This is a genomic window from Ramlibacter sp., from assembly GCF_035548915.1.
Taxonomy (GTDB): Bacteria; Pseudomonadota; Gammaproteobacteria; order Burkholderiales; family Burkholderiaceae_C; genus Ramlibacter.
This window is the reverse complement of record NZ_DASZSE010000042.1, coordinates 1-54620: the sequence shown is the minus strand read 5'-3', so window position 1 is coordinate 54620 and position 54620 is coordinate 1. Positions and strand designations below refer to the sequence as shown.

General features: G+C 68.1%; 55 protein-coding genes and 1 tRNA gene (1 of these 56 running past the window's edge). 26 read left to right on the top strand and 30 right to left on the bottom strand.

Translation table 11 applies throughout. From position 1 onward, the window contains the following. A protein-coding gene (locus VHA82_RS17360; RefSeq protein ID WP_325546033.1) for a metallopeptidase TldD-related protein crosses the window boundary here: on the bottom strand, positions 1-188 show its beginning. The gene continues 1108 nt to the left of window position 1, outside the view; the window shows 188 of its 1296 coding nt (coding positions 1-188); the start codon lies at positions 186-188; its stop codon lies off the left edge, out of view. Then, entirely contained in the window at positions 188-1528 is a 1341-nt protein-coding gene (locus VHA82_RS17355; protein ID WP_325546031.1) for a TldD/PmbA family protein, read from the bottom strand. Before VHA82_RS17355 ends, VHA82_RS17360 begins: the two co-directional genes overlap by 1 nt. A 236-nt stretch (positions 1529-1764) precedes the next feature. Here VHA82_RS17355 and VHA82_RS17350 point away from each other — a divergent pair, with 236 nt between their 5' ends. Together VHA82_RS17350 and VHA82_RS17345 are read left to right on the top strand one after the other, a co-directional pair. Continuing rightward, the gene (locus VHA82_RS17350) at positions 1765-3408 is read left to right on the top strand and encodes a choline dehydrogenase (RefSeq protein ID WP_325546029.1); all 1644 of its coding nucleotides are present in this window, start codon (positions 1765-1767) and stop codon (positions 3406-3408) included. A 7-nt stretch (positions 3409-3415) separates the two neighbouring features. Beyond that, entirely contained in the window at positions 3416-4027 is a 612-nt protein-coding gene (locus VHA82_RS17345; RefSeq protein WP_325546027.1) for a TMEM175 family protein, read from the top strand. A 118-nt stretch (positions 4028-4145) separates the two neighbouring features. On the opposite strand, the gene VHA82_RS17340 is transcribed toward VHA82_RS17345, so the two are convergent. Next, positions 4146-4604 carry a hypothetical protein gene (locus tag VHA82_RS17340; protein ID WP_325546025.1) on the bottom strand — a complete coding sequence of 153 codons (459 nt, stop codon included), beginning with the start codon at positions 4602-4604 and terminating at the stop codon, positions 4146-4148. Here VHA82_RS17340 and VHA82_RS17335 point away from each other — a divergent pair. Continuing rightward, positions 4603-4899 carry a hypothetical protein gene (locus tag VHA82_RS17335; RefSeq protein WP_325546023.1) on the top strand — a complete coding sequence of 99 codons (297 nt, stop codon included), beginning with the start codon at positions 4603-4605 and terminating at the stop codon, positions 4897-4899. The genes VHA82_RS17340 and VHA82_RS17335 overlap by 2 nt on opposite strands. A gap of 36 nt (positions 4900-4935) precedes the next feature. Here VHA82_RS17335 and VHA82_RS17330 read toward each other — a convergent pair whose 3' ends face one another. Next, positions 4936-6342, bottom strand: coding sequence for a GAF domain-containing protein (locus VHA82_RS17330; protein WP_325546021.1), 1407 nt, complete (start codon positions 6340-6342; stop codon positions 4936-4938). Between the two features lie 123 nt (positions 6343-6465). On the opposite strand from VHA82_RS17330, the gene VHA82_RS17325 reads away from it, so the two are divergent. Then, the gene (locus tag VHA82_RS17325) at positions 6466-6612 is read left to right on the top strand and encodes a hypothetical protein (RefSeq protein WP_325546019.1); all 147 of its coding nucleotides are present in this window, start codon (positions 6466-6468) and stop codon (positions 6610-6612) included. On the opposite strand, the gene VHA82_RS17320 is transcribed toward VHA82_RS17325, so the two are convergent. Beyond that, positions 6587-7408 (bottom strand): ABC transporter permease, encoded by an 822-nt coding sequence (locus VHA82_RS17320; RefSeq protein WP_325546017.1) that lies wholly within the window; start codon positions 7406-7408, stop codon positions 6587-6589. The genes VHA82_RS17325 and VHA82_RS17320 overlap by 26 nt on opposite strands. Before the next feature lie 19 nt (positions 7409-7427). Then, positions 7428-8354: an ATP-binding cassette domain-containing protein gene (locus VHA82_RS17315; protein ID WP_325546015.1), complete on the bottom strand. Its 927-nt coding sequence runs from the start codon at positions 8352-8354 to the stop codon at positions 7428-7430. A gap of 19 nt (positions 8355-8373) precedes the next feature. Here VHA82_RS17315 and asd point away from each other — a divergent pair, with 19 nt between their 5' ends. Beyond that, positions 8374-9237: an archaetidylserine decarboxylase gene (gene asd, locus VHA82_RS17310; protein ID WP_325546014.1), complete on the top strand. Its 864-nt coding sequence runs from the start codon at positions 8374-8376 to the stop codon at positions 9235-9237. Positions 9238-9312: 75 nt separating this feature from the next. Then, the gene (locus VHA82_RS17305) at positions 9313-9657 is read left to right on the top strand and encodes a hypothetical protein (protein WP_325546013.1); all 345 of its coding nucleotides are present in this window, start codon (positions 9313-9315) and stop codon (positions 9655-9657) included. Positions 9658-9682: 25 nt separating this feature from the next. On the opposite strand, the gene VHA82_RS17300 is transcribed toward VHA82_RS17305, so the two are convergent. Both VHA82_RS17300 and VHA82_RS17295 read right to left on the bottom strand, forming a co-directional pair. Then, entirely contained in the window at positions 9683-10864 is a 1182-nt protein-coding gene (locus tag VHA82_RS17300) for a CaiB/BaiF CoA-transferase family protein (protein WP_325546012.1), read from the bottom strand. A gap of 170 nt (positions 10865-11034) precedes the next feature. Next, the gene (locus VHA82_RS17295; protein ID WP_325546009.1) at positions 11035-12528 is read right to left on the bottom strand and encodes an AMP nucleosidase; all 1494 of its coding nucleotides are present in this window, start codon (positions 12526-12528) and stop codon (positions 11035-11037) included. Positions 12529-12696: 168 nt separating this feature from the next. Here VHA82_RS17295 and VHA82_RS17290 point away from each other — a divergent pair, with 168 nt between their 5' ends. After that, entirely contained in the window at positions 12697-12954 is a 258-nt protein-coding gene (locus tag VHA82_RS17290) for a hypothetical protein (RefSeq protein WP_325546007.1), read from the top strand. 28 nt (positions 12955-12982) lie between these two features. Here VHA82_RS17290 and VHA82_RS17285 read toward each other — a convergent pair whose 3' ends face one another. Next, positions 12983-14668, bottom strand: coding sequence for a FecR domain-containing protein (locus VHA82_RS17285; protein ID WP_325546005.1), 1686 nt, complete (start codon positions 14666-14668; stop codon positions 12983-12985). A gap of 187 nt (positions 14669-14855) precedes the next feature. Between VHA82_RS17285 and VHA82_RS17280 the strand changes: the two genes are divergently transcribed. The 6 genes from VHA82_RS17280 (at position 14856) to VHA82_RS17255 (ending at position 20259) form a co-directional block, all read left to right on the top strand. Then, positions 14856-15665 carry an ABC transporter permease gene (locus tag VHA82_RS17280; RefSeq protein WP_325546002.1) on the top strand — a complete coding sequence of 270 codons (810 nt, stop codon included), beginning with the start codon at positions 14856-14858 and terminating at the stop codon, positions 15663-15665. An 18-nt stretch (positions 15666-15683) separates the two neighbouring features. After that, entirely contained in the window at positions 15684-16706 is a 1023-nt protein-coding gene (locus tag VHA82_RS17275; RefSeq protein WP_325546000.1) for an MlaD family protein, read from the top strand. Next, the gene (locus VHA82_RS17270; RefSeq protein ID WP_325545998.1) at positions 16703-17359 is read left to right on the top strand and encodes a hypothetical protein; all 657 of its coding nucleotides are present in this window, start codon (positions 16703-16705) and stop codon (positions 17357-17359) included. The genes VHA82_RS17275 and VHA82_RS17270 overlap by 4 nt, the downstream gene beginning before the upstream one ends. 172 nt (positions 17360-17531) lie before the next feature. Then, entirely contained in the window at positions 17532-17846 is a 315-nt protein-coding gene (locus VHA82_RS17265; RefSeq protein ID WP_325545996.1) for a hypothetical protein, read from the top strand. Between the two features lie 66 nt (positions 17847-17912). Continuing rightward, positions 17913-18920 carry a MerR family transcriptional regulator gene (locus VHA82_RS17260; protein ID WP_325545994.1) on the top strand — a complete coding sequence of 336 codons (1008 nt, stop codon included), beginning with the start codon at positions 17913-17915 and terminating at the stop codon, positions 18918-18920. A 34-nt stretch (positions 18921-18954) separates the two neighbouring features. Then, a complete protein-coding gene (locus VHA82_RS17255) occupies positions 18955-20259 on the top strand; it encodes an MFS transporter (RefSeq protein WP_325545992.1) in 1305 nt (434 codons plus the stop codon). Positions 20260-20458: 199 nt separating this feature from the next. Here VHA82_RS17255 and VHA82_RS17250 read toward each other — a convergent pair whose 3' ends face one another. From VHA82_RS17250 to VHA82_RS17215, 8 genes are all read right to left on the bottom strand, one after another. Then, positions 20459-20878, bottom strand: coding sequence for a histone H1-like repetitive region-containing protein (locus tag VHA82_RS17250; RefSeq protein ID WP_325545990.1), 420 nt, complete (start codon positions 20876-20878; stop codon positions 20459-20461). 201 nt (positions 20879-21079) lie between these two features. Then, positions 21080-22327 (bottom strand): ribonucleotide-diphosphate reductase subunit beta, encoded by a 1248-nt coding sequence (locus VHA82_RS17245; protein ID WP_325545988.1) that lies wholly within the window; start codon positions 22325-22327, stop codon positions 21080-21082. Between the two features lie 134 nt (positions 22328-22461). After that, the gene (locus VHA82_RS17240) at positions 22462-25350 is read right to left on the bottom strand and encodes a ribonucleoside-diphosphate reductase subunit alpha (protein WP_325546156.1); all 2889 of its coding nucleotides are present in this window, start codon (positions 25348-25350) and stop codon (positions 22462-22464) included. Positions 25351-25891: 541 nt separating this feature from the next. After that, positions 25892-26455 (bottom strand): 1,6-anhydro-N-acetylmuramyl-L-alanine amidase AmpD, encoded by a 564-nt coding sequence (ampD, locus tag VHA82_RS17235; RefSeq protein WP_325545986.1) that lies wholly within the window; start codon positions 26453-26455, stop codon positions 25892-25894. A 1-nt stretch (position 26456) separates the two neighbouring features. Next, positions 26457-27941 carry a sigma-54 dependent transcriptional regulator gene (locus VHA82_RS17230; RefSeq protein WP_325545984.1) on the bottom strand — a complete coding sequence of 495 codons (1485 nt, stop codon included), beginning with the start codon at positions 27939-27941 and terminating at the stop codon, positions 26457-26459. A 15-nt stretch (positions 27942-27956) separates the two neighbouring features. Then, positions 27957-29657 (bottom strand): sensor histidine kinase, encoded by a 1701-nt coding sequence (locus VHA82_RS17225; protein ID WP_325545981.1) that lies wholly within the window; start codon positions 29655-29657, stop codon positions 27957-27959. Then, positions 29658-29888, bottom strand: coding sequence for a PP0621 family protein (locus tag VHA82_RS17220; protein WP_325545979.1), 231 nt, complete (start codon positions 29886-29888; stop codon positions 29658-29660). Next, positions 29885-30679 carry a cytochrome C assembly family protein gene (locus tag VHA82_RS17215; RefSeq protein ID WP_325545977.1) on the bottom strand — a complete coding sequence of 265 codons (795 nt, stop codon included), beginning with the start codon at positions 30677-30679 and terminating at the stop codon, positions 29885-29887. The genes VHA82_RS17220 and VHA82_RS17215 overlap by 4 nt, the downstream gene beginning before the upstream one ends. Positions 30680-30701: 22 nt before the next feature. On the opposite strand from VHA82_RS17215, the gene ffh reads away from it, so the two are divergent. Further along, positions 30702-32066, top strand: coding sequence for a signal recognition particle protein (ffh, locus tag VHA82_RS17210; protein ID WP_325545975.1), 1365 nt, complete (start codon positions 30702-30704; stop codon positions 32064-32066). Between the two features lie 142 nt (positions 32067-32208). On the opposite strand, the gene miaB is transcribed toward ffh, so the two are convergent. The 4 genes from miaB to VHA82_RS17190 all read right to left on the bottom strand — a co-directional run bounded on the left by miaB (position 32209) and on the right by VHA82_RS17190 (position 35150). Further along, complete coding sequence (gene miaB, locus VHA82_RS17205; RefSeq protein ID WP_325546154.1) at positions 32209-33510, bottom strand: tRNA (N6-isopentenyl adenosine(37)-C2)-methylthiotransferase MiaB; 1302 nt, start codon at positions 33508-33510, stop codon at positions 32209-32211. Positions 33511-33551: 41 nt separating this feature from the next. Next, positions 33552-33977 carry a hypothetical protein gene (locus VHA82_RS17200; RefSeq protein ID WP_325545973.1) on the bottom strand — a complete coding sequence of 142 codons (426 nt, stop codon included), beginning with the start codon at positions 33975-33977 and terminating at the stop codon, positions 33552-33554. A 75-nt stretch (positions 33978-34052) separates the two neighbouring features. Continuing rightward, positions 34053-34634: a hypothetical protein gene (locus VHA82_RS17195; protein WP_325545971.1), complete on the bottom strand. Its 582-nt coding sequence runs from the start codon at positions 34632-34634 to the stop codon at positions 34053-34055. Between the two features lie 207 nt (positions 34635-34841). After that, a complete protein-coding gene (locus VHA82_RS17190) occupies positions 34842-35150 on the bottom strand; it encodes a PilZ domain-containing protein (protein WP_325545969.1) in 309 nt (102 codons plus the stop codon). A gap of 137 nt (positions 35151-35287) precedes the next feature. Between VHA82_RS17190 and VHA82_RS17185 the strand changes: the two genes are divergently transcribed. Together VHA82_RS17185 and VHA82_RS17180 are read left to right on the top strand one after the other, a co-directional pair. Beyond that, positions 35288-35467 (top strand): hypothetical protein, encoded by a 180-nt coding sequence (locus VHA82_RS17185; RefSeq protein ID WP_325545967.1) that lies wholly within the window; start codon positions 35288-35290, stop codon positions 35465-35467. A gap of 23 nt (positions 35468-35490) precedes the next feature. Then, positions 35491-36288: a hypothetical protein gene (locus tag VHA82_RS17180; protein WP_325545965.1), complete on the top strand. Its 798-nt coding sequence runs from the start codon at positions 35491-35493 to the stop codon at positions 36286-36288. 21 nt (positions 36289-36309) lie between these two features. Here VHA82_RS17180 and VHA82_RS17175 read toward each other — a convergent pair whose 3' ends face one another. Next, on the bottom strand, positions 36310-36669 hold the full coding sequence (locus VHA82_RS17175; RefSeq protein ID WP_325545963.1) for a hypothetical protein: 360 nt from the start codon (positions 36667-36669) through the stop codon (positions 36310-36312). A 150-nt stretch (positions 36670-36819) separates the two neighbouring features. Here VHA82_RS17175 and VHA82_RS17170 point away from each other — a divergent pair, with 150 nt between their 5' ends. After that, the gene (locus tag VHA82_RS17170; RefSeq protein ID WP_325545961.1) at positions 36820-37098 is read left to right on the top strand and encodes a hypothetical protein; all 279 of its coding nucleotides are present in this window, start codon (positions 36820-36822) and stop codon (positions 37096-37098) included. Then, positions 37095-37502: a type II toxin-antitoxin system PemK/MazF family toxin gene (locus VHA82_RS17165; RefSeq protein ID WP_325545959.1), complete on the top strand. Its 408-nt coding sequence runs from the start codon at positions 37095-37097 to the stop codon at positions 37500-37502. The genes VHA82_RS17170 and VHA82_RS17165 overlap by 4 nt, the downstream gene beginning before the upstream one ends. Before the next feature lie 119 nt (positions 37503-37621). On the opposite strand, the gene VHA82_RS17160 is transcribed toward VHA82_RS17165, so the two are convergent. After that, positions 37622-37698, bottom strand: a tRNA-Met gene (locus tag VHA82_RS17160). A gap of 27 nt (positions 37699-37725) precedes the next feature. Beyond that, a complete protein-coding gene (locus VHA82_RS17155; RefSeq protein WP_325545957.1) occupies positions 37726-39321 on the bottom strand; it encodes a vWA domain-containing protein in 1596 nt (531 codons plus the stop codon). Positions 39322-39493: 172 nt separating this feature from the next. On the opposite strand from VHA82_RS17155, the gene VHA82_RS17150 reads away from it, so the two are divergent. Together VHA82_RS17150 and VHA82_RS17145 are read left to right on the top strand one after the other, a co-directional pair. After that, on the top strand, positions 39494-40111 hold the full coding sequence (locus VHA82_RS17150; protein WP_325545955.1) for a sigma-70 family RNA polymerase sigma factor: 618 nt from the start codon (positions 39494-39496) through the stop codon (positions 40109-40111). Further along, positions 40108-41274, top strand: coding sequence for a hypothetical protein (locus tag VHA82_RS17145; protein WP_325545953.1), 1167 nt, complete (start codon positions 40108-40110; stop codon positions 41272-41274). Before VHA82_RS17150 ends, VHA82_RS17145 begins: the two co-directional genes overlap by 4 nt. Here the strand turns inward: VHA82_RS17145 and VHA82_RS17140 are convergent. Further along, positions 41261-42040 carry an enoyl-CoA hydratase gene (locus tag VHA82_RS17140; RefSeq protein WP_325545951.1) on the bottom strand — a complete coding sequence of 260 codons (780 nt, stop codon included), beginning with the start codon at positions 42038-42040 and terminating at the stop codon, positions 41261-41263. The two genes, VHA82_RS17145 and VHA82_RS17140, sit on opposite strands and share 14 nt — an antisense overlap. 77 nt (positions 42041-42117) lie before the next feature. Between VHA82_RS17140 and VHA82_RS17135 the strand changes: the two genes are divergently transcribed. The 4 genes from VHA82_RS17135 (at position 42118) to VHA82_RS17120 (ending at position 45420) form a co-directional block, all read left to right on the top strand. Continuing rightward, complete coding sequence (locus VHA82_RS17135) at positions 42118-42921, top strand: enoyl-CoA hydratase-related protein (protein WP_325545950.1); 804 nt, start codon at positions 42118-42120, stop codon at positions 42919-42921. A gap of 295 nt (positions 42922-43216) precedes the next feature. Beyond that, on the top strand, positions 43217-43612 hold the full coding sequence (gene paaI, locus VHA82_RS17130) for a hydroxyphenylacetyl-CoA thioesterase PaaI (RefSeq protein ID WP_325546152.1): 396 nt from the start codon (positions 43217-43219) through the stop codon (positions 43610-43612). 8 nt (positions 43613-43620) lie between these two features. Further along, positions 43621-44913 (top strand): phenylacetate--CoA ligase PaaK, encoded by a 1293-nt coding sequence (gene paaK, locus VHA82_RS17125; RefSeq protein ID WP_325545948.1) that lies wholly within the window; start codon positions 43621-43623, stop codon positions 44911-44913. 78 nt (positions 44914-44991) lie between these two features. Then, positions 44992-45420, top strand: a complete 429-nt coding sequence (locus VHA82_RS17120; protein WP_325545946.1) for a hypothetical protein — start codon at positions 44992-44994, stop codon at positions 45418-45420. 4 nt (positions 45421-45424) lie between these two features. Here the strand turns inward: VHA82_RS17120 and VHA82_RS17115 are convergent, their stop codons facing one another. The 4 genes from VHA82_RS17115 to VHA82_RS17100 form a co-directional block, all read right to left on the bottom strand. Then, positions 45425-46624, bottom strand: a complete 1200-nt coding sequence (locus VHA82_RS17115) for a DUF3108 domain-containing protein (protein ID WP_325545944.1) — start codon at positions 46622-46624, stop codon at positions 45425-45427. After that, positions 46603-48384: a peptidase M61 gene (locus tag VHA82_RS17110; protein WP_325545942.1), complete on the bottom strand. Its 1782-nt coding sequence runs from the start codon at positions 48382-48384 to the stop codon at positions 46603-46605. Before VHA82_RS17110 ends, VHA82_RS17115 begins: the two co-directional genes overlap by 22 nt. Continuing rightward, positions 48381-49037, bottom strand: coding sequence for a DsbC family protein (locus tag VHA82_RS17105; RefSeq protein ID WP_325546150.1), 657 nt, complete (start codon positions 49035-49037; stop codon positions 48381-48383). The genes VHA82_RS17110 and VHA82_RS17105 overlap by 4 nt, the downstream gene beginning before the upstream one ends. Positions 49038-49237: 200 nt before the next feature. Then, on the bottom strand, positions 49238-50341 hold the full coding sequence (locus tag VHA82_RS17100; RefSeq protein WP_325545940.1) for an FAD-dependent monooxygenase: 1104 nt from the start codon (positions 50339-50341) through the stop codon (positions 49238-49240). Between the two features lie 42 nt (positions 50342-50383). Between VHA82_RS17100 and VHA82_RS17095 the strand changes: the two genes are divergently transcribed. Further along, positions 50384-51238, top strand: coding sequence for an MOSC domain-containing protein (locus VHA82_RS17095; RefSeq protein ID WP_325545937.1), 855 nt, complete (start codon positions 50384-50386; stop codon positions 51236-51238). 7 nt (positions 51239-51245) lie between these two features. Here VHA82_RS17095 and VHA82_RS17090 read toward each other — a convergent pair whose 3' ends face one another. Next, positions 51246-53108 (bottom strand): sensor domain-containing diguanylate cyclase, encoded by a 1863-nt coding sequence (locus VHA82_RS17090; protein WP_325545935.1) that lies wholly within the window; start codon positions 53106-53108, stop codon positions 51246-51248. Between the two features lie 31 nt (positions 53109-53139). On the opposite strand from VHA82_RS17090, the gene ychF reads away from it, so the two are divergent. Next, positions 53140-54234, top strand: a complete 1095-nt coding sequence (gene ychF / locus VHA82_RS17085; protein WP_325545932.1) for a redox-regulated ATPase YchF — start codon at positions 53140-53142, stop codon at positions 54232-54234. Positions 54235-54620 lie beyond the last annotated feature (386 nt).

Sequence of the window (54620 nt, the reverse complement as noted above, 5' to 3'; positions counted from 1 at the left end):
ATGCCCATCAGCGAGAGCTTCGCCGACGAGGTGGAGCGCAAGAGGCTCGGCTCGTTGTGGTTCACGTTGAGTTCGTCCAGATCGAGCCGCGTCGCCGTGACCTGGGCGTCGTCGAATCCTGCCGCGCGCATCATCGCAAGCGCCTGCTCGGCGTGTGCCTGCAACTGCATGTCGTCGTGCATGGCCATCATTCGCCTCCCAGGTGCGCCCGCGCGCGCAACGCGGGGCCGCCCATCGACACGATCATCGGCTGCTTCTTGCCGCAGTAGCCCGAGCAGCTGTGGTGCATGCCGTCGGAGACGGCGTCGGTCGCCTGCAGCACCTTGATCGCCGAGCCGGACACGGTCGTGTCCTTGATCGCGCGGCCGAGCTTGCCCTTCCTGATCTCGTAGGCGAGCGTCACGCCGAACATGAATTCGGTGGTGGAATCGGCCTGGCCGTTGCCCGTCTTCATGAGGAAATAGCCGTCGTCGACGCCCGCGAGCATGTCTTCCAGCGACGTCCTGCCCGGCAGGATCACCGTGTTGCGCATGCGCACGAGCGGCTCGTCCGAAGGCGCATAGGCGCGGGCATTGCCGGTGGCTTCGATGCCGAGCTTCGCCGCGGTCTCGCGGCTCGACATGAAGGCCGTGAGGATGCCGTCCTGGATCAGCACCGCGTCGCGCGCGGGCGTGCCTTCGTCGTCGCAGTACACGGGCACCATCAGCTCTTCCCCGTTGTACGTGTGCGCGAAATCGATCATCGTGACGAGTTCGCTCGCCACGCGCTGGCCGACGAGGTCACCCGTGACCGCGCCGCCCAGCACGAGATCGGCCTCGCACGGATGCCCCATCGCCTCGTGCGCGAGCATGCCCGCGAGCGGCGCATCGAGCACCACGGTGTGCAGGCCGCCGCGCGCGGGCACGGCTTCGCACTTGGCGCGCAGGTGCCGATACGTCTGCTCGAGCTGCGGCGCCCACGCTTCCACGCTCAGCTCGAGGTCGGCGAGGCTGCCTTTGGCGCTGCCGTATTCGATGATGTCCACGGGCGCGCCGTCCTTGCCGTCGGCGGTGAAGATCACGTGAACCTGCGCGCGCTGGATCGTGTTGAGCGCATCCGCCCCCGTGCTCGTTGCAAGGCGCTTCGCGTGGTGTTCGTCGGCAAGCACGATGCGCGTCGACTTGAGGTCGGGATAGCGCTGCTTGCACCACGCGGTGAGCGCGGCCATGCGTTCCACGAGTTCCTTGCGGCCGATCGGCGCCTTGCCGCGGAATTCGTGCTGGCCGCGATACGTGCCGCCGGCGAGCGGCAGTACGTCCTTCGGGCCGAAGCGGGCCATCGCGGCCGCGTTGCGCTTCGCCTGGTCGGTGAGGCGCGCGATCTCGTCGCTCGCGGTGTCGCTGCTGGCGGCGAAGCCCCAGTAGCCTTCCTGGTTCACGCGCACGCTGGCGCCCGTGTCGGCGGTTTCGGTGTTCACGGTGAGGTTGCCGTCCACCATCATCAACCGCCTCTTGCGCAGCTCGTGGCGGCGCGTCTCGAGATAGGTCATCGGGGAGTTCTCCTGTCGCGCCCGGCGGGTTGCCGGGGCGAAGGCCGATTAGACAGCGCGAGCGCTGCGCGCGGCAGCGCGAAAACCCGGGTTTGCGATCCCCGCGTTCGCCGTCATTCCCGCGAACGCGGGAATCCAGAGGCTTGTCGCGGAGTTGACGTTGCTCTCTACGCTTCCCATACTCATCCGGATACCCTTCTCGTAGCTTCAGACCCCAAGGGAACGGGATTTCGACTATGGTGGACTACATCATCGTGGGCGGCGGCTCCGCCGGGTGCGTGCTTGCCGCGCGGCTGAGCGAGGACCCGACCGTGCGCGTGGCACTGCTCGAAGCCGGCCCGCCGGATGCGAGCGTGCTCATCCACTGCCCCGCCGGCCTCGCCGTGATCGCGAAGAACGGCCAGTTCAACTGGTCGTTCGAAACCGTGCCTCAACCGGGGCTCGCGGGGCGCCGCGGCTATCAGCCGCGCGGCAAGGTGCTGGGCGGCTCCAGCTCCGTCAACGCGATGATCTACATGCGCGGCCACCCCTCGGATTACGAGCACTGGAAGCACGAGGGCAATCCCGGCTGGGGCTGGGACGACGTGCTGCCTTACTTCAGGATGTCGGAACACAACGAGCGCGGGGCCGACGCCTTTCACGGCACCGGCGGCCCGCTCAACGTGATGGACCTGTCGAGCGCGAACCGCTTCTCGCAGATCTTCGTCGAAGCCGGCGTGCAGGCGGGTTTTCCGCAGAACCGGGACTTCAACGGCCCAACGCAGGAAGGCGTCGGCGTCTACCAGGTGACGCATCGCCGCGGCGAGCGTTTCAGCGCCGCCAAGGCCTACGTCACGCCGAACCTCTCGCGTCCCAACCTGCAAGTGATCACCGGCGCGCAAGCGACGCGCGTGCTGCTGGAAGACCGGCGCGCCGTGGGCGTCGAGTACCGGCAGGACGGCGAGTCGAAGGTGCTGCACGCGGGCCGCGAGGTGATCGTGAGCGCGGGGGCGCTGCAGTCGCCGCAACTGCTGATGCTCTCGGGCATCGGGCCGGGCGCGCACCTGCAGGAATTCGGCATTCCCGTGCATCACGACCTGCCCGGCGTGGGCGCGAACCTGCACGATCACGTCGACGTCGTGCAGGTGATCGACGCGCCGCACCTGAAGGACTTGTTCGGCCTGTCCCTCGTGGGCGCCTGGCGGCTGCTGCAGGGAGTCTTCGAATGGCGCAGGCACCGCACGGGCATGCTCACCACCAACTTCGCCGAGGCGGGCGGCTTCATCCGCAGTGCGCCGGAGGAAGCGATCCCCGATCTGCAACTGCATTTCATCGTCGGCAAGCTCGTGGATCACGGCCGCAAGACGACGCTCGGCCACGGCTATTCGTGCCACGTGTGTCTGCTGCGGCCGGCGAGCCGGGGCGCGCTCACGCTGAAGACGTCGGACCCGATGGCCGCGCCCGCGATCGACCCGAACTTCCTCGGCGAGCGCGACGACGTCGATCGCCTCGTGCGCGGCTTCAGGCTGATGCGCAATATCCTCTCGCAGCCCGCGCTCGCGGGCTATCGCGGGCGCGAGCTCGCGTCGTCCGCTTCGGCGCAAAGCGACGCCGAGATCGAGCAGTTCATCCGCTCGTACGCCGACACGATCTACCACCCGGTGGGAACCTGCCGCATGGGGCGCGACCCGATGGCGGTGGTGGACGAGCGCCTGCGTGTGCACGGCATCGACCGCCTGCGCGTGGTGGATGCCTCGATCATGCCGCGTATCGTGAGCGGCAACACGAACGCGCCGGTGATCATGATCGCGGAGAAGGCGGCGGACATGATTCGCGGCATCAACCTGGACCCCCTGGTCACGGAACTCACCGACGACTCCGACCTGGTGACGCTACAGTAGCTCCTCGATGAGCGAGGAACCCAGGCCCGCCGGCGACATCGGCAAGCAGCGTATCGAAGCGCTAAGCGATGGCATCTACGCGATCGCGCTCACGCTGCTCGTCCTCGAACTGAAACTGCCGCCGCTCGCCGAGCACGCGACCAACGCCGATCTCGGGCGGGCCCTGAGCGACCTCCTGCCCAAGATCCTGAGCTGGGTCCTGAGCTTCTGGGTGATGGCGATTCTCTGGCTCTCGCAGGTGCGGATCTACCACCTCGTGCACTCGCTCTCGCACACGATGGTGCGCCTCGAGCTGCTGCAGCTCGCGTGCGTGAGCCTGATGCCGTTTTCCACGGCGCTCGTCGGCGAACACGGCAACCTGCCGGCCGGTGCGGCGGTGTATGCGGGCAACATGCTCGCCGTTGCCGTGACGGGGGCGCTTCGCACGCGCGAGCTGCTTCACCAGCCGCACGTGCACGCGAAGCCGATCGACGACACCCTGCGTCGCGCGTTGAACCGCCGCGCCTACGGACTGCCGGCCTGCGCGCTCACCGCGTTCGTGCTGGCGTTCTTCGTGCCGGGCTGGAACATGCTCGCGATGGCGGGGATGGTGCTCATGCCGCCGCTGCGGCGCGCGTAGCCTCCTGCAGCCCTCGCTTCGCGCGTCTTCGCGTGACGTACTTCACACGGCGTGGCCGCTTAAGGTTTGCGGAGGAATTCCTCAAGCCATTCTTCAGAACGCACGAGCGTTCGCGTTCCTAGACTGCGGTCCTTCTTGAAAGGAACCCGTGATGAACATCGACCCCCAGGAACTCGCCCGCGTCGGCGAGGCCGCCGCGCCGCGCTTCGATATATATTCCGGCATCCACAAGGCGCTGCGCGCGCTGATGGCCGATACGCTCCTGGCCGTCGGCCGCATGGATTGCGACGACGATCTGGAACTCTCTGAGGTCACCGAGCGCGTGCTCGAGCTGCTGGACTTCTGCGCTTCGCACCTGAAGCACGAGAACGAGCACGTGCATGCGGCGATCGAGGCGCGGGCCGCGGGCGCCAGCGAGCAGATCGCGCACGAGCACGAAGAACACTCGCGCGACATCGCCCATCTCGCCGATACCGTGAAGGATATGCGCGAAGCCGCGCGGCCCATGCGCACGGCGGTGGTGGCCGTGCTGTACCGGGGAGCTCGCTCTTTTCATTGCGCAGAACTTCCAGCACATGCATGTGGAAGAAACCGCGCACAACGCGGTGCTGTGGGCGCGCTATACGGATGCGGAGCTTCTCGCGATCCACGACGTACTCGTGGCGTCGATTCCGCCCTCGCAGATGATGTTCGCGATGCGCTGGATGGTGCCCTTCATGAGCCCGGCCGAGCGGCTCGGGCTGCTGACGGACGTGAAGGCGAAGGTGCCCGCACCGGCGCTTCAGGCGATGCTGGAAACGGTGAGGCCGCATCTCACCCGGCGCGAGTGGGAGAAGCTCGCGAAGGGGTTGGAGGTTCCGGCGGGGTGGTGAGGTCGCGGCGGTGGGGTGCCCTTCGGTCACGCCACCCTAGGGTATTGCTCCCTCTCCCCTTTGGGGGAGAGGGTGGGGGTGAGGGGGTTCGTCCACCAGCTGCACCGGCCGCCCGACCACCAGCCGGAATCTTCCCCGGCCCGTCTTTTCGATCCGCAGATGCGGACTCTGCTCGGCGAGCCTGCGATGCAGCAGGAGCAGTCTCGCCTCCAGGTTGTCGCTCACGTCGGGCAGCTTGAGCGACGGATCGAGCCGCAGCTCGCGGTTGCTGAATTCGATGCGTCCCTGCACGCTGTAGTCGCGCAGCAGCTTCCAGAGGATCGCGCCTGCCACGCCCTTGATCAGGTAGGCGTCGTCGAGGAACACGCTGTCGTTCGCCGCGAAGTGCCTGAGCACGAGCGGCGCGCCTTGCGCCGCGGGCGGCCCGGCGGGCGAGGCATCGGCCGAATCGCTTTCGTCCGAGGCACGCAGCAGCTCGATCGTCGCGCCGAGCTGCCCCGCGACCGCGACCAATGCATCCTCGTCCTCGTAGTTGAAGCGTCTGTCCTGCGGACTTTCCGCGAACAGCACGCCGAGCACACGCGCAGCGCAAAGGATCGGCACCGCCACCTGGCTGTGCGGCTGCGGCAGGCCCGGGTACGGAATCTCCACCGCGTCGGCGAGGCCCATGCCCGAGCGGATCGCCTGGCTGTAGCTGTACGCGCTCGATATGTGGCCGATGCGCACGGGCGTGGCCTCGCGCGCGGCCACCCCGATCACACCTTGACCCAGCGCGACCTCCGAGCCGACGCCGGAGGTCGGGTAGCCCGTGCTTGCGACGGTATAGAGGCGCCCGCTCGCCGCATCGAGCATCAGCACCATCGCGTGGCGAATGTCCATCGAGTCGGCCAGGCTCGCGAGCACGCTCGCGAGCGCGTCGTCGAGCGAGGCGCAGCGCGCGATGCGTTCGCTCGCGCGGCGCACCGCACCCAGGAGGCCCGTGCGCGGCGGCCGGTCGGGCATCGTCTGCCCCGGGACTTCCTCCAGCTCCAGCAGTTCGTAAACGTCGGAGCCCAGCAGGCGGAACACACCTTCCATGCCGGAGTGCGACGCGATGCCCGCCAGCTGCGCCTTCATGCTTTCGAAGAGCGGCCCTTGCGTTTCGGTGCGCAGGTAGCGCAGGTGCAGCCGGTACATCCGCGAGGTGATCGGATGCATGACGAGCGCGTTCGCATACGGATTCGCAAGGATGTTGTGCCGCGTCTTGTTGAAGAACTGGAAGGAGAGCGCGACGTGCCGCTCGTCCACGTAGAACACCTGCGAGAGATACGCGGCGTTGGGCAGGCCCTGTTCGTCGCATGTCGCGAGCACGGCCGGAATCGCGCCTTCCAGCGCGGCGCGGATGTCCCGCTCGCCGTCGCATTGCGCAGTTGCGCGCGCGAGGCCTTCAGCTGCAGCGCCCAATGCGTCGTCGGGCGCGTGATCACGACCGCGAGCTGCCCTTGCGCCGCGACGTCCTGCAGCAGGCGGCGCGCCGCGCCGCGATCGAGAAAGATCGTCACTTCCGAGCCGTCGTCCGTGATGGCAATGGCGACGGCGCGCATGATGCTCGGGCGCCGGTGGCTGTCGCACGAGGCGGCGATCACGGACACGCCGCCGCGCAGCGTCGCCACGACGTCCGGCGGCAGGCACTGCTGGCCGTCCATTCTCAGTTCGCGAAGCGGCGGCGCGTGAGCGCGAGTGCCGTCCAGTAAGCGGCAACGGCGTAGGCGGCAAGCACGAGAAGGTTGCGCACCGGGTGTTCGGGCCAGCGGTCCATGAACATCGGCCGCACGAGCTCGACCGCGTTGGTTAGCGGCAGCCAGTCGGAGACGGCGCGCACCGGGCCCGGCAGCTGCTCGCGCGGGAAGAAGACGCCGGAGAGGAACATCATCGGCGTGAGGAAGAGCGTGAAGTAGTAGGTGAAGAAATCGTAGCCCTGCGCGAGCGCGTTGAAGATGAGGGCGATGCACGAGAACGCGATGCCCGTGGCGAAGAGCACCGGCCACGCCGCGACAAGCTTCGGACTGTGGCTGATGTTCAGCGCGAGCATCACGCCGAGGATCGCCGTCGCGGTGAAGAGCGCCTTGAAGCCGGCCCAGAGCATCTCCGCCATCACGATGTCGTCCAGGCTCACGGGCGCGTTCATGATGCCGTCCCACGTCTTTTGCACGTGCATGCGCGAGAACGCGGAATAAAGCGCCTCGAACGACGCGGCGTTCATCGCGCTCATGCAGATGGAGCCGCTCGCGAGGAAGAGGATGTAGGGCACCTGTTCGCCCTGCACCTGCACGCGCCCGACCAGCATGCCCATGCCGTAGCCGAATGCCACGAGCCAGATGAGCGGCTCGGCGATGTTGCCGATGAGGCTCGGCAGCACGAGCTTCTTCCACACGAGCAGGTTGCGCAGGAAGACCGGCCACCAGCGCAGCGACAGCGCGGGCGCGCGCCAGTCGCTCGGCGGGGTGGGCGGAACGAAATAGGCGGTCATTGCATCGGGGACAGCAATGCTACCCCTCCTCCCGGATCTGCCGCCCGGTCAACTTGAGGAACAGGTCCTCCAGGTTCGCCGGCCGGTGCAGGATGCGCAGCTTCGGGTGCGCATCGAGCGCCTCGATGAGCGGCTTCGGCTGCGCGGTGTAGAAGAAGACGGTCTCCCCGCTCACTTCGACGCGCGCGGCGAGCGCCTTCAGCGATGCGTCGTCCATCAGCGCGAGCGCGCCGTCGCCATAGGCTTCCACGACGTCGGGCTCGAGGTGCTGCGCGATCAGCTCGCGCGGCGTGCCTTCCGCGATCTTTCTGCCATGGTCGAGCACGATGAGACGCGTGCACAGCCTTTCGGCTTCGTCCATGAAGTGGGTAGTGAGCAGGATTGACTTGCCCTGCTGCATGAGAACCTGCAACCGCTCCCACATCAGGTGGCGCGCCTGGGGATCGAGGCCGGTGGTCGGCTCGTCGAGCATCAGCAGACGCGGGTCGTTCACGAGCGCGCGCGCGAGCGAGAGCCGCCTGCGCATGCCCCCGGAGAGCTGCGCCGGCTTGGCGTCGGCCTTGTGCGAGAGCGCCGCGAATTCGAGGAGCTCCGGGATGCGCTCGCGAATGGCGCGGTCCTTCATGCCGAAATAGCGCCCATAGACGAGCAGGTTCTCCGCGCAGGAGAAGTCCGGGTCGAGCGAGTCGAACTGGCTCACCACGCCGAGCTGCGCCTTGATGGCGAGCGCGTCGCGCGGCATGTGCAGGCCGAGCGCGTGAATCTCGCCCGTGTCGGGCGGCGTGAGGCCGAGGCACATGCGGATGGTGGTGGTCTTGCCCGCGCCGTTCGGGCCGATCACGCCCAGGCATTCGCCGGGGGCGATGTGAAACGACAGGTCGTTCACGACGGCCTGGCCGCCATAGCGCTTGCTCAGGTGGCGCGCATCCAGCAACAGCTCGGACATGGCTGGCTAATATAGCGAGATGTTTGCGCCGCTCGCCATCCAGCAGCAATACCTGCTGCCCAAGAAGCTCTTGACCGTGCTGATGGGCCGGCTCGCGTCGGCGCGGCTCGGCTCGGTCACGCAGTGGGCGATCCGCAAGTTCATCGCGGCTTACCGCGTGAAAATGGAAGAGGCCGCCGACCCGCGCCCGGAGGCTTACGCGACCTTCAACGATTTTTTCACGCGGGCTTTGAAGCCCGGAGCCCGGCCGATTTCCGAAGCGCCATTCGTGTGCCCGGTCGACGCGGCGATCAGCCAGTTCGGACCCGTGGAGAACGACCAGATCTTCCAGGCGAAGGGCCACTCCTATTCGACGCGCGCGCTGCTGGGCGGAGACGCGCGACTCGCGAGCGCTTTCGATCATGGCCACTTCGCGACGCTCTACCTCGCGCCGAAGGACTATCACCGCATTCACATGCCGTGCGATGGACGCCTCGCGCGCATGATCCACGTGCCGGGCGATCTCTTTTCGGTCAATCCGCTCACGGCGCGCCACGTGCCGGGGCTTTTCGCGCGCAACGAGCGCGTGGTGTGCGTGTTCGACTGCGCGCACGGGCCGATGGCGATGGTGCTCGTGGGCGCGACCATCGTGGGAAGCATGGCCACCGTCTGGCACGGCGTCGTGAACCCGCCGCGTCCGCGCGAGCCGCGCGAGTGGCACTACGCCGAGCGGGACATCACGCTCGCCAAGGGCGCGGAGATGGGGCGCTTTCAGCTCGGCTCGACCGTGATCCTCCTCTTTCCGAAGAACGTGCTGACTTTCGTTCCCGATTGGGCGCCGACCGTGCCCGTGCGCCTGGGCGAACCCATGGCAACCGTGATCCAGCACACGGCGATCGTGTAAGCGCGCCGCGGGGGACCTTCCCTCCGGGCACGAATCTGGCTATAACTCCGCGGATCACCTGTGGAGGTTCTCCCGATGAATTACCACTGTCCACACTGCGGCCGCATGGTCGGTGTGCACAGGCTTTTCTTCAGCGACATCACTGCCTGCAAGGAATGCGGGCAGAAGCTGGTCCTGGGGGATTTCCTGGCCTTTTTCGTCGCGGCGCTGGCGATGCTCGTGATGGCGCTCAGCGCTCTCTACAAGCTCTCGCACGTGTTCTACAACCCGCTGGTGGCCGGCGGCTACTCGGTCGCGATCGGGATGATCACCGGCATCGTCGTGCTGCTGCTGCTCGGCCGGGCCAAGCCGTACAAGCGTATCCGCCCCGTGGCGAGCCCGCACACCCAGCCGCCGCCGCAAGCCGAAGCGAAGTCCTGACGGGACTCGCGGCCCGGCTGACCGCTCAAGGCTGACGGTCGCCGGCGCTGATCTGCTGTGCGTCCGGCTGGCGAATGCCCAGCTCCGCGAGGATCGCCTGCGTGTGTTCGCCCACCCGAGGGATCGGGTCCATGCGATAGTCGAAACTGCTGTTGCCCGCCGGCGGCAGCAGCGCGGGGATCTCGCCCGCGGGCGAGCCCACGCTGCGCCAGCGGTCGCGTGCCTTCAGCTGCGGATGGGACCAGAGCCCGGCCATGTCGTTCATGCGCGCGTTGGCGATCTGCGCTTCGTCCAGGCGGCGCTCCACTTCCGCGGTGCCGAGATCGGCGAACACCTGCTCGATGATCGGGCGCAACTCGGCGCGATGCTCGTTGCGTTTCGCGTTCGAATCGAAGCGCGGGTCGCTCTGCAGCGCGGTGCGGCCGAGGACCTTCTCGCAAAACGCCGCCCACTCGCGTTCGTTCTGGATGCCGAGGATCACGGTGCCGTCGCGTGTGGCGAACGGCCCGTAGGGGTAGATGCTCGCGTGCGACGAGCCCGTTCGCGGCGGGGGCGCCGCGCCTTCGTGGGCGTAGTACATCGGAAACGACATCCATTCGCCGAGCGACTCCAGCATCGAGACGTCGATGCGGCTGCCCCGGCCCGTGCGCCCGCGCTGCAGCAGCGCCGCGAGGATGCCGCTGTAGGCGTACATGCCCGCGGCGATGTCGGCGATCGAACAGCCGGCCTTGCTGGGCGTCTCGGGCGTGCCCGTGACGGAAAGCAGGCCCGCTTCCGCCTGGATCAGCAGGTCGTAGGCCTTCTTGTCGCGATACGGGCCGTCGCCGCCGTAGCCCGAGATGTCGCACACGATGAGCCTCGGATGCGCGTCGTGCAGTTCGTCGAACGAGAGTCCCATGCGCGCCGCCGCGCCGGGCGCGAGATTTTGCACGAGCACGTCGGCTTTCGCGAGGAGCTGCTTCAGGGCCTCCAGCGCCCAGGGCACCTTCAGGTCGAGCGCGAGGCTCTCCTTGGACCGGTTCGTCCAGACGAAATGGGAGGACTGGCCTTTCACGCGGGAGTCGTAGGCGCGGGCGAAGTCGCCCGTGCCGGGCCGCTCCACCTTGATCACGCGTGCGCCCAGGTCGGCGAGCTGGCGCGTGCAAAAAGGCGCGGCGATGGCATGTTCGAGGGAGACGACGAGGATGCCGTCAAGAGGTCGGGTCATGGTGGGTCAGCTTCGAGCGTGGCCGCGGGTGCGCGCACCGCGCCCCGTACGGGGTCGAGGCCATCATTGTTGGCGCGCGAACGCCTCGCGCGCAATGTCCGATTCCCAAAGGCGGCCATCGAAGAATTCGAACGCCGCACCGCCGGCGCTCGCGCGCACCGGGCCGGTCACTACTGGAACGCGACTTCGTCGAAACTGCGCAGCTTGCGCGAATGAAGGCGCGTCGAGCCCTGCGACCGCAGGAGTTCGATCGCGCGCATGCCGATCCTCAGGTGCTGGTCCACGCGCTCGCGGTAGAACGTGTTCGCCATCCCGGGCAACTTGATTTCGCCGTGCAGGGGCTTGTCGCTCACGCACAGCAGCGTGCCGTAGGGCACGCGGAAGCGAAAGCCATTGGCGGCGATGGTCGCGCTTTCCATGTCGAGCGCCACCGCGCGGCTTTGCGAAAACCGCCGCTGCGGCTCGTTGCCGGGAAGGAGCTCCCAGTTGCGGTTGTCGGTGCTCGCGACCGTGCCCGTGCGCATGATGCGCTTCAGGTCCGCGCCGCGAAAGCCCGTCACGTCGGCCACGGCCTGCTCCAGCGCGAGCTGGATTTCGGCCAGCGCCGGCACGGGCACCCAAAGCGGCAGTTCCTCGTCGAGCACGTGATCCTCTCGCACGTAGCCGTGCGCCAGCACATAGTCTCCGAGCTGCTGGCTGTTGCGCAGGCCCGCGCAGTGGCCGAGCATGAGCCACGCGTGGGGCCTCAGCACCGCGACGTGGTCGGTGATGGTCTTCGCGTTCGCGGGGCCGACGCCGATGTTCACCATCGTGATGCCGCCGTGCCCTTCGCGCACGAGGTGGTAGGCCGGCATCTGCGGCAGCCGCGCGGGCGGCGCGCCGAGCGCGTCGTCGGCTTCGGCGTCGAGCCCGCGGCGGCGCGTGACGACGTTGCCCGGCTCCACGAACGCGGCATATTCGCTGTCGGGCCGCGCCATCTCCTCGTGGCCGAGCCGCACGAATTCGTCGATGTAGAACTGGTAGTTGGTGAAGAGGACGTAGTTCTGCGTCCAGTCGGGCGAGCTGCCGGTGTAGTGGCGCAGGCGGTGCAGCGAATAGTCCACGCGCGACGCGGTGAAGAGCGACAGCGGCTGCGACTCGCCCGGGCGGCGCAGCCAGGTGCCGTTGGCGATGCCGTCGTCCATGCCCTCGAGGTTCGGCAGGTCGAACAGGTCGCGCATCATGAGACGCCGCGCCGGCGGCACGTTGCCTTCGATGTGATCGTTCTCGGCGAACGAGAAGTGGATGGGAATCGGCTCGTTGCTCGTGCCCACCTCCAGCTCCACCCCGTGGTTTTGCCGCAGAAGCCGGAACTGTTCCAGGTAGTAGTTGCCGTACAGGTCCGGCCGGGTGAGGGTCGTCTCGTAGCGGCCGACGCCCGCCACGAAGCCGTACGACAGGCCCGAGTTCTCGAGCACCGCCTGCGGCACGACCGTGTCGGTGTGAATGCGGACGAACGGGTAACAGGCACGCACGCGGCCGGGGAGCGTCTCGCCGGCCACGAAGCGCAGCATCGCCTCGCGCAGGTGCTGAATCTGCTGGGCGTAGATGGTTCTCACCTGGGCGAGCGCGGCCTCGGGATCGCTGAAGCGCATGGGTGCGATGAAAGCAGGCATGAGAGGCATGTGCGTATTGTGCAACCTGCGTTGCACTCGGCCTTTCGGGCCGTTCCGGCCGGGAGAAGCTGTCCTACAGCCTGTAACGACCTCTGCCGACGTTACAAAATCCGTCCGCCTGCCACAGTTCTCGCACCGCGAACCACAGCATTCACGCGAATAACAGGAGCTGCACGCATGTCCACCGCACTGGCCGCCAATCCGTTCGCCCTGATGGTCGACCCCGCCTCCGTGAAGGACCGCATCGACCACTCGGAACAACTGAGCCAGCTGAGCCAGAGGCAATGCCATCCGCTCGACCGCGCCGTGATCCGCTGCGCGAGCGCGGAAATCGCCGCCTACGACGCGAAGATCGACCGCACCACGATCTACCTGCCTCCGGAAGAAGACAAGTCGCAAGCCGCGGTGCGGACTTATCCGCGCAAGGTGAACTGAAGGCGCGAGCGCCCGCGGCGCGGGGCTTTCAGGAAATTCGCCGCGAAGGCACCACCTGCGGCATCGGCCGCGCGGGCTCGATCTGCATCGGGATCGGCTGCTGCGTGCGCAGCAGCACGTCGCGGTCGCGCCTTTCCTGCTCCGCGAGCGCGCGCTGGCGCCGCTGCCACGCTTGCTGGCGTGCTTCCTCGCGCGCTTCTTCCTCGCGCAGCGCCCGCTCCTCTTTCGCACGGGCTTCGCGCCGGGCCTGCTCGGCCGCGCGTGCCTGCTCTTCGCGCTTCGCGCGCTGCTCCTTCGATGCTTCCTCGTCCTGCTGCGCCTGCTGCTGCAGCTTCACCAGGCGCGCGGCACGCGCTTCGCCCAGTGCCTGCGACACGGCGAGCTCCTGCGCTCGGCGCACGGCTGCCGCGGCAAGACGCTCCCTTTGCCTTTCTTCCTGCGCGCGGCGCGCGGCGGCGAGCCTTTTCTCCTGCTCGGCGCGCCTCGCCTGAACGAGGTGCAGTTTCTCCTGCTCGCGCTTTTGCGCGGCGAGCCTTCGCTCTTCCTCGGCGGCGGCCTTCTTCGCGGCCTGCGCGGCAGCGACGGCCCGCTTCGCTTCGGCCGCATGCCGGTTGCGGGCCACTTGCCTGTCCTCCGTGCCGGCTCGCGGAGCGTGCACGATGCGAGGCGAAGGTTCCACCATGCGGCGCTTTGCGACCTTCGCCTCATTCGCGACTTTTGGCGCCTTCGCCGCATCCGCCACCTTCGCCGCATTCGCCGCCTTCGCCGCTTTCGTCGGCCTCGCGGGCTCGGTCGAGGCCTGTGCCACCGGCAGCGGCGGCGCGGGCCTGGCGGCGGCTTGCCGAGGCGTCTTCGACGTCGCGGCGGCTTGCTGCTGCGAGGACGTGACGGGCGGGGCGGCCGCCTGGGCCGGCGGCGCCTTGCGCTGCGCCTGCGCGAGCGCCTTCTGCTGCTCCTCGATTTCGCGCAGCATCTGCTCGTGGCGCTGCGCTTCGCGTTCGCGGAATTGCCGCGCGATCTCGTCGGGGCGCACCGCCGGCGCCGCGCTCGGCGCGGCCGCGGGCGCGCGCCCGCGCGCCGCCATCCACTGATCGAACTCGTCGATGGCCGCGAAGGCGGGCGTGGGCGTTCTCGCGAGCGTGCGCTGGCGGAATGTGAGCCGCTGACCCGGGGCCAGCTCCGCGGATTCGCCGTGCTCGCCGTAGACCACGGCGAGGCCGGAGGTCACACTCACCCGCGTGCTGCCGTCATGCGAGTCGACGTCGATGCGGTAGTCGCCGGGCTGGCGCGCCCGAAAGGCGAGGTTGGGCGTGCCGATTTCGATGTTCTCCCCCGAGCCGAGGCGCGTGACGGTGAGCGCGACGCTGCCGCGCAGCAAGTTCGCCTCGAGCGCCGTGTCGCTCACCGATTCGATCGAGACCTGGGTCTGTCCGTCCAGGCGCAACAGGTGCGCGCCCGCTTGGAGTTCGGCGTGGGAGCCCTTGTCGGTCCATACGCGGTCGCCGCGCGCGAGCGCGTGCTTGGGCTTCACATCCGTCCATTCGTTGTCGCCCTTCGGGGCGACGGCCACGCCTCCTTCGGCGTAGTCGAGCAAGGCGGCGGGCACCGCCACCACCTGGGCCAGGCCGTGGCTCGCGGCCACGGCCCACGCCGCGCACAGCACGGCAGACGCCAGCCGGCGGCCCGGGCGGCTGGAAACGACGGGAGCATCCATAGGTGAGACTAGAACGCATGAGTTGGCGTTTCGAACGCTAACGCTTGGTAAAGCCGTGGGCTTTCGTGCGATTTTTTGTAATCCGGGGTTAGGCCTTTCCCTCTTTCCCCAGACCCCGCTGCATGCCCGCCCTTGTAGGCGCGACCTTACGCGCCGCTGCAAGCTGTGCCATTACCATTCGCAGGTCATGGCCCCTCACCACCTGTCGACGTGGTACCGCTCCATCACGCATACCAGCCGGGCGCCGCTGCGCTGGCTCGCGGCCTGGTCGCGCATCACGTTCTTCGGCGCGATCATGCTCGTGCGCGCGATGTCGCTTCGCAGCTATACGCCGCAGGTCCGCTACAACCTCGCGCGGCACGTCTACCTCGACACGGCGCCGATCCTGCTGTGGTTCACGGTGCTCATCGCTCTTTTCACGCTCATCATCACGCGCATCGTAGTGGTCACGGCCACGAGCTACGGCCTGTCGCAGTACGCGCTCGAAATGGTCGTGCGGGTGCTCGTGATCGAGCTCATCCCGCTCACGGCGGCGCTCTTCATCGCGCTGCGATGCACGATCCCGAGCGGGGCCGCCCTCGTGGAGATGCGCCGTGCGGGGCACTTCCGGCGGCTGCGCGCCGAGCGGCTCGACCCCGTCACGATCGAGGTTCTTCCGCGCCTGATCGCCGGGGTCTTCGCGTGCATCACGCTCGCCGCGCTCAGCTGCGTGGTGGCGATGGCGCTCGGCTACTTCGCGGTCTACGGCTTCACCGTCGCGGGACTGCAGGACTACACGCGCGTGTTCGGCCACGTCTTCGAGCCGGTCTTCACGCTCATCTTCTGCCTGAAGACGTTCTTCTTCGCGCTCGCCGTGAGCATCATCCCCATGGCCTCGGGCCTGAACAACGTGGAAGGCGGGCCTTCCCGTGAAACCGCCGCGCTGCAGGGGCTGGTGCGGATGTTCGGCGTGCTCCTGATGCTCGAAGCCGCCTCGCTCGTGGGCAACTACATCTGAACCGGACTCGCCGAGGACATGGCCGCCGCGACCCCGCCGCCCCCGCACCCGACGCCGCCGCCCGAGCCGGAAACGCCGGCGACGCGCTCCGAGCCGGTCGCCACGCACAAGCCGGTGCCGCATCTGGAGCTGAAGGCGACGCTCTTGCTGCTTTTCACGCTCGCGCTCGTGACGGGCGCGGCGATCTACCTCATGTATGCGCGCGGCTTCTTCGAGCCGAAGCAGACCGTGGTGCTGATCACCGACAACTCCGAGGGCGTGACGCCCGGCATGGACATGCTCTTCTCGGGCTTTCCGATCGGCCGCGTGCGCCGCGTGGATCTCGGTGACAACGGCAACGTGCGCATCACCGTCGACGTGAACCGCAAGGATGCGAAATGGCTGCGCACGTCGAGCGTGTACACGCTGGTGCGGGGCCTCGTGGGGGGCGCAGTGCTGCGCGCGTACTCGGGCGTGCTGTCGGACCCGGAACTGCCCGACGGTGCGGAGCGTCCGGTGTTGCGCGGAGATGCCAACGGCGAGATCCAGCGCGTGATCGGCGCGGCGCGCGATCTGCTCGACAACCTGAGCGAGATGACGTCGGCGAATTCCGAACTGCAAAAGACGATCGCGAACCTGCAGACTTTCAGCAACAAGCTCCAGGGCCAGCGCGGTGCGCTGCATGCCGTCTTCGGCAACGAGCGCGATGCGCAGAAGCTGGTCGATGCGATCAACCATGCCAACACCGCGATGGCGCGCATCGAGGCGGTGGCGGGGCATGCGGATGCGCAGCTCTTCGGCCCGCAGGGCCTCGCGCGCGACACGCACGTGACGCTCGAGCAGCTGCAGACGCTGCTGGCCGATGCGCGCGGCAGCATGAAGCGCGTGGACGACGTGCTTGGGGAAGTGCAGGGGATCGGTGCGAACGTGAAGTCGGGCACCGCCGACCTCGGGTCGCTGCGCGAGGAGGTCGAAGCGAACCTGCGCAGGATCGAGGACATGATCAACGACCTGAACAGGAAGTGGCCCTTCGCGAAGGATCGCAAGGTGGAACTGCCGTGAAGCGCGCCGCTGGCCTCGGACTCGCCTTCGTGCTGGGAGGCGCGATGCTCGCCGCCTGCGGCAGCAAGCCGCGCCAGCCGGACTGGCTCGTCAACGCGGATTCGGCGCAGGAGCGGTTCGCGCGGGCGTATCTGTCGGGCGACGAGCGCGTGGCGAATGCCGAATTCGCCCTGCTGCGCAGCGCCCTCACGAGCACGGGCAATCCCGCGCTCGTCGCGCGAGGCGAGCTCACGCGATGCGCGGTGCGGGTCGCGGCGCTCGACTTCCAGCCGTGTTCGGCGTTCGATGCGCTGCGCGACGACGCCCCGAAAGAAGAACGCGCGTATGCGGATTTCCTGGACGGAAGACCCGCCGCCGCACAGGACTTGCCCGAGGCCTACCGCGCGATCGCGGGCGGCAAGGGAGGCGCCGCTGCGCTCGAGGACATCGAGGACCCTGTGTCGCGCGTCGTCGCGGCGGCGGTGCTGCTGCGCAGCGGCCGGGCCGACCCTCGGGTGCTGCAGGTCGCGGCCGATACGGCCTCGCAACAAGGCTGGCGTCGCGCGGTGCTCGCCTGGCTGGGCGCGCAACTGATGCGGGCCGAGCAGGCCGGCGCGACGGAGGAAGCGGCGCGGCTGCGCAGGCGCATCGCGATTGCGGCGGGTGGGAAGTAGCGTTGCGCTCGAGAGAGAAAGCCTCTGGATTCCCGCTTGCGCGGGAATGACGGGGGGAGGGGGGATTCACATTCCTTTACCGAGCTTTGCCGAAGCGCGTTCATTCGCATGTCCGTGTGGCCGCGTTGTGCAGGCGTGGCCGACGTGGCCACTTCCCTTCCGGAGTATTCGAATGAAAAAAGCCCTCGTCGTCCTCGTGGCCGCGCTCGCGGCCGGCACCGTGTTCGCGCAAGGCACGGCCACGCCGCGCATCGACCAGCGCGAAGCGCGCCAGGAATCGCGCATCGAGCAAGGCGTGAACTCGGGACAGCTCACCGGCAAGGAGGCCGCCCGCATGGAAGCGCGGCAGGGCCGCATCGAGCGGGCCGAGGCGCGAGCGAAGCGCGACGGCATCGTGACGGCAAGGGAACGCGCCCACATCAAGCGCATGCAGAACAAGGCGAGCCACCGCATCCACCGCCAGAAGCACGACGCGCAACGCGGCTGACGCGCAACGCGGCTGACGCATCTTTGCCTCCGCGCCACGTTCGCACGGGCCGCGATAATGCGGCCCATGCAGCTCAAGGTCGGCGAACTCGCTCGCTCCACCGGCCTCACGGTGCGCACGCTGCACCACTACGACGAGATCGGCCTGCTCAAGCCCTCGGGGCGCTCCGACTCCGGCTATCGCCTGTACGGCCCCGACGACATCGCGCGCCTGCACGGCATTCAGGCACTTCGCCAGATGGGCCTCGCGCTCGCCGACATCGCGGCTTTGTTCGAAGGACGCGGGCCCGCGCCGCACGCGATCATCGATCAGCAATTGCGCGCGCTCGATGACCAGATCGCGCGCGCCGCGGAATTGCGCGAGCGCCTCGCCTTGATGCGCGGGCAGCTCGCCGAAGGCGGCGCGCCCGCGCTCGACGAATGGCTGGGCGTGCTGCGGCAGATGGGCACCTACGGCAAATACTTCCGCCCCGATGAAATCAAGTTCATCCTCTCGGCCTTCGAAGACTTCAAGTCGGACTGGAGCGAACTCACGCGCGACGTTCGCGCCGCCATTGAGGCGTCCCTTCCGGCCGATTCGAGCGAAGTGCAGTCGCTCGCGCGCCGCTGGATGTCGCTCATGCTCGGCTGGATGTCGGGCAACTTCGACCTGATGCATCGCTGGGGCGAGATGTTCCAGCGCGAGCCGCACGAAGCCGTGGGCAGGCATGCGCCGCCGCCGGAAGTGATCCGCTTCATTTCTCCCGCGATCGAGCTGCGCATGGAAGCGACGCGCCGCAACTTCACCCAGGACGAGCTCGCGCGGATTCGCTACGTGCCCGAATGCGACTGGCGCGCGCTCGATGCGCGAGTGCTCGCGCTTGTCGAACGCGACGTCGCGCCAGCAAGCCCGCAGGCCGAGGTGGTGGTGCAGCAATGGCTCGCCCTCGCGCTGCGCACCGCCGGAGGCGACGCGCGGCTGCGTGACAGGATGCTCGACGCCGCGCTCACCGATCCGGTCCTGCGGCTGGGCAGCCCGATGTCGGGCGCGTCGCGCGAGTTCCTGCGCGCCGGTCTTGCCGCCAAAAAGGCTTGACCCTCACGCGGCGTGAGGCTCTACAGTCCGGCGAATGAATCCGACTTCTCCTGCTCCGCCCGATCGCGCGGCCTTGCTGCGCGATCCGAACTTCCGCTGGCTCACGTCCGGCGGCGCCATCTCGATGCTGGGCGACCAGTTCACGTTGATCGCGCTGCCGTGGCTCGTGCTCAGGATGACCGGCGACACGCGCGTCCTCGGGCTCGTGCTCGCGCTCGTCGGCGTGCCGCGCGCCGTCTTCATCCTCGTGGGGGGCGCGCTGGTGGACCGGTACGCGCCGCAACGCGTGCTCATGCTCACGAAGCACGTGAACACCGTGCTGCTCGGCGCGCTTGCGGCGCTCGTCTTCACCGGCACCGCACAGTTGCCGGTCGTATGCGTCATCGCGCTTGCGATCGGCGTGTCGAGCGCATTCAGCATTCCTTCGGGCATGTCGATGATGCCGCACGTGGTGCGCCCCGAGCAGTTGCCGGCCGCCAACAGCATCACGATGGGGATGCGCCAGCTCACCTTCTTCGTGGGGCCGCTCGCCGCGGGGGGCATGATCGCGCTGTTCGGCGGCGGCGGCGGCGGCGACGGCACGATGAAGGATGCGAACGGCATCGCGCTCGCGTTCGCGTTCGACGCGGCGAGCTTCGCGGTCTCCGCCTGGACGCTGGCAAAGGTGCGCATGCGTGCCACGCCGCCCGCCGCGGCGAGCGCCGGTGTGTCGTCCGTGCTCGCTTCGATCGCGGAGGGCCTCGCACATTTCTGGCGCGACGTGGAACTGCGCACCTGCTTCGGCTACTGGGCGGCGATGGCGATCTTCATCATGGGGCCGCTTCAGATCGCGTTGCCCGTGCTGGCGAGCCGCACCGAGGGGCTTGGCGCCTCCGCGCTCGGCCTGATGCTCGGTGCGCACGGGGCCGGCACGCTCGCGGGCATGCTCGTGTCGGGCGCGGGACTCAGGGTGCGGTTCGGCACGCTCGGGGCGACCTTGCTCGTCTTCGATGTCGTGGCCGGTGCATTGCTCGCACTCCTCGGACAGATCGGCGCGGCCTGGCAGGGCGCCACGTTGATGCTCCTGATGGGTGTGCTCGCGGGCTTCATGCAGGTGTCGGTATTCACGTGGCTGCAGCGGCGCGTGCCGCCGCGCCTCATCGGCCGCGCGATGAGTCTCTTCATGTTCATCTTCATGGGGCTCGTGCCGCTGGCCGCCGCCGCCACCGGCTGGGTGATGCGGGCGGTGACGCTCGCGCAGCTCTTCGCCGCCTGCGGCGCGACGCTCGTCGTGATCGCGATCGTCGCGGCGCTGTTCACGCCGATGCGGCAGGTGCGCGATCCGCTGCCGGCGTCGTGAAGCGCGGAAGGTGATCATGTGGCGGTAGGGTGCCCTTCGGTACCCCGCTCGACGAAGCAGTTGAAGCTCCCTCTCCCCCTCCGGGGGAGAGGGTTGGGGTGAGGGGGCTCCGAATGCACCCGCCGGGTTTTTTCTTTGGCGAAAGCCAAAGAAAAAACCCGGCCGAAGCCGGGTTGGGGGATCACACTCGAGACAGACCTCAGGGCTTCGAAGCCGTCGGGAACGGCCACGCTGCCTGCGGGTTCAGCGTCGTCTGGGCGGCAGGCGCCGCCGACGCTGGAGGACTTGTTGCTGGCGCGGGCTTCGCAGCGGGCGCTTTCGCAGCCTTTTTCGCAGCCTTCTTCGCAGCCGGCTTCTTCTTCGCGGCCGGGCGCTTCGCGGCGGCCTTCTTCGCCGTCGTCTTCTTGGCGGCCTTCTTGGCCGTCGTCTTCTTCGCCGCCTTCTTCGCGGCCGGGCGCTTCGCCGCAGCCTTCTTCGCTGCCGGACGCTTCGCCGCGGTCTTCTTCGCGGCCGGGCGCTTCGCGGCGGCCTTCTTCGCCGCCGGACGCTTCGCCGTTGCCTTCTTCGCTGCCTTCTTGGCCGGGGCCTTCTTCGCAGCCGATTTCTTCGCAGTTGCCATTTCAATTCTCCTGTTCAAACGGGTTGCTCACCCATGAAAGCACTCCGCAGCCTTTGTTGGTATGGCACGGAGCGATCCGCGGGGTTGGGCCGAAGCCCAGCCCCACGAACACTGCAGGCCCGCTCGGGGGCAGCCTCTAGGCGGGCTGCTCGCGCGTGCGGGCGAATCACTCGACACAACAATCGCAGTTGCCGAACGTCCTTACGACTCCCAGGAAAGCGCGCCACCCGACTGGTACTCGATCACGCGGGTTTCGAAGAAATTGCGCTCCTTCTTGAGGTCGATCATCTCGCTCATCCAGGGGAAGGGGTTTTCCTCGTTCGGGAAAAGCGCTTCCAATCCGATCTGCGTGGCGCGGCGGTTCGCGATGTAGCGCAGGTAGCCCTTGAACATGGAGGCATTGAGCCCGAGCACGCCGCGAGGCATGGTGTCCTCGGCGTAGCGGTACTCCAATTCCACGGCTTTGGCGAAGAGGCTCTTGATGTCCGCCTTGAACTCGGCCGTCCAGAGATGCGGATTCTCGAGCTTGATCTGGTTGATGAGGTCGATGCCGAAGTTGCAGTGCATCGACTCGTCGCGCAGGATGTACTGGTACTGCTCGGCGGCGCCCGTCATCTTGTTCTGGCGGCCGAGCGCGAGGATCTGGGTGAAGCCGACGTAGAAGAAGAGGCCTTCCATCAGGCACGCGAAGACGATCAGCGACTTCAGGAGCTTCTGGTCGGCCGCGGGCGTGCCCGTGCGGAACTCCGGGTCCATGATCGCGTGGATGAACGGGATCAGGAATTCGTCCTTGTCGCGGATGGACTGGACTTCGTTGTAGGCGTTGAAGATCTCCGCCTCGTTCAGGCCGAGCGACTCCACGATGTACTGGTAGGCGTGCGTGTGGATCGCTTCCTCGAACGCCTGGCGCAGGAGGAACTGCCGGCATTCCGGCGCCGTGATGTGGCGGTAGGTGCCCAGCACGATGTTGTTGGCCGCGAGCGAATCGGCCGTCACGAAGAAGCCGAGGTTGCGCTTCACGATCCGGCGCTCGTCCTCGGAAAGGCCGTTCGGGTCCTTCCACAGGGCGATGTCGCGGTTCATGTTGATTTCCTGCGGCATCCAGTGGTTGGCGCAGGTGGCCAGGTACTTCTCCCAGGCCCACTTGTACTTGAACGGGACGAGCTGGTTGACGTCGGTCTGGCCGTTGATGATGCGCTTGTCGGCGGCCACGACGCGACGCGCGGCCGAACCGCGCGATGTGTCCGCCTCGGGTCGCACCGTCATGACGATCGCTTGAGGCGCGGCCGCGTGAGCCGCGATCGCTCGAGGCGCGGTCGACGGATGCGTGGAGACTTCAGAGGAGATGTCAGCAATCTGCAGGAGTGGCGAATGTGCCGCCTCGCGGCCTTGCTTGCCGCTCGGAAGATCTGACGATGCGGTCTTGACTTCGTCGTCCCAGGTCAACATAAGTTTTCCAGTGCTCGAATTATGTGAGCACTGATGCGGAATGCAAAGTGTCCGTTCACATCAGCGCTCGATTTTGTTGCTCGTTTGCATCGGCGTCATGTCGGACAACGCCGATGCATTCTCTGTCTATCACTTCATTGGCACGCTTCGCACGACGGATCGTCGATCGCGCAGAACCGGATGTCGGTCGCCGGTGACGATGCGGCCGCATCCATCTGCGCGCGCGCGGAGGCTGCTGCCGCATCGAGTGCGGACATGCCGATGGGGCCGGCGTTGCCGCCGCTTCCCGATGCCTGCGGCACCGAGTTCAGGCGGCCGGACTGCACCGTCGACTTCTCGGCTTGCGTCGCGCTCGTCGTGCGCAGGTAGTAGGTCGTCTTCAGGCCGCGCAGCCACGCGAGCTTGTACGTCTCGTCGAGCTTCTTGCCCGAGGCGCCGGCCATGTAGATATTGAGCGACTGCGCCTGGTCGATCCACTTCTGGCGGCGCGCGGCGGCTTCGACGAGCCACACCGGCTCGATTTCGAACGCGGTGGCGTAAAGCGCCTTCACGTCCTGCGGCACGCGGTCGATCGGCCGGAGCGAGCCGTCGAAGTGCTTCAGGTCCATCACCATCACGTCGTCCCACAGGCCCAGGCGCTTCAGGTCGCGCACGAGGTAGTGGTTGATGATGGTGAACTCGCCCGACAGGTTGGACTTGACCGAGAGGTTGCCGAAGCACGGCTCGATCGACGCGTCCACGCCGATGATGTTGGAAATGGTGGCCGTCGGCGCGATGGCGATGCAGTTGCTGTTGCGCATGCCGTCGGCGGCGATCTTCGCGCGCAGGGCGTCCCAGTCGAGCGTGGCCGAGCGGTCGAGCTCCACGTATTCGCTGCCTCTTTGCCGCGCGAGCAGGTCGAGCGTATCGAGCGGCAGGATGCCCTTGTCCCACAGCGACCCCTTGTAGCTCGAGTAGCGGCCGCGCTCGCGGGCGAGCTCGGTCGAGGCGAGATAGGCGTAGTAGCAGACGGCTTCCATCGATTCGTCGGCGAAGCGCACCGCTTCGTCGGACGCGTACGGAATGCGCAGTTCGTAGAGCGCATCCTGAAAGCCCATCACGCCCAGGCCGACCGGCCGGTGGCGCATGTTGGAGTCGCGAGCTTTCTTCACGGCGTAGTAGTTGATGTCGATCACGTTGTCGAGCATGCGCATCGCCGTCGCGATGGTCCGCCTGAGCTTGTCGTGGTCGATGCGACCGCCTTGCACGTGCTGCAGCAGGTTCACCGAACCCAGGTTGCACACGGCGGTTTCGGTGTCGGACGTGTTCAGCGTGATCTCGGTGCACAGGTTCGACGAGTGCACCACGCCCACGTGCTGCTGCGGCGAGCGCACGTTGCAGGCGTCCTTGAACGTGATCCAGGGGTGCCCGGTCTCGAAGAGCATCGTGAGCATCTTGCGCCAGAGGTCGATCGCGGGAATGGTCCGCGCGGGCTTGATCTCGCCGCGCTTCGCCTTCTCTTCGTAGGCGACGTAGGCCTGCTCGAAATCGGCGCCGAAGCGGTCGTGCAGGTCGGGCACCGACGACGGGGAGAACAGAGTCCAGTCTCCCTTCTCCATCACACGACGCATGAACAGGTCGGGGATCCAGTTCGCCGTGTTCATGTCGTGCGTGCGACGTCGATCGTCGCCGGTGTTCTTTCTGAGCTCCAGGAACTCTTCGATGTCGAGGTGCCAGGTCTCGAGGTAAGTGCACACTGCACCCTTCCTCTTGCCGCCCTGGTTGACGGCCACCGCCGTGTCGTTCACCACTTTCAGGAACGGCACCACGCCCTGGGACTCGCCGTTGGTGCCCTTGATGTGCGAGCCGAGCGCGCGCACGCGCGTCCAGTCGTTGCCGAGGCCGCCCGCGAACTTGGAAAGCAGCGCGTTTTCCTTGATGGCTTCGTAGATGCCGTCCAGGTCGTCCGGGACCGTCGTGAGATAGCAAGACGAAAGCTGCGAACGCGTCGTGCCGCTGTTGAAGAGAGTCGGCGTCGAGGACATGAAGTCGAAGCTCGACAGCACTTCGTAGAACTCGATGGCACGCGCTTCGCGGTCGATCTCGTTGAGCGCCAGGCCCATCGCCACGCGCATGAAGAAAGCCTGCGGCAGCTCGATGCGGGTCTTGCGCACGTGCAGGAAGTAGCGGTCGTAGAGCGTCTGCAGGCCGAGGTAGTCGAACTGCAGGTCACGCTCCGCCTCGAGTGCCGCTCCCAGGCGCTGCAGGTCGTACTGCAGCAGCCGCTCGTCGAGCAGCTCGGCTTCGACGCCGCGCTTCACGAAGACGGCGAAGTAGTCCGCATACGCTTCGCCCGCCTCGGCGAGAGCGACTTCGCGGCCGAGCACTTCCTTGAAGATCGTGTGCAGCAGAAGGCGCGCGGTGACGTAGGTGTAGTCGGGGTCCTTCTCGATGAGGGTGCGCGCGGCGAGGATCGAGGCCTTGTACACCTCGTCGAGCGGGACGCCGTCGTAGAGATTGCGCATCGTCTCCGCGACGATCGGCTCGGGCTTCACGTCGCCGCCGAGCCCGGCGCACGCGGTCTCGATCAGCGACTTCAGGCTCTGCCGGTCGAGCGGCACGCGCTGGCCCGAATCGACGACGTGGAACACGGGCTCCTTCGGCGCTTCGGTCTGCGCCTGCCGGGCGCGTTCCTGCGCGCGGCGCTCACGGTAGAGCACGTAGGCGCGCGCGACTTCGTGATGGCCGCCGCGCATGAGCCCGAGCTCGACCTGGTCCTGCACGTCCTCGATGTGGAAGGTGCCGCCGCCCGGGCGCGAACGCACGAGCGCGCGAATCACGGCCTGCGTGAGGCCGTCGACGGTTTCGCGCACCGAAGCCGAAGCGGCGCCCTGCGTGCCGTGCACCGCGAGGAACGCCTTCATCATGGCGATCGCGATCTTGTCCGGCTCGAACGGAACCACCGAGCCGTTGCGGCGGATGATCTGGTAGTTGGCCAGTGTGTGCTTCGCTGTCGTGGTGGCGCCCGGCGGCTCGATGGGCATGCCGGCGGGCAGCTCGGAGGCGGAGCGGGCGTGGGTAGAGGACTGCTGCATGTTTCTTCCTGACGTGGTTCTTGTGGTCCAGCGGATCGGGTTTCGACGGAGAAAGCTCACCCCCGGCAGCGAACGCTGCCCGAAGGGCGATGTGGTAATGCGGCGGCCCGCGCGGGGCAGGGCCCATGGCCGCCGGAACGGTTACGAGGTGAGCATGAAGACCAGCGATCGGCGCAGTTGCCTGATCCCCAGACCAACGGGCGGCTCCTGGAACGGGTCTTTCATCGCTTCTCCTCGTTTGACACCCGTGAGAGTGTACAGCGGCACACTATATATGGTGTCCGCGCGTTTGCAAGTCACTAGATGTAGTGTTTACCCGTCGGGTGTTGTTCACACGCCAAGCAACGCGCCCGAACAGGTTTTCCACAAGGAAGTCCCCAGGCTCGGCCGTTGCCGCCCTTGCGCACCCGCGTGCTTGCGCGGGCGGTGCTGAAGAAAGCGGCGGCCACGCGGCTATCCACATGCGGGTGGGCCCGCACGCGCCCGGCCGTCAACACGCGAAGCGGTCGTCCGCCCAGCCCAGGCTCGCCCTGAGCCGCGCCCAATCGAACTTCGCCCCGGGGTCCTGCTTGCGTCCGGGCGCGACGTGCTCGTGCCCGGCGACGTGCGCGATCGGATACTGCTGCCCGATCGCCGCGCAAACCGAGGCGAGCGCTTCGTACTGCTCGCGCTCGAAGGCTTCTCCTTCGAGCCCTTCGAGCTCGATGCCGATCGAGTAGTCGTTGCAGTTCTCTCGCCCACGCCACCGCGACGCGCCCGCATGCCAGGCGCGGTCGTCGCAGCTCACGAACTGCCACAGCTCGCCGCCGCGACGGATGAAGAAGTGCGCCGAGACCTGCATGCCCTCGATCGCCTTGAAATAGGGATGCGCATCCCAGTCGAGCGTGTTCGTGAAAAGACGCATGACTTCGTCACCGCCGTAAACGCCGGGCGGCAGGCTGATCGAATGAATGACGATGAGATCGGCCTGCATGCCCGGCGGACGCGGGCCGAAGTTGGGCGAGTCGAGCCGTCGCGCGAATCGGTACCAGCCCGCCTGCCACAGGGCGGACATGTCAGACGGAGCCATCGCCCGCGTCGTCGCTGCCCGGAACACCGATCGCGAGCCGCGCGATCCGGTAGCGGATCTGCCGCAAGCTCAAGCCGAGCTTCTGTGCCGCGGCCGTCCGGTTGAATCCCGTTTCCTGCAGCGCCTTCACCAGGATTTCGCGTTCCTGCTGATCGAGGTAGGCCTGCAGGTCGCTTGGCATCGGCGGCGCCGGCGCGAGAGACAGCGCCGGCGCGCTCGCGAGCGCTGCGGGCGCTTCGGCCCGGGCCTCGGCAACGTTGGCCGATGCGGCCTGCGTCGGCGCGAAGTCGATCTGCAGCTCGCTGCCGTCGGCAAGCGCCACTGCACGGTGCAGCAAATTTTCCAGTTCCCGCACGTTGCCGGGCAGCGGGTGGGCGTACAGCTGCTGCAGCACCCGGGGCGACAAGGCAGGCGCCGCGATACCCGATTCCGCCGCGATGCGGCACAGGAGCGCATCGCAAAGCGCCGTCAAGTCCTCGCGCCGCTCGCGCAGTGGCGGCACGACGATCTCGATCACGTTCAGGCGATAGAAGAGGTCCTGCCGGAAACGTCCCGCCTGCACGTCGGCCGCGAGATCGCGGTGCGTCGCGCTCACGATGCGCACGTCCACCGCGTCTTCCTGCGTGGAGCCGAGCGAGCGCACCTGGCGCTCCTGAATGGCGCGCAGGAGCTTGGACTGCATCGCGAGCGGCAGGTCGCCGATCTCGTCGAGAAAGAGCGTGCCGCCGCGCGCGGCCTGGAAGTAGCCTTCGCGGTCGGCCGTCGCGCCCGTGTAGGAGCCCTTCTTCGCGCCGAAGAATTCCGCCTCCAGAAGCGTCTCGGGGATCGCGCTGCAGTTGACCGCCACAAAAGGTCCGTCGGAGCGGTGGCTGCAGCCGTGGATCGCCCGGGCGACCAGTTCCTTGCCGGTGCCCGACTCGCCGCGCACGAGGACGGGCGCCATGTTGCGCGCGACCTTCGCGATGCGCTCCTTCACGACTTTCATCGCGGGCGACTCCCCCACCAGGCGCTGCAGCGCGCTCGCACCGCTCGCGGCGCGTTCGGCGCCGCGCAGCGCGGCGGCCACCGCGGCGCGGCCGCGCTGCGGCGCCGCTTCCTGAATGGCCGAGGCGACGACGGTGCGGAACTGCTTCAGGTCCACCGGCTTCGTGAGATAGTCGAACGCGCCGGCCTTGAGCGCCTCCACCGCGTTCTCCGCGGAGCCGTAGGCCGTCATCACGATGCAGCGTTCGCTGCGCTGCTGAGCGCTCATGCGCAGCAGCAGTTCGAGGCCGAGCCCGTCGGGCAGTCTCATGTCGGTGATCACCGCGTCGAACCGGCGGTCTTCGAGCAGTTGCCAGGCTTCCGCGAGCGTCGCGGCCGCGTCGACGCGATAGCCCTCGCGCAGCAGCGTGAGCTCGTAGAGCGTGCGCAGGTCGGGCTCGTCGTCGACGACGAGGACCTGGGCGGAGGAAGCGTGCGTCGTGGCCATTCGGATCGCGCGGGATCAGGCCGTGATCGTATCGAACGGCAGCGCATCGTCCGCGGCCGCCTCGCGGCGCTGGAAGCGGACGAAGAATTCGTTGCCTTCGCGGCCGCCTTCGACCGCGCTCGTGCGCCGGTACCCGATGCTCGCGCCGTGACGTTCGCACAGCTCGCGGCAAATGTATAGCCCCAGCCCGCTCGAGCGGCTCTCCGATGAGAAAAACGGCTCGAACAGATGGCGCTGCACGCCTTGCTCGAGCGGGAGGCCATCGCTCCAGACGCGCAGCCAGGCCGCTTCGGCGCCGTCTTCGGTCGCCACGCGGATCGAGTCCGGCTCGCCGCCCGCGTAGCGCAGCGCGTTGTCGAGCAGGTTCACGAGCACGCGGCGCAGGTGTTCCGGCTGGAAGGCGACGCGGGCCACACGGCTTGCGAGGTCCAGGTGCAGGCGTTCGGCCGCCTGCATCTGCCGCACCCAGTCGTCCACCGTGGCGCCGACCGCGTCGTCCAGCACGAGCGGCGCCGCGAGCTGCTGTTCCACCCGCGTGATGTCGAGGATCTCTTCGACGATGTGCGACAGCCGCCGCGCGTTCTGCCGCACGAGCTGCGAGAGCTGCCGGTGCGATTCGTCGGTGAGCTCCTCTTCGAGCAGCGCATTGGCCTGCGAGATGGCCGCGAGCGGATTGCGAATCTCGTGCGCGACCGCGGCCGACATGCGGCCCATCGCGGCGAGCTTCTCGGTGCGCAGCCGCGCCTCGACCTCGCGCAGGTCCTCCAGGAACATCACGCACAGGTCCTGCGACTGGCCCTGCGGCGGCGTCATGCGCGTGCGCACGTTCACGAGGTGGCGCTCGCCGGGCGCGGCGACCAGAGCGATTTCGCTGCGCTGCGATTCGTGGTCGGCCAGCGTGCGCCGGGCGAGCTCCATGAGCGGCCGCCACGCATCGCGCGAGCCGAGCGCGAACGGCATCTCGAGCGCCTCGCCCTCGCAGCCCAGGAGGCGGCGCGCGGCCGGGTTGGCGATGTGGACCTGGCCTTCGCCGCCCACCACGAGCACGCCGTCGCCCAGGTGTTCCACCACGAGCTCGTTCACCTGCGCCTGCGTGCGCGCGGCCATGCGGCTGCGCCGGGCTTCGTGTTCCTCGCGGGCGAGCCGCACGGACAGCTGGTTGGCGAGCAGCGCCACCGCGAAGTAGCCGATGCCCGTGAGCCCGGCCTGCAGGAAGCGCGAAGCCATTTCCTCGGGCACGTGCAGCGACCACAGCCACGCGTCGCCCAGCAGGAGCAGCGTCACGGCCGCGGCGGCGCCCATCGCGAGCAGCGACGAGCCCAGCACGCCGGCGGTGAGCACGGGCAGCGCGAAGAGCGGCAGATAGGAGATGCCGCCTGCCTGAAGGAACTGCAGCGTGGAAAACGCGAGCAGGTCGATGCCGATCGTCGACACCCACTGCGGATCGAAGGCGTGACCGGGCGGCAGCGGCCGCGTGAACACGCGCACCGCGAGCGATGCGGCCAGGTAGGTCGCGCACAGGCCCATCAGCCAGCCGGCATTGCCGCCGCGCGCGATGCCGAGACCGTAGAGCAGGCCCAGCAAGACAAGAAGCGCCACCGCGATCGTGACGCGCGCGCTCATGAAGGCGCGCCACATCCGCATGAAAGCGGAGTCGTCCGCGACGGCGTCCGGCAGGTCCACCGAGTCGGGCGCGAAGCCGGACCACGTGGTCATTCAGCCTCCACCCAGCCGCCGGTGGTCCGGGCTGCAATAGAAGACGTCCGCCTCGCCTTCGAGCGCGTCGGCGCGCGGCAGGTGCACGGAGCAGACGGCGCACCGAACCATTTCCTGCGGCTGCGCGTCCTTCGGCGTATCGCGCCGTGGGGAAGACGCATCGGCGATGCGGCCGCCGCGCCAGAAGAGGTACGCGATCCACAGCACCGCGAACAGCAGGAGGAATTTCACGTCGCGCGTCCCAGCACGACTTCGAGCACGAAGCGCGAGCCCACATAGGCGAGCAGCAGCAGCAGCGAGCCCGTATAGAGCACGCGAACCGCGCGCCGTCCGCGCCAGCCGAAGCGCGCCCGCCCGAGCAGCAGCAGCGCGAACGCCACCCATGCGAGCACGGAGAACACGCGCTTGTGGTCCCAGCGCCAGGAATCCTCCACGGCTTCGTTGAAGAACAGGCCCGCGAGGAGCGCGGCCGACAGCACGACGAAGCCCGCGCCGGCGAAGCGGAACGTGAGACGCTCGAGCGTGAGCAGCGGCACGCCCGTGTAGTGGCCCGCGCCGCGGCGGATGAAGCGTTCGGCGCGCATGAGCAGCCATGCATGAATCACGGCCGCCGCGATGAGGCCGTAGGCCGCCATGCCCAGCACGACGTGGATCGGCTGCCAGCCCGAGCCGGTGTGCCTGAGCGGCACGCCCGGATCGGCAAGGGGCAGCGCGAGCGCGACGACGCCGAGCGCCGCGAGCGCCCAGCGCGCGTGCAGTTGCGGGAACATTTCGCGCTCGATCACGTACATCGTGAGCACGAGCCAGCCCGTGGCCGAGAGTGCCGGCGCCCAGCCGAAGCGCGGCGTGTCGCCGAACACGCCCCAGGCGAGCGCCATCCCGTGCAGCACCCACGCGATGAGCAAAGCCGCGCGGGCCGAGCGATCGGCCAGGCGCGAGGCGAGCGCGGCGGGCAATGCATAAGCCGCCGCCGCGCCGACGCTGAGCGCCACGCTCACGGGGGACGCACTGGCTAGAATCATGGGCTCAAGTTTAGTCTCCCCCATGGCATCCGCTCTCTCCGATAAGCTGTCGCGCCTCGTGAAGCAGATGCGCGGCCAGGCCCGCATCACCGAAGGCAACGTCCAGGACATGCTGCGCGAAGTGCGCATGGCCCTGCTCGAGGCCGATGTCGCGCTGCCCGTCGTGCGCGACTTCATCGCGCGCGTGAAGGACAAGGCGCTCGGGCAGGAGGTGCTCGGATCGCTGTCGCCCGGCCAGGCGCTCGTGGGCATCGTGCAACGAGAACTGGCCGCCACGATGGGCGAAGGGGTGAGCGACATCGACCTCGCGACGCAGCCGCCCGCCGTCATCCTCATGGCGGGCCTGCAGGGCGCGGGCAAGACGACGACCACCGCGAAGCTTGCCAAGCACCTGATCGAAAAGCGCAGGAAGAAGGTGCTCACGGTTTCGGGCGACGTGTACCGCCCCGCCGCCATCGAGCAGCTGAAGACGGTGACGGCGCAGGCGGGCGCGCAGTGGTTCGCCTCGTCGCCGGATCAGAAACCGGTGGACATCGCGAAGGCGGCCGTCGACTACGCGAAGAAGAACTACTTCGACGTGCTGCTCGTGGACACCGCGGGGCGCCTTGCGATCGACGAGGCGATGATGAAGGAAATTCGCGAGCTGCACGCGGCGCTGAAGCCGGTGGAGACGCTCTTCGTGGTGGATGCGATGCAGGGCCAGGACGCGGTGAATACCGCGAAGGCCTTCAAGGAGGCGCTGCCGCTCACGGGCATCGTGCTCACCAAGCTCGACGGCGATTCGCGCGGCGGCGCGGCACTGTCGGTGCGGCAGGTGACGGGCGCGCCGATCAAGTTCGCCGGCATCAGCGAGAAGATCGACGGGCTGGAAGTGTTCGACGCCGAGCGCCACGCGGGCCGCATCCTCGGAATGGGCGACATCGTGGCGCTCGTGGAACAGGTGCAGGCGGGCGTCGACGTCGAAGCCGCGCAAAAGCTCGCCGCCAAGGTGAAGAGCGGCGAGGGGTTCGACCTGAACGATTTCCTTGCGCAGCTGAAGCAGATGAAGAGCATGGGCGGGCTTTCCACGCTCATGGACAAGATGCCCGCGCAGATTCAGCAGAAGGCGGGCGGCGTGGACATGCAGAAGGCCGAGCGCGACATCCGCAGGAAAGAAGGCATCATCTGCTCGATGACGCCGCAGGAGCGCAGGAAGCCGGAAATCATCAAGGCCACGCGCAAGCGGCGCATCGCCGCGGGCGCGGGCGTGCACGTGCAGGAAGTGAACCGCCTCCTGAACGAATTCGACCAGATGCAGCAGATGATGAAGAAGATGAAAGGCGGCGGGTTGATGAAGCTCATGAAGCGCATGGGCGGCGGCAAGGGGATGCCGAAGCTGCCGTTCTGAATTCCCAGGCCGCACCAGGGCAGGAGCGGCTCATCCGAGCCGGCCGAGCGCCACGAGGGCGGCATCGAAGCGGCTGCGTAGTTGCGCGGGCCAGTCCGGAGCCGGCTGCAGCCCCTCGACTCTCACGAAGGACGCCACACCCTCACGCGAGAAGCTCCTCCTTGACCACGACTTCCCCCCGCAGCGAATGCGGCAGCGCCTCGGTGATCGTCACATCGATCATCCGCCCCGCAAGCCGCTTCGCACCTTTGAAGTTCACGATCCGGTTGCACTCCGTGCGTCCCATGAGCTCGCTGGGGTCCTTCTTCGACGGCCCTTCCACCAGGATTCGCTGCACCGTCCCCACGCGCGACGCGCCGATGCGCCGGACGTTGTCTTCCAGCACGCGCTGCAGATGCTGCAGGCGCTTCAGCTTCACCTCGTGCGGCGTGTCGTCGTGCAAGGCGGCCGCGGGCGTGCCCGGCCGCGGGCTGAAGATGAACGAGAAGCTCGCGTCGTAGCCGACCTCCTGCACGAGCTTCATCAGCTTCGCGAAGTCCTCCTCGGTCTCGCCCGGGAAGCCGACGATGAAATCGCTCGACATCGAAATGTCCGGCCGCACCGCGCGCAGCCTGCGCACGATCGACTTGTATTCCATCGCCGTGTAGCCGCGCTTCATCGCCATCAGGATGCGGTCGCTGCCGTGCTGCACCGGCAGGTGGAGATGGCTCACGAGCTTCGGGACCTTCGCATACGCGTCGATGAGACGCTGAGTGAATTCGTTCGGATGGCTCGTGGTGTAGCGGATGCGCTCGATGCCGGGAATCTCGGCGACGTATTCGACGAGGAGCGCGAAGTCGGCGATCTCACCGCTCTCGCCCATCCGGCCGCGATAGGCGTTCACGTTCTGCCCGAGCAGCGTGATCTCCTTCACGCCCTGGTCCGCAAGCCCCGCGGCTTCGGTGAGCACGTCCTCGAAGGGGCGCGATACTTCCTCGCCGCGCGTGTAGGGCACGACGCAGTAGGAGCAGTACTTCGAGCAGCCTTCCATGATGGAGACGAAGGCGCTCGCGCCTTCCACCCTCGCGGGCGGCAGGTTGTCGAACTTCTCGATCTCGGGAAAGCTCACGTCCACCTGCGGCCGCTGCTGCCGCTCGCGCGCCGCGAGCAGTTGCGGCAGCCGGTGCAGCGTCTGCGGGCCGAACACCACGTCCACGTAGGGCGCGCGTTCGATGATCGCGGCGCCTTCCTGCGACGCGACGCAGCCGCCCACGCCGATCAGCACGCCCCTTTTCTTCAGGTGCTTCACCCGGCCGAGGTCGGAAAACACCTTCTCCTGCGCCTTCTCGCGCACCGAGCAGGTGTTGAAGAGGATGAGGTCGGCTTCCTCCGGGTCCTGCGTGGGCTCGTAGCCTTCGGCCATCGCCATCACGTCGGCCATCTTGTCCGAGTCGTACTCGTTCATCTGGCAGCCGAAGGTCTTGATGTAGACGCGCTTCGACTTCGTCACTGCCGCGCTCCGAAGATGAGCGCAAGGAGCTCGTTGAAGCGCCGCCAGCCGTCCGGGTCGCCGGCGTTGATGCCGCCGAGCTTTGCGTATTCGTCGGCGGACAGCAGCCAGACCTCATGGACGAGCCCGGCCGCGTCGCGCTTGTACACGGCATAGACGTTCTGCCCCGCGAGGCTCGCCGAAAGCACCACCATGTTGCGGCGGTTGCGGATGCGGCTGCCGGGCGAAAGACGGTCGGGCTGGCCGTTGACGGTGATGACCGGTGGCGTGGGGGTGATGCCGATGATCGCGAGCTTCGCGTTGGTCGGGACATCCCGCGCGACGCCGGTCGTGTCCTGCGTAAGAACCTGGGCAAGGAGGGGCGCGGCGTACGCGCAGGCGAGGACCCAGCCGGCGAGGGCCTTGGCGATCCAGCGGTTCATGGTGTTGATCCAGAGGCTGTGAGGCGGGTGATTCTACCCGCAGGCCTCCGGAGAAGGCCGGCCGCGGCCCGCCTTTCAGTGGAAGGCGGCTTGCTGCTGCGGATAGGCGGGCGCGGGCACGTGGGACGAGAGGCCCATGAAGCCGCTGATGGAGGAGTCGGCGCCGTCGAGGGTGGCGGCGACGAGCCGCGCGACCGACTGCAGCGCTTCGTGGCTGCCCGCGCCGGTCGAATAGCTGCGGCAGCAAAGCGTGCCGTATTCGCTGCCATCCTTGCTTGCCACCGGCACGGCCGTGAAGACCGGGTTCAGCTGCTCGCGAGAGACGCTGCGCGGGCGCGGCAGGCGGGGGCGCGATTCGAGCACGCGCTGGCCGTAGGTCTCTTCCAGCGGATCGCAGGGCTGCTCGCCGCCGTCGTCCAGAGGCGTCGTGTAGCGCACGACCGGCTGGTTGCCGATGAACTGCGACACGAACACGGCATCCATGCCGAGCGCCTTGCGGATGCGCTCGAGCAGGGCGGAGATCGTGGCGTAGCGCGGGTGATCGGAGCTTTCGGGCGTCACGAGGACGAATTCACCGACCAGCACGTCCAGGGCGCCGGTGCGGGAATCCCAATCCATGGCTTCGACTTCGAGTTCGAGTTCGCTGCGGTCCGACATGATCGATGCTCCTTGTGGGGTGGAAGCGGTGTGTTGTGCGTTGCTTCCGATGCCTCAAGTAAAGCATCCGTAACGGATTTGGCCTTAGGGAATTGGCTTCACTCCGGCTGGGTCGTTTGCCTATCGGCAGGGGGGCGCTCGACGCCCCGGGGGGCCCGGTGCCAAGCCGAGCCTGCCCGCTTCGATGCGCCCCCGCGGCGGCCAAGCTCAGGAAGAAGTTCCGCTCCGACCCTTGAACTTCGCGCCGACGGCGAAGCCGCCCTCGGCCGACGTCACGCGCACCACTTCCGCGCTGCGCGGCGCCGGGTGGCTGTCGTCGGGCAGGTAGCGCATGCCGATCGTGATCTCGTGGCCCGGCTCGAGGGGCTCGTCGCTCACGAAGCCCACGCCCGTGTCGCTGAAATCGATGAGGCGTGCCCGGTTGCCGCCCACGTAGAGCGGCAGCTTGCTGCCGTAGCGCGTGGCCCTGCGGCGTTCGCTGCGGGCCGTGACCAGGTCGGGTTCGCGGGTGCTCATGTCAAATGTCTCCCATCTCGCGTGAGCGCAAAGGTAGCGCCGCGGCCGGCCCCTCGACTGTAGGCGCGCGTCCACAGTCCTTGCAGTCCGGGCGGGGCATTGGAAGAATGGGGGATTGGCCAGCGCGAGAACCCACCATGTCCAAGTTGCCGTTTCCGGATCCGGATGTGAAGCCGCCCGACTACCGCGTGCCGCGCGGGCGCAGCGGCGTCGGCTCGGAGTCGGCGCTGAAGACGCTCCTGAACGACCTCGAACGGGTGCGCCGCGCGAAGGAAGCCTATGGCGACTTGCCGCTGCGCCCGAAGAAGCGCAAGTGATACGACCAACGACAATACCCTCGATGCCAACCAACTTCCGACCGCTCCTTCGCCTCGTCGCTGCGGCGACCCTGCCCTTCGTGCTCGCCTCGTGCGGGGGCGGCGGCGGCAACCCCGGCACCTGCCAGGGCAGCACCGGCGTGTGCTTCGGCCTGCAGCCCGGCGGCGGCACGCCGGCGACGCCGGATGCGCTCGCGGGCATCTTCACCGGCACCAGCAGCACGGGCCGCACGGTGCACGCGGTCGGCGACGACAACGGCAATCTGTGGATGCTCTACAGCGGGGCCGGCGCACCGCTCACGCTCGCGGGCGTGGAGGAGGGCTCGGTGAGCGCGGTGAACGGCAGCGTGACCATCGCGGACCTCGCGGACCTTTCGGCCGCATCGGGGGTGGTGGCGCACGGCTCCCTCTCGGGCACGTACGTGACCGCGAGCAGCCTCGCGGCGACGGTTTCGCTGCCGCAGGTCGCATCGGTGAACGCGACGTTCCAGACCGGCTCCGGCAGTGTCGTCACCACCGCGCCGCTCGCGGGCAGCTGGATCGGGACTTCCGTCGTTGCGGGCGCGACCGAAAGCGCGATGCTCACGATCACGTCGGGCGGCGCGATCACCGGCACCACGACGAGCCTGTGCCAGATCACGGGCTCGGCCGTGCCCCAGCAGCATGTGGCGGCCTATGCCGTGGCGCTCACGTTCTTCGGCGGTACCTGCGCGAACGTCACACCCGTGAGCGGGGTCGCGCTCATCGACGGCAGCGCCCTGATGGTGGGCACGTTGAACGCGAACCGGTCGAACGGGTTCGTGTTCTCGGGAACGCAATAGCGCGCGGCTCGCTCGGCCGCCTCAGCTTCCGCGCAGCCAGGCGATAGCTTCGCCCTCGTCTTCGAACACGCGCAGGTTGAAGCCGGCGGCGCGGGCGGTGCGTTCGCTGTTACGCGTGCGGCGACCCGGGGGCACCAGCGAGGCGAGCTTGTGCAGGTGTCCGAGCTTGGAGGCGGCCCGCTCGCCGAGCGTGAATTGCTCGGTGAACCCGGTGAGGCTGGTGATGCCGCGCAAGTCGACGAGCAGCAGGCCGCGCGGTGCCGAGCTGGTCTCCACGGCCATGAGTTCGAGGTAGGAAAGTATCTGGCCGAGGGACGGATCGCCGCGCAGGCAGACTCGGCGGTAGCCGTCCTCGTCCTTCCAGGTCGCCTCGAGTGCCATCGTGCGAATGTTGCACGAAATCGAGGGGTGGGGAACGGTCGAGTGGCTTCCTCGCCAACGGATCATCACGCAACGGTCCGGCAGTCCCTGACCCATCGTGCAGGGGCAGGCGGTATATAATAAATATATATCCATTTCTGGGGGTCGATGATGGCCAGCGCCGGCAATTCGCTGCTTCTCCAGTTCCGCGCCAGGAACACCCGCTTTGGTGTCACGCGGGAAACCGTGAAGGCGCTTGCAAGCGAGCTCGATGTATCCGAGACGCAAGTGATTCACATGGCGCTATCCAGGTTTGCAGAAGAAGTCCTTCCTGCGTACGAACCCGACGATGGGCCGCTCACGGCTGCGCAGCTTGCGGCTTTGCGCAAGGAAGCGAAGGCGCACATGCCCAAGGGAAAGTTGCTCGAGCGACAGAAGCTGTTCGGATGAGCAGCCCTTGGCAGCCGCCCGCGGTGGGAGATATCGTCTGGTGCCACTTTCCCGAGTTGCCCACACGCGATCCCGGGCCGAAGCCAAGACCGGCCTTGGTCGTGAACGTCGAAATGCGCGATGACGGTGTCATTGTCGGAGTTGCTTATGGCACGTCGAAGCGGCTGGCAAACCTCAAGGCCGGTGAGTTCGCGACCACAAGGGTCCATGCTGCTGCATTCCAGCTGGCGGGCCTCGGATACGACACGAAGTTCGACTGCAAGCAAGTGATCGACCTGCCCTGGTCCGATCGGTTCTTCAAAGTTCCGCCGCATCCCAGGCACGGCCAGACGCCCAAGCTCGGGACTTTGCATCCTTCTGTGTATCACGCTGCCAAAGCGGCTTTCCGAGCCGGGGCGCGGTGAAGTGAGTCGTAGAAGGTCTCTCTCGCCCGGGATGGGCGATCATGGACGAAAAAAAGCCCCAAGGCGTCGATTTCCCTGGGGCTCTTGCTGCAGGATGCACTTTCCTGGAGACACTATTCTGGTGGCGCTTCAGGGACTCGAACCCCGGACCTGCGGATTATGATTCCGTCGCTCTAACCAACTGAGCTAAAGCGCCAATGAAGCCCGCGATTATATCAAGCGATCAGCTCGCGAGCTTGCCGAGCTCCTCGGTCACGAGCCGCACGATCAGCCGGTCCAGCGTGTCCACCGAATAGTTGCGCACGTCGTGCGTCGTCTCGCGGCCCGGCCCGCTCGACGGAGCGTGCGCGTTCGCATAGGTGAGGAAAACGAACTTGCCGCCCGTGTACTGCGCCATCTGCCGCTGGATGAATTCCCCCTGCCGGTCGAGGCCCGACGCCCCCACGCTGAAAATCTTGATGCCCTTGCCGAGCGCGGCGACCATGTCGTCGTCGTAGTGCGGCGCGCCGTAGTTCAGGTGCGGCGGCGCGTCGGCGATCAGGATCACCATGCGCGTCGCGCCGTCGCCGCGCCAGCTCAAGCCGTGCACCGCCTCGTGCAGCGCCTCGTTCATCGCCTCGGGATAGTCGCCTCCGCCATCGGCCTGCAGCGGGATCAGCGCATCGCTCAGAAAGCCGCCGACGTCGTCGCTGAAGTCGTGCGTGCGCGTGACGAACGCATCGCCATGGTCGCGATACGCCACCATTCCGAGGCACAGGTCCGGATGGCTCGGCAGACGCGCCACGTCCGCCACGATCGTGCGCAGACTCGCCTTCAGCTTGTCGATCTCGTCGCCCATCGAGCCGGTCGCATCGATCAGGAAGACGAGATCCAGCCGCGCCTGCTCGGGCACGGCTCGCGCGTCGAGACGGACTTCCACCGCGCTTTTCTGGCCGCGCACGAGCTGTCCCCACGAGAGGCGGCCGCCCTTGCGCACCGCGATGTCGTACTGCGGCGACAGCGAGGGATCGAACGCATTCGGATGCAGCCACACGCGCCCGCCCGCATCGGTGCGCGCCCACATCGAGTAGCCGCTTGCCGCCTGCACGGCGACCTCGGCGTCCGCGATGCCGCGCCCGCGGGAGTCCTTCACCTCGAGCAAATAGCGCTCGCGAATGTCGCGGGGCCGATGCGATACGTGCGTGCGCGCCCGGAACGCCAGATACGAATCGAAGTCCGCGTTGTCGTCGACCATGCCGGCGGTGACGGCTTGCGATCTGCGCTGCGGTTGCGCCAGGGGCTGCGGCATCGGCGCGTATTGAGGCGGCGCGAAGGTGGGTGGCCGCGGCATGGCGCGGTCGGTGTTGTCCGCGAAGGCCTTGCTTTCGGCGCGCGCGGCGGCAGGTGCGGCCGGTGCCGAAAGCGACCCCGCGCCGGTCGCGCTGCCCGCGGCTGCCTCGGACTTCGCGAGCGCCTCGCGCGCGGGTTCCGCGTCACGACGCGCACGCGTGTCGCCTCGCAGATGCGGATATTGCGCATCGACCGACCCGCCCGGGACTTCGCGCGTCGTGACGGGCCGTGCGCAATGCGTGGCGGAAGGCGCGCGGAAGTTCGGCACACTCCGCACGACAGGAGGGTACTGCTGGGGAGAGCGCTGCGACTCCCAGGCCTGCGGTTCGGGCTCGGGCCACTGGCCCTGCGGCCGGGCCATGGCGCTGCAGCCGGAAAGCAGCAGTTGCGCGGCGACGACCGCAACCAACGTGCGCGAGAAGAAGCCGCGCTGCGGGAAGCTGCGGCGCAAAAGGCGGCGGAAAAGTCGGCGGAAAGGGCGACGGGACAAGTGCGTGCTGGATGCGTGCGTGCGGGACATCGAAGCCTCCTGGTGGCGAATGAAACGAGCGAACTGGATGAGGCTTGATACGGCGCGCGTTCCTGCACGGGGTGAAATTTCCCGCCCCGGTTTAACCCCGAAGCACGGCGAGCCCCGTACAACGTGATGTGACAATCCGCCCATGCCCCGCGAGCCGCGCGACGACATGCCCGACGAAGACCTGATGCAGGCCTATGCGCGCGGCGACGTCGCCGCGTTCGATGCGCTCTATGCGCGCCACGAGGGCGCGCTCTTCCGCTTCGTGCGTCGCGTGCTGGGTGCCTCCTTCGCGGCGCAGGCCGACGAGGTGTTCCAGGACACGTGGCTGCGCATCGTCGCCGCGCGCGAGAGCTTCGCGCCGCAGGGCGCATCGTGGCGCACGTGGGCCTTCACCATCGCGCACAACCTCGCCATCGACCGGCTGCGCACGCGCGGGCGCGAGATGCCGCTCGTTGCCGCGGACGACGATGGCGATCCGCTCGACTGGCTGCAGGAGGCGCTCGATGCGAGCCATCCGTCGAGCGAGGACGAGGCGTTCTGGCGCGCGGCGGGCCGCCAGTTGCTGCATTGCCTGGAGGAGCTGCCCGAGCCGCAGCGCGCGGCCTTCCTGCTGCATCACGAGGACGGCGCGAGCGTGGAGGACATGGCCCGCGCGCTGGGCTTGCCTTTCGAAACCGCGAAGAGCCGACTGCGCTACGCGCTGCAGAAGCTGCGCGGCTGCATGAAGCACTACCTCGGTGCGATCGGGAGCCCGGCATGACCGCGTGGCGCGATGCGCGCCTGCGGCGTGCGCTCGACGCCGCGCCCGATGCGGATGCCGTGCCCGGCGAGGCTGCGCGCCACGCGATCCGCGAAGCGGCCCGGCGCGCGATCGCAACGAAGCCGGCGGCGCGGTCCGGTTGGCGCCGGTGGTGGGACGAGCCGGGACAGCGCATGCCGTGGAATGCCGCATTCGCGACGGTGCTGCTGGCCGTGCTCGTGGGTGTGCTGTGGCATGGGCAAGAGGTGCCGGGTGTGCGGCCGGAAGCGGAGAGCGCCCGGCCTGCGGAGAAGTCCACGGCGACAGCTTCGCAGGAACGAGCAGACACGGGGCCGCCGTCCGTGCCGCCCGCGGTGGTGGCCCCCGCGCCGAGCGCCGCGCCGCGCCGTGCGCCCGCCACGGCGCCCGCGGGGGCGCCCATCCCCTCGATGTCGGCGGAGCGTGGGCGGACTCCACGGCCGCAGGAAGCACAGCAGCCGAGGCCGCCCCCGGCGGGACCGGATGAGCGTCTGGCCGAATCGCGAAGAGGGCAGTCGCAGACGCAGTCGAAGGCGCAGGCAGATGCGCAGATGGAGACGCAGACGCAGGCGCAGGCGCAGGCGCAGCGACGTGACTTTGCGCAGAACAAGTCGCTCGCGAGCGACGCAGCCGGGTCTTCCGCGCAAGGAAGCCTTGCTGCCGCCCCGCCGGCCACTTTGCCGATGCCGTCGCAGGGTGCTCGGCAAGACGCTCGGCAAGGCGCTCGGCAAGACGGCCCGCAGGCCGTCCCGCAAGCAGCCCCCATGGCGAAGGCCGCGCCTTCTCCACCGCTGCCCGCCGCGGTGCGCAGCGAGTTCGCCGCGCCGCCCGGATGGACCGCCTTGCGCGTGCAATCCGAAGGGCGCGACACCGTCGTGCCCCGAGACCGGGCCGGCCAGCTCGCATCGCTCGTTCAGCGTGCGATCGCTGCGGCGAGCGGCACGCAGCCGTTCGCCGCAACGCCTACCTTGCGGATCGAGCTGCTGCGCGGCGATCAACGGGTCGGCGTTCTGGAGCTCGCAGGCGACCAGGTGAGATTCACCGACGCGGCGGCCGGCGCGGCCGCTGAGGCGGGCGCCATCGACAGCGCGCTCGCCGATGCGTTGCGCGCCGAGGCCGCGCGCGTGCCCGTCACTCGCCCGTGAACTTCGGCTCGCGCTTGGCGAGAAACGCGTCCATGCCTTCTTTCTGGTCGTTCGTCGCGAACATCGCGTGGAACATGCGCCGCTCGAAGAGGAGGCCATCCGAAAGGGGGCTCTCGAAGGCGCGGTTCACCGCTTCCTTCGCGGCCATGGCGGCCAGGCGCGGCATCCCGCAGATCGCGAGTGCCGCGGCCAGGGTCTCGTCCATGAGCTTGTCCAGCGGCACGACGCGGCTCACGAGTCCCGCGCGTTCGGCCTCGGCCGCATCCATCATGCGCGAGGTGAGCACCATGTCCATCGCCTTGGACTTGCCCACGGTGCGCGGCAGGCGCTGCGTGCCGCCCGCGCCCGGGATCACGCCGATCTTCACTTCGGGCTGGCCGAACTTCGCGTTGTCGGCAGCGATGATGAAGTCGCACATCATCGCCACCTCGCAGCCGCCGCCGAGCGCGAAGCCCGCCACCGCGGCGATCACGGGCTTGCGGATCGAGCGGATCGTCTCCCAGTTGCGGCTGATGTACCCGGTGCGAAAGACGTGCGCGAAGTCGTACCTGGCCATCGCCTGGATGTCCGCGCCGGCGGCGAAGGCCTTCTGGCTGCCGGTGACGACGATGCAGCCGATCGCGTCGTCGGCGTCGAACGCCTTCAGCGCCGCGCCCAGCTCATCCATCAGCTGGTCGTTCAGGGCGTTCAGTTGCTTCGGGCGGTTCAGGGTGATGATGCCGACTCGGTCCCCTTCGGTGCGGACTTCGATCGTTTCGTAGGTCATGGCGGCGGTCCTTTCGCTGGCGGCAACTATAACGAAGCGCCGCGATGCGCTAGAGTGATGCGCGAAGGAGACGCACCATGGACGAACAAACCGTGCTGTTCGAAAGGCGCGAAGCCGTCGCGCTGGTCACGCTGAACCGGCCGCAGGCCTTGAACAGCTTCACGCGCCACATGCACGAGCAGCTCTGGGGGGCGCTTGCGAAAGTGGAACAGGACAAGTCGATCCGCGCGCTCGTGCTGACCGGCGCCGGCCGCGGCTTCTGCGCCGGGATGGATCTGTCGGAATTCGACCTCGCGCCCGGTCCCGACCTCGCGAAGCGCGCGGACCCGGGCCCCATCATCAACGAATGCTTCAATCCCACGATTCGCCGCCTGATGCGGCTGCGCGTGCCGACGGTTGCGGCCGTGAACGGCGTGGCAGCGGGCGCGGGCGTGTCGATGGCGATGGCCTGCGACCTCGCTGTCGCGGCGCCGGGGGCGAGCTTCATCCAGGCCTTCGCGAAGATCGGGCTCGTGCCCGATTCGGGCGGTACGTGGTTCGCCATCAAGAAGCTCGGGCTCGCGCGGGCCATGGGCTTTTCGATGCTGGGCGACAAGGTGTCCGCCCGGGAGGCGAAGGAGTGGGGCCTGATCTGGGACGTGGCCGCCGAGGGCGAAGACTGCCTGGCCGCCGCGATGAAGCTCGCGGGCCGGCTCGCCGCAATGCCCACGCGCGCGCTCGTGGAAACGCGCCATCTGCTGCGCTATGCGGCGTCGCGCGAGCTGGACGGCCAGCTCGATTCCGAACGCGACACGCAGTCGGAGCTGGGCCGCACGCACGACTACATCGAAGGCGTGAGCGCGTTCGTCGAGAAGCGCGCACCGAATTTCAAGGGCGAATGATTCAAGGTTCAAGGGCGAATGATTCAAGGACGAATGAACGGCGCCAGGCCGGGCCAAGGCGCTCGCGCTGTCCGGTCGCGCCCGGTCACCGTCATCCCCGCGGAAGCGGGGATCCAGGGCTTGCCCACCGTCATCCCCGCGAAGGCGGGGATCCAAGGCTTCCCGACGCTCTGGATTCCCGCGTTCGCGGGAATGACGACCGTTTTTTCCTCATTCGCCGTGCGAACGCGCGGCGTCATGGACATCTGAAGTGAGCGCCGATCCAGCGGACCTCGCCCGCCGCGTGGGCGAAACCATGTTCGCGGCCGACCACGCGAGCCGCGAGTTCATGCGGATGGAGCTCGTCTCGTGCGAGCCCGGACGCGCGGTCATGCGCATGCGCGTGCGCGCGGAGATGCTCAACGGCCACAAGATCTGCCACGGCGGCTTCATCTTCACGCTCGCCGACTCGACGTTCGCCTTCGCCTGCAACAGCCACAACAAGGTGACCGTCGCGGCAGGCTGCGCCATCGAATTCCTGAAGCCGGCCCACCTGGACGACGTCCTCACCTGCGAAGGCGTCGAGCAGATGCTGCAGGGCCGCCACGGCATCTACGACATGCGAGTCACCAACCACAATGGCGAAGTCGTCGCGATGTTTCGCGGCAAGAGCGCCAGCATCCAGGGCCACGTGATCCCCCAAGAGGAGTGAGGCGAACCATGGCAGGATTCCCGCTCGAGCCGATCGAGAAGGCGAGCATCGACGAGCTGCGCTCGCTGCAGTTCAAGCGCCTGAAGCAGACGCTGCACCACGCCTACGCGAATTCGCCGGTCTACCGGCGCAAGTTCAACGAAGCCGACGTGCGCCCCGAGGACCTGCGCACGCTCGCCGACCTGCGGAAGTTTCCATTCACCACCAAGCAGGACCTGCGCGAGAGCTACCCCTTCGGCATGTTCGCGGTTCCGCGCGAGCAGTGCGTGCGCATCCATGCCTCCAGCGGCACGACGGGCAAGCCGACGGTCGTGGGCTACACGAAGAACGACATCGACACCTGGGCGCTCGTGATGGCGCGTTCGATCCGCGCCGCGGGCGCGCGGCCCGGCGATCTCGTGCACGTGAGCTACGGCTACGGCCTCTTCACGGGCGGACTCGGCGCGCACTACGGCGCCGAGCGGCTCGGCCTCACCGTGGTCCCCTTCGGCGGCGGGCAGACCGAACGCCAGGTGCAGCTGATCGGCGACTTCCGCCCCGACATCATCATGGTGACGCCGAGCTACATGCTTGCGATCGCCGACGAATTCGATCGCCAGGGGCTCGACCCCGCGCGCAGCAGCCTGCGCATCGGCATCTTCGGCGCGGAACCGTGGACCAACGACATGCGCGAGGCGATCGAAAAGCGCATGGGCATCGATGCGGTCGACATCTACGGCCTGTCGGAAGTGATCGGGCCGGGCGTGGCCAACGAATGCGTCGAGACGAAGGACGGCCCGACGATCTGGGAGGATCACTTCTACCCCGAGATCGTCGATCCGCGGACGGGCGAGCCGCTCGCCGAGGGTGAACTGGGCGAGCTCGTCTTCACGAGCCTCACGAAGGAGGCGCTGCCGATCGTGCGCTACCGAACGCGCGATCTCACGCGGCTTCTGCCCGGCACCGCACGCACGATGCGGCGAATGGAAAAGATCACGGGCCGCAGCGACGACATGATGATCGTGCGCGGCGTGAACGTCTTTCCGACGCAGATCGAGGAGCTGATCCTGAAGCGCCCGGAACTCGCGCCGCACTACCAGTGCATCCTCATGCGAGAAGGGCCGCTCGACTCCCTTACCGTCGCCGTGGAGGCGCGAGCGGAGCTTTCGCACGAAAGCAGCGAAGCGCGCGAGGCGGGCGAGCGGCTCGCGCACGAGATCAAGGCATACATTGGTACGACGGCACGGATCGAACTGCGGCCTTCCGGGGGCATCGAGCGCAGCATGGGCAAGGCCAAGCGCGTGATCGATCAGCGTAAGTGACGTTGCGCGGCCGCGCGCCGCGCCCTAGACTCGCCGCCACGCCGTTCGGGCGGGTCGATTCGAAGAGGAGTTCATTCGATGGAGCGCATCAGCCAGTGGTTCCTGCGGCTTGCCGTGCTGTACCTCGTCCTGGGCATCGTCCTGGGCAACGTGATGGGGATGAGTGGCGACCACTCGATGATGCCCGTGCACGTGCACCTGAACCTGCTCGGGTGGGTGACGATGGGGCTCTTCGGCCTGTTCTATCGCGCCTGGCCGGCCGCGGGCATGACGAAGCTCGCGAAGCTGCAGTTCTGGATTTACGTGCCGTCGCACTTCGTGCAGATGGTGAGCCTCTCGCTCCTGTATCGCGGTGTCGTGTCCATCGAGCCGCTCCTGGGCATCTCTTCGCTGGTGGTGGGCATCGCGATCATCATGTTCGCCGTGGTGCTCTGGCGCGCGACGGGTGTGGCGACCGATCCGGCGAAGGCCGCGATGATGGCCGAGGGCGTCCGGCCGGCGGGGTGAGCCGTCAGCGCTGCTCGATCTTGTCCACGACGAGATCGATCCAGATCTCGCTGCCCTGCGTCACGCGGATTCGCACGGGGAGGTACTGCAGGCTCGGCGCGTACCACATCTCCGCGACGATGTTGCCCTTCGGATTGGCGATCGGCCGCGGCTTGAGGTGATACGCCTCGACGGCACCGAGCGTTCCGGTCTGCAAGGTTTCGCGCCCGACGATGTCGTAAGTCCACAGGTCGACGCTGCCCGGCCGCGCGAGCCAGAAGCTCACGCTCTTGCCCACCTCGAGCGCGTCGCGTCCCGTCGCGAAGCGATGCGCGAGGTCGACGAACTGGCTCGCGGTGTCCTGCACGCCCTGCGGCTTGCCCGACGTGCGCCCGCCGTCGAGCGCGATGGTGTGCTCGCCGAACTGCGCCGCGCGGCGCTTGCCCACCCGCGCCTCTTCGTACGCTCGCGGCACGAGCCCGTCGTCGGTGACTTGCCCCTGGCTCGTGACCAGCATGCGCACCCAGGGCGCGATGTCGATGTCCAGCTGCACCTGGTAGCGCGCGCCGTCGCGCTGCCACTGCACGCGCGCGTTGCCGTAAAGCGGTCCGCGGAACTGGCCGTCCAGGCGATAGCTGAGGCGCGTGTCGGCGGGCCAGGTGTCGAGCCAGGCCTCTTGCGAAGGAGCCGGCGCGGCGCTGGCCGCGGCAGCGGCCGCCGAAGCTTCGGCTTGCGGTTGCGACGCTGCGGCGAGCGGTGCCTCTGCTGCCCGCGCGGAGGCGGTCGATGCGTCGGGGGTGGACCCGGATGCAGGCGCGCCCGCGAGTGCATCCGCCTCCGAAGCGGCCACAGCCTCCGAAGCGGCCGCAGCCTCCGGCTCGGCCACAGCCTCCGGCTCGGCCAAACCCTCCGGCGCGGCCACGGACTCGGGCTGCGCGACGGTGGCCGTTGCCTTCCGCGGCATGGACGCGGATGATGCGGGCAAGCTCGCGGCGATCGAGCCTTCGCTCGGCGGCGGCCTGCGAACGGGCCTGGGTTTCGGCTTCGGCGCCGGTGCCGCGGCGGGCGGCTCCTTCTGTTGGAGCAGGCGCGTGAACATCGGCGGCGCCATCGCCTGCAACACCGAATCGGAGAGAGTCAGTTCGCGTCCGGCCCAGTCCACGATCGCGAGATGCGCGGCCAGCACGCAGGCCGTGACAAGCGCTAGTGCGTGGCGGCGAGCCATGCCTGCGCCCGTTGCGCTTCGCGCAGCGCGAGGCGCCAGGTCGTCGCGGCCTGCGGAATGTTCAGTTCGAGCCGCAAGAGGCGCTTGTCGCGCGCGACCAGCGCGATCACCTTGCGGTGCTGCCCGGCATAGAGCGTGAGGTCGTCCAGCTTCGAAAGCCGCCAGCCGCTGCCGGCCACTTCCACGCCGAGCCATTCGTCGCCCGCCGCGATGCCGGCCTGTTCGGCTGCCCCGCCGCGCAGCGCGTTCTTGACGATGACCGCGCCGTTCGCCTCGTTCACGCGCAGGCCGAGGCGCTGCTGCAGCTGCGACGGCTCCTCCATCACGGCGATGCCCTGGCGTTCGAGCAGTTCCTTCAGCGGCAACTCGCGCGTGCCGTGCACCCAGGCTGCGAGCTCGCGCGTGAAGGCGCGGCCGCCGAGCTCCTTCAGCACCGCGGCGAAGTCGGCTTCGCTCATGGGCCCCGCCTTGCAGCGCTGCCAGAGCGCGCGCATCACGTCGTCGAGCGACGCGCGGCCGTCGGCGCGCAACGTGAGGTCGAAGCACAGCGCCACGAGCGCGCCTTTGGTGTAGTAGCTCACCGTGGCGTTGGCCGTGTTCTCGTCTTGCCGGTAGTACTTGACCCACGCATCGAAGCTCGCCTGCGCGACCGACTGCAAGTCGCGCCCGGGGGTCTGCATCACCTGGTTGATGGTCTTGTTCAGCAGTTTCACGTAAGTCACGTCGTCGATCACGCCGGCCCGGCGCAGCAGCAAGTCGTCGTAATAGCTCGTGAAGCCTTCGAAGAACCACAGCAGCTGCGTGTAGTTCTCCGCTCCGTAGTCGTAGTGCGCGAATTCGGCGGGGCGCAGGCGCTTCACGTTCCAGGTGTGGAAGTACTCGTGGCTCACGAGGCCCAGAAGCGTCACGTAGCCTTCCGTCATGCGCGAGTCGCCGAGCCTCGGCAAGTCGCGGCGCGACGCGATGAGCGCAGTGGAGTTGCGGTGCTCGAGGCCTCCGTAGCCTTCGTCCACGGCGTTCAGGATGAAGAGATAGGACTTGTGCGGCGGCCGCGGGCGAGCGCGCCCCGTGCCCCGGGACTTCTCGTGCCAGAAGCGGATCTGCGTCTCGCAGATCTTCTGCACATCGGCGATCAGCCGCTCGCCGTCGAACGATTCCGGCGCGCCCGCGAGCACGAAGCGGTGCGGCACGCCGCCCGCCCTGAACTCGCGGCTGAAGAAGGCGCCCAGCTCCACGGGGCAGTCGACCAGCTCGTCGTAGTCCTGCGCGGCATAGGTGCCGAAGCCGCGCCGGGTCACCTTCACGGGCGCAAGGCCCGTCGCCGCTTCCCAGTTCGCCGGGGACTTGCCCGCTGCGATTTCCAGTTCGTGCCTCGAAGCTTCCAGCCCATGCGCTTTCAGGCACACGCTCGTGCCGTTGAAGAAGCCGCGCTGCGAATCGAGCCACGCGGTGCGCACCGAGTTGTCGAAGGCGTACACCTCGTACGTGAGGACGAGCGGGCTGGAGGGCACGCAGTCGACTTGCCAGTTGCACTTGTCCAGCTGCTGCACGGCCACCGGCTTGCCGTCCTGGCGCGCGGCGAGCTTTTGCAGGTGCCTGGAAAACTCGCGCACGAGATAGCTGCCCGGAATCCAGACGGGCAGCGACAGGCGCTGCGGCACCTCGGGCGCCGCGATCGTGAGCGTGACGTGAAAGAGGTGCGCGTTCGGCTCCGCGGGCTCCACGCGGTAGTGCACGCTGTCGGCGGGCGCGACGCTCACTTGCCCTGGGCCAGCAGCTTTTCGAACTGCGCGGCCGTCACCGCGCCGGGCACGCGGCTGCCGTCGGACAGGATCAGTGTCGGCGTGCCCGAGATGCGATGCCGGCGGCCGAGCGCGATGTTGCGCTCGAGCACCGAGGTGTCGCAGCCGCCCGCGGACGGCAGCGCCTTGTCGCGCGCCATCCAGTCCACCCAGATGCGGCCCTTGTCGGCGGCGCACCAGATCTGGCGCGACTTCACGGCCGAGTCGGGGCCGAGGATCGGGTAGAGAAAGACGTGGATCGTCACGTTGTCCACTCTCTGGATGTCGCGCTCCATGCGCTTGCAGTAGCCGCAGTTCGGGTCCTCGAAGATCGCCACCTTGCGCTGTCCGTTGCCGCGCACCACCGTGAACGCGTCCTTCACCGGCAGCGTGCTGAAGTCGACCGCGAGCAGCTTGTCCTGCCGAGCTTCGGTGAGGTTTTTCTTGGTGCGGGTGTCGATGAGCGTGCCTTCCAGCAGGAAGTTGCCGTCGGCGTCCGAATAGAAGATGTCGGTGCCGACGCGAATCTCGTAGAGCCCGGGCATCGGCGTGCGGCTCACCTCGTCGATATGGCCCAGCTGCGGCACGCGTTCGACGAGGTTCCTGCGCAGCGTCGCCTCGCCCGCCAGCATGCCGGAGATGGCCGGCGCCGGGCTCTGCGCCCGGGCGAAGAAGACCGCGAGCCCGGCGAACGCCACGCACGCTGCGACGGCCGCGCGCAGGCCGAAGGTGTTTGCTCTCATGTCCGGACCTCTACCGCTTCCTTAGCCATTCCATTCCCAATTCCATACCCAATTCCATTGCAGCTTCTTGCGCGACTTCTTGCGCCACTCTACAGCCGTCCCATCGCCTGCCGCGCGACCCAGTGCTTCAGCGGGCCGCTCCACTCGAAACCCTTCATGCCGGCGTTGCGCAGGAGCGTCCAGGGCTCCCCGGGCCGCGCGAAGAGCTGCTGCAGTCCGTCGGTGGCGAAGCCCATCGCGAGCACCGCCGCCTTGCGAGAACGTTCGTAGCGGCGCAGGAGACGTGCGTCGCCCGGGCCGCGCCAGTATTCGCGTTCGTGCAGCACCTTGGCGAGCGCCTCGGCATCGGCCAGGCCGAGGTTCAATCCCTGTCCCGCGAGCGGGTGCACCGTGTGCGCGGCGTCCCCCGCGAGCGCCCAGCCGGGGCCGCACCAGTCCTGCGCGTGCGCAAGCTGCAGCGACCAGGCGCGGCGTTCGCTCGCGAGCTTGAGCTTGCCGAGCGCGTGATGGCTCGCGGCAGCGACCCGGGACTGGAATTCTTCCGGCGGCAGCGCAAGGAGTCCGGGCGCCTGCGCATCCTGCACCGACCACACGAGCGCCACAGTGTTCCCGCCGGGGCCGCCGAGCGGCAGCAGCGCGAGGATGTCGCCCTCGTGGAACCACTGGCGCGCGACCTGGCCGTGCGGCAGTTCGCAATCGAAGCGCGCGGCGATCGCCTGCTGCGAATACGCGCTCACCTCGAAATGCACGTTGAATTCGGCGCGCGTCGTGCTCGTGCGGCCTTCGCACACGACCGTGAGCGGTGCGGCGCGCGGGGCATCGAGTCGCTCGACCATGGGCTGAAAGCGCAGCGCCTGCGCGAGCTGCGCTTCGAGCGGCGGCACATCGGCGATCCAGGCGAGCGCCGGCACGCCTTCGTCGGCCGCGCGGAAGCTCACGAGGCCGCCCTCGTCGCCGTGCACTTCCATCGCGGCCACGGGCGTCGCGTGCGCCTCGTCGGGCCAGGCACGCAGCCGCTCAAGCAGGTCCTTCGACGCGGCGTTGAGCGCGTAGGCGCGCACGTCGCTGTGGCCCCCCGAGGGCTGCGGGCCGCCCACGAGGCCCACGCGCAGGCGGTCGCGCGCGAGCAGCAGCGCGAGCGTGCTGCCCACGATGCCGGCGCCGCGGATGCACACGTCGATGGGAGGGGCCATCGGGGGATTGTAGGATTGGCCCTGATACGCCGCTTGCCCACCATGACTGAAGTCTCCGCCCGCATCGCCCGCCTCTTCGCCTACCCCGTGAAATCCTGCGCGGGTGCGGAACTCACCGAAGCCCTCGTCACCGAAACCGGATTCGACCTCGATCGCGCCTGGATGGTGGTGGACGAATCCGGCGAATTCGTCACCCAGCGCGAACTGCCGCGCATGGCGCTCGTGAAGACGCAGTTCCGCCGAGGCGAGGTGATCCTGCGCGCGCCCGGCATGCTCGCGCTGCACCTGCAGGAGGACGCGGTGGAAGGGCCCGCGCAGGTGCGTGTGTGGAACGACACCGTCGCGGCCTACGACATGGGCGACGTGGCGGCGCAGTGGTTCAGCGACTTCCTCGGCCGCAAGAGCCGGCTCGCGCGGTTCGATCCCGAATGCCGGCGTCTTTCGAACCTGGAGTGGACGGGCGGTGTCGAGGCGCCCAACCAGTTCGCCGACGGCTACCCGCTACTCGTCGTGAGCGAGGCCTCGCTCGATCTGCTCAACGAGAAGCTGGCGGCGCGCGGCGTGGCGGCCATCGGGATCGAGCGCTTCCGGCCGAACATCGTGCTCGCGGGCCTCGAGGCGCACGATGAGGATCGCGTCTCGGTGCTGCGCATCGACACGCCCGAAGGCGAGGTGCGGCTCGCGCTCGTGAAGCCGTGCTCGCGCTGCACGATCCCGACCGTGGACCCCGCCACGGCCGAGATGAACCCGGCGATCAACGACGTGCTGCGGACCTATCGCGCGAGCGAACGGCTGGGCGGTGCGATCGCTTTCGCGATGAACGCGATCGTCCTGGAAGGATTCGATCGGATCCTGCGGGCGGGCCAGCGCGTCACGGGGGACTGGGACTTCGCGTAGAGGCGGCTCACCTCACCACCGACAGCGGCGGCCGGTCCGTGCCGTTTTGTGGCGGGACTTCGTCGAGCATCGACGAATCCTGCAGCCCGGCGGGCATCGTCGCGGGCGGCGCGAGGAACCGGATCGGGCGACGCGTGCGCGGCGACATGCTCCCGAGCAAGGCATCGAGCGCCTGCGCGAGTTCGTCCGCCTCGTCTTTGCGCTCGTCGAGCAGCGCGCCCGCGATGTGGAATTGCAGCGTCACGTCGGGCTTGAGTCCCTTCAGCGGCATGAGCCCCGCCGCGATCAGGCGCGCGGCGCGGTCGGTGATGACGGCTCGCGAGGCGACGCCTTCGAGGATCACGCCGAAGCGCGCCTCGCCGATGCGGCTCACGGTGTCGACGTCGCGCAGCAGCCGGCGCAGCTTGATCACGCTGCGCAAGAGGCTCTGTTCGGCGACCGCCGAGCCGAAGTGGTGCTTGATCCGCGGGTAGTTGACGAGATCGATGAAGATCACCGCGGCGTTCTCGCGGTCGTGCCGGAAGCGCGCGACGACCTGGCGCAGGCGGTCGCGGAAGAGGTGCGGCGCAAGAAGCCCCGTGAGCGCGTCCTGGGTGGACAGCGCCTGCTCGCGGATCTGCGCGCCGTGCCGCTCGCGCGAGCGGATCGAGAGGGCCACGAGCAGCAAGGGCACCTCGATCGCCATCGCAACGACCACGGCGTACTGCGTGCCGAACGAGACGGGCAGCCAGCCGAACAAGCGCGAGAGGCTCAGCGCGACCGCGAGTGCGAGGGGCACGTAGGCCGAAAAGACCCAGAGTCCGACGACGTCGCCGCGGCGCCAGGCGGCGAGTGCCATGGCCAGGTTGATCGCCGTCGCGAGCACGACGTAGCCGGCGAGGATGGCGAGGCCCGCGAGCTTGGGCGCCGCCGGATGCAGCACGCCCATCGCGAGGCCGGCGAGTCCGAGCAGATAGATGAGGCGATCGGTCGACGGATGCCGCGCCGAGATGCCGATCAGGTTGCGCACGAAAAGGAGGGCTGCCGCCGCCGCGAAGTAAGAAAGGATCGCCTTCGGCGAATCGCCGAGCGCGCCGAGCCCGGGCCACAGGAGGTGCCCCGTCACGCCGGTGATGGTGGCCACCGCGAGCGTCGTCACCATCGCATAGAGCGCATACCACGCGTACACGCGGTCGCGGTAGACCCAGCTTTGCGTGAAGCAGACGGCGATCAGCAGCAAAAGGGCGCCGAATGCGAGCCCGAGGCCCAGGTATTCGAGCTGGATGCGCTGGTTGTGCGCGGCGAGCGTCACGAAGTGCACCGGGAAATTCGCGGAAGTCGCATGCCGGATGCGCACGAAGATGTCGCGCGGCTGGCCGTCGGGCAGCTCGAGCCGGAAGAACGGGTGGCGCCCCGGCTCGGGCCACTGGTTCACGGCGATGGTGTCGCCCGCGGACTCGGCTCGCCACCGCTCGCCTTCCTGCTGGAAGAGCGTGACCTGGTCGAGTGCCGGCATGGGGAATTCGACGAGCCAGTCCTGCCGCTCGCCCGGGGTGCGCATCAGCCGGTAATGGAACCAGAGCGCCGCGTCGGGGCCGAGCGCCCAGATGGTTTCCGTGACGAGCGGCTGAAAGCGGGCGATGCCTTGCGGACCCGCGACTTCCTCGATGGTCGCATTCGCGCGCGGGTCGAGCCAGACTTGTCCGAGGAGTTCGGCGTCGATGCTTTGCTGCGCGTCGTTCAGCAGCGTCGCGGGCGCCGGCTGCGTCATGGGCGTCGGTGCGGCGCCTTGCGTCGGCACGGCGATTGCGAAAAGCACGAGCGCGGCCACCCAGAGGCGCGCGAGCAGCGTGAACCGGCTCGCGCGTGGGCCGGCCCGGGGGCTTGGCATACACTTTCCGGTTCGATTCTCGGGAGCTGACATGAGTCTGAAGTGCGGGATCGTGGGGCTGCCCAACGTCGGCAAATCCACGCTGTTCAATGCGTTGACGAAGGCGGGCATCGCCGCCGAAAACTATCCTTTCTGCACCATCGAGCCCAACGTGGGCGTGGTCGAGCTGCCCGATGCGCGCCTCGCGCGGCTGGCCGCCATTGCGAAGCCGGAGCGCATCGTGCCAGCCATCGTCGAGTTTGTCGATATCGCGGGACTGGTAGCCGGCGCGAGCCAGGGCGAGGGCCTGGGCAACCAGTTCCTCGCGCACATCCGCGAGACGGACGCCATCGTGAATGTCGTGCGCTGCTTCGACGACGCGAACATCGTGCACGTCGCGGGCAAGGTGGACCCGGTGGCCGACATCGAGGTGATCCAGACGGAGCTGTGCCTCGCGGACCTCGGCACGGTGGAGAAGACGCTTGCGCGCTATGCGAAGGCCGCGAAGTCGGGCAACGACAAGGAGGCCATGAAGATGGCGGCCATGCTGCCGAAGGTGCGCGAGGCGCTGAACGAAGGCAGGCCCGCGCGCAGCGTGCAGCTGAACGACGAGGAGGCGGCGCTCCTGAAGCCTCTTTGCCTCATCACGGCCAAGCCTGCGATGTATGTGGGCAATGTCGACGAGAACGGCTATCACGACAATCCGTATCTGGACCGGCTGCGCGAGTACGGGGCGAAGCAGCATGCGCCGGTGGTGGTGATCTGCGCGAAGATCGAGTCGGAGATCGCGGATCTGGCCGAGGACGACAAGAAGATGTTCCTTGCCGAGATCGGGCAGGAGGAGCCGGGATTGAACCGTCTCATTCGCGCCGCGTTCGATCTGCTCGGGCTGCAGACGTATTTCACGGCCGGCGAGAAGGAAGTGCGTGCGTGGACGATCCACAAGGGCGACACCGCGCCGCAGGCAGCCGGTGTGATCCACACCGATTTCGAGCGTGGCTTCATTCGCGCGCAGACGATCGCCTTCGACGACTATGTCGCGTACAAGGGCGAGCAGGGCGCGAAGGATGCGGGGAAGATGAGGAGCGAGGGGAAGGAGTACGTGGTGAAGGATGGGGATGTGATGAATTTCCTGTTCAACGTCTGAGCCGACGGCCAGACGCTTTGGTTTCCTTCGTCATTCCCGCCTCCACCGTCATTCCCGCCCCTCCACCGTCATTCCCGCCGCTCCGCCGTCATTCCCGCCCCTCCACCGTCATTCCCGCGAAAGCGGGAATCCAGCGCCTTGTTCTTTCCTCGTGGAAATCGTTGACTTGCCGGAGTCACCTCTCCCCCACCTCGCGGCAACGCCGCGTGCGGCCGGGCCGCGGCGCGCGCTACGGCGTCCGTCGAGCCGCGCTCATCGCGCAGCCCTACCGGATTCCTGTCGCCGAACGGTCTCGCGGCCCCGCGCCGCAACTTGCTGCGTGTTTGGCGCGCACGCCAAACACTCCGCGCGAACAAGCGGCGCGAGCATGTCCACGTACGCCCGGC

Excerpts from the sequence above, each read along its gene's own strand:
- VHA82_RS17215 (WP_325545977.1), bottom strand. The coding sequence starts at position 30,679 with ATGATTCTAGCCAGTGCGTCCCCCGTGAGCGTGGCGCTCAGCGTCGGC.
- VHA82_RS17135 (WP_325545950.1), top strand. The coding sequence starts at position 42,118 with ATGGACGAACAAACCGTGCTGTTCGAAAGGCGCGAAGCCGTCGCGCTG.
- VHA82_RS17145 (WP_325545953.1), top strand. The coding sequence starts at position 40,108 with ATGACCGCGTGGCGCGATGCGCGCCTGCGGCGTGCGCTCGACGCCGCG.
- VHA82_RS17350 (WP_325546029.1), top strand. The coding sequence starts at position 1,765 with ATGGTGGACTACATCATCGTGGGCGGCGGCTCCGCCGGGTGCGTGCTT.
- VHA82_RS17230 (WP_325545984.1), bottom strand. The coding sequence starts at position 27,941 with ATGGCCACGACGCACGCTTCCTCCGCCCAGGTCCTCGTCGTCGACGAC.
- VHA82_RS17340 (WP_325546025.1), bottom strand. The coding sequence starts at position 4,604 with ATGTGCTGGAAGTTCTGCGCAATGAAAAGAGCGAGCTCCCCGGTACAG.
- VHA82_RS17345 (WP_325546027.1), top strand. The coding sequence starts at position 3,416 with ATGAGCGAGGAACCCAGGCCCGCCGGCGACATCGGCAAGCAGCGTATC.
- VHA82_RS17190 (WP_325545969.1), bottom strand. The coding sequence starts at position 35,150 with ATGAGCACCCGCGAACCCGACCTGGTCACGGCCCGCAGCGAACGCCGC.
- VHA82_RS17200 (WP_325545973.1), bottom strand. The coding sequence starts at position 33,977 with ATGAACCGCTGGATCGCCAAGGCCCTCGCCGGCTGGGTCCTCGCCTGC.
- VHA82_RS17320 (WP_325546017.1), bottom strand. The coding sequence starts at position 7,408 with ATGACCGCCTATTTCGTTCCGCCCACCCCGCCGAGCGACTGGCGCGCG.
- ychF (WP_325545932.1), top strand. The coding sequence starts at position 53,140 with ATGAGTCTGAAGTGCGGGATCGTGGGGCTGCCCAACGTCGGCAAATCC.
- VHA82_RS17285 (WP_325546005.1), bottom strand. The coding sequence starts at position 14,668 with ATGGATGCTCCCGTCGTTTCCAGCCGCCCGGGCCGCCGGCTGGCGTCT.
- VHA82_RS17170 (WP_325545961.1), top strand. The coding sequence starts at position 36,820 with ATGGCCAGCGCCGGCAATTCGCTGCTTCTCCAGTTCCGCGCCAGGAAC.
- VHA82_RS17140 (WP_325545951.1), bottom strand. The coding sequence starts at position 42,040 with ATGACCTACGAAACGATCGAAGTCCGCACCGAAGGGGACCGAGTCGGC.
- VHA82_RS17290 (WP_325546007.1), top strand. The coding sequence starts at position 12,697 with ATGTCCACCGCACTGGCCGCCAATCCGTTCGCCCTGATGGTCGACCCC.
- VHA82_RS17255 (WP_325545992.1), top strand. The coding sequence starts at position 18,955 with ATGAATCCGACTTCTCCTGCTCCGCCCGATCGCGCGGCCTTGCTGCGC.
- VHA82_RS17100 (WP_325545940.1), bottom strand. The coding sequence starts at position 50,341 with ATGGCCCCTCCCATCGACGTGTGCATCCGCGGCGCCGGCATCGTGGGC.
- VHA82_RS17260 (WP_325545994.1), top strand. The coding sequence starts at position 17,913 with ATGCAGCTCAAGGTCGGCGAACTCGCTCGCTCCACCGGCCTCACGGTG.
- VHA82_RS17120 (WP_325545946.1), top strand. The coding sequence starts at position 44,992 with ATGGAGCGCATCAGCCAGTGGTTCCTGCGGCTTGCCGTGCTGTACCTC.
- paaI (WP_325546152.1), top strand. The coding sequence starts at position 43,217 with ATGTTCGCGGCCGACCACGCGAGCCGCGAGTTCATGCGGATGGAGCTC.
- VHA82_RS17275 (WP_325546000.1), top strand. The coding sequence starts at position 15,684 with ATGGCCGCCGCGACCCCGCCGCCCCCGCACCCGACGCCGCCGCCCGAG.
- miaB (WP_325546154.1), bottom strand. The coding sequence starts at position 33,510 with ATGAACGAGTACGACTCGGACAAGATGGCCGACGTGATGGCGATGGCC.
- VHA82_RS17150 (WP_325545955.1), top strand. The coding sequence starts at position 39,494 with ATGCCCCGCGAGCCGCGCGACGACATGCCCGACGAAGACCTGATGCAG.
- VHA82_RS17305 (WP_325546013.1), top strand. The coding sequence starts at position 9,313 with ATGAATTACCACTGTCCACACTGCGGCCGCATGGTCGGTGTGCACAGG.
- asd (WP_325546014.1), top strand. The coding sequence starts at position 8,374 with ATGTTTGCGCCGCTCGCCATCCAGCAGCAATACCTGCTGCCCAAGAAG.
- VHA82_RS17245 (WP_325545988.1), bottom strand. The coding sequence starts at position 22,327 with ATGTTGACCTGGGACGACGAAGTCAAGACCGCATCGTCAGATCTTCCG.
- VHA82_RS17225 (WP_325545981.1), bottom strand. The coding sequence starts at position 29,657 with ATGACCACGTGGTCCGGCTTCGCGCCCGACTCGGTGGACCTGCCGGAC.
- paaK (WP_325545948.1), top strand. The coding sequence starts at position 43,621 with ATGGCAGGATTCCCGCTCGAGCCGATCGAGAAGGCGAGCATCGACGAG.
- VHA82_RS17090 (WP_325545935.1), bottom strand. The coding sequence starts at position 53,108 with ATGCCAAGCCCCCGGGCCGGCCCACGCGCGAGCCGGTTCACGCTGCTC.
- VHA82_RS17195 (WP_325545971.1), bottom strand. The coding sequence starts at position 34,634 with ATGTCGGACCGCAGCGAACTCGAACTCGAAGTCGAAGCCATGGATTGG.
- VHA82_RS17300 (WP_325546012.1), bottom strand. The coding sequence starts at position 10,864 with ATGACCCGACCTCTTGACGGCATCCTCGTCGTCTCCCTCGAACATGCC.
- VHA82_RS17185 (WP_325545967.1), top strand. The coding sequence starts at position 35,288 with ATGTCCAAGTTGCCGTTTCCGGATCCGGATGTGAAGCCGCCCGACTAC.
- VHA82_RS17115 (WP_325545944.1), bottom strand. The coding sequence starts at position 46,624 with ATGGCTCGCCGCCACGCACTAGCGCTTGTCACGGCCTGCGTGCTGGCC.
- VHA82_RS17240 (WP_325546156.1), bottom strand. The coding sequence starts at position 25,350 with ATGCCCATCGAGCCGCCGGGCGCCACCACGACAGCGAAGCACACACTG.
- VHA82_RS17335 (WP_325546023.1), top strand. The coding sequence starts at position 4,603 with ATGCATGTGGAAGAAACCGCGCACAACGCGGTGCTGTGGGCGCGCTAT.
- VHA82_RS17325 (WP_325546019.1), top strand. The coding sequence starts at position 6,466 with ATGGCGACGGCGCGCATGATGCTCGGGCGCCGGTGGCTGTCGCACGAG.
- VHA82_RS17355 (WP_325546031.1), bottom strand. The coding sequence starts at position 1,528 with ATGACCTATCTCGAGACGCGCCGCCACGAGCTGCGCAAGAGGCGGTTG.
- VHA82_RS17265 (WP_325545996.1), top strand. The coding sequence starts at position 17,532 with ATGAAAAAAGCCCTCGTCGTCCTCGTGGCCGCGCTCGCGGCCGGCACC.
- ffh (WP_325545975.1), top strand. The coding sequence starts at position 30,702 with ATGGCATCCGCTCTCTCCGATAAGCTGTCGCGCCTCGTGAAGCAGATG.
- ampD (WP_325545986.1), bottom strand. The coding sequence starts at position 26,455 with ATGTCCGCCCTGTGGCAGGCGGGCTGGTACCGATTCGCGCGACGGCTC.
- VHA82_RS17295 (WP_325546009.1), bottom strand. The coding sequence starts at position 12,528 with ATGCCTCTCATGCCTGCTTTCATCGCACCCATGCGCTTCAGCGATCCC.
- VHA82_RS17105 (WP_325546150.1), bottom strand. The coding sequence starts at position 49,037 with ATGCTGGCGGGCGAGGCGACGCTGCGCAGGAACCTCGTCGAACGCGTG.
- VHA82_RS17095 (WP_325545937.1), top strand. The coding sequence starts at position 50,384 with ATGACTGAAGTCTCCGCCCGCATCGCCCGCCTCTTCGCCTACCCCGTG.
- VHA82_RS17165 (WP_325545959.1), top strand. The coding sequence starts at position 37,095 with ATGAGCAGCCCTTGGCAGCCGCCCGCGGTGGGAGATATCGTCTGGTGC.
- VHA82_RS17175 (WP_325545963.1), bottom strand. The coding sequence starts at position 36,669 with ATGGCACTCGAGGCGACCTGGAAGGACGAGGACGGCTACCGCCGAGTC.
- VHA82_RS17250 (WP_325545990.1), bottom strand. The coding sequence starts at position 20,878 with ATGGCAACTGCGAAGAAATCGGCTGCGAAGAAGGCCCCGGCCAAGAAG.
- VHA82_RS17180 (WP_325545965.1), top strand. The coding sequence starts at position 35,491 with ATGCCAACCAACTTCCGACCGCTCCTTCGCCTCGTCGCTGCGGCGACC.
- VHA82_RS17315 (WP_325546015.1), bottom strand. The coding sequence starts at position 8,354 with ATGTCCGAGCTGTTGCTGGATGCGCGCCACCTGAGCAAGCGCTATGGC.
- VHA82_RS17280 (WP_325546002.1), top strand. The coding sequence starts at position 14,856 with ATGGCCCCTCACCACCTGTCGACGTGGTACCGCTCCATCACGCATACC.